This window comes from Streptomyces sp. NPDC088746 (assembly GCF_044751065.1).
Taxonomy (GTDB): Bacteria; Actinomycetota; Actinomycetes; order Streptomycetales; family Streptomycetaceae; genus Streptomyces.
Window position 1 is genome coordinate 54,452 of record NZ_JBIVLA010000012.1, and the last position, 55,887, is coordinate 110,338.

Sequence of the window (55,887 nt, forward strand, 5' to 3'; positions counted from 1 at the left end):
ACCCCACCTGCCACTCCCTGCGGATGCTGCGGGTCGGTGACAAGCCGCTGCGGCTGCTGCGCGCCGTCGAGGAGATCGACCTCGTCGAGCTGCCGGAGGCGGACTCCTGCTGCGGCTTCGGCGGCACCTTCGCCGTCAAGAACGCCGAGACCTCCACCGCGATGCTCCAGGACAAGATGCGCGCCATCTCCGCCACGAAGGCCGATGTCTGCTCCGCAGGGGACTCCTCCTGCCTGATGCACATCGGCGGCGGACTCTCCCGCATCAAGTCCGGTACGCGCACGCTGCATCTCGCCCAGATCCTCGGCTCCACCCGCACCGCGCCGTACGCCCTGATGGAGGCCGCCCGATGAGCACGTTCCTCGGCATGCCCGCCGCCCCGCCCCGCTCCCCGTACGGGACCGGGAACCTCCGGGGGGAGCGTACGTTCCCCAAGGCCGCCCACGACGAACTGCGCAACGAGCAGCTGCGCCGCAACCTCGGCCGGGCCACCCGCACCATCCGTGCCAAGCGCATCGACGTCACCGGCGAACTCCCGGACTGGGAAGAGCTGCGTGACGCCGGATCGGCCATCAAGACCGACACCATGAACCGGCTGCCCGAGCTGCTCGAGCAGCTGGAACGAAAGGTCACCGAGCACGGCGGCACCGTCCACTGGGCGCGCGACGGCGTCGAGGCCAACGAGATCGTCACCCGGCTGATCAAGGACACCGGCAGCAGTGACGTCATCAAGGTCAAGTCGATGGCCACGCAGGAGATCGGCCTCAACGAACACCTGGAGGCCGAGGGCATCACGCCCTACGAGACCGACCTCGCAGAGCTCATCGTGCAGCTCGCACACGACAAGCCCTCGCACATCCTGGTCCCCGCGATCCACCGCAACCGCGACGAGATCCGGGAGATCTTCCTCAAGGAGATCCCCGGTGTCGACCCCGCGCTCGACAACGTGCCCGCGCATCTGGCCGCCGCCGCCCGCGCCTATCTGCGCGAGAGGTTCATGACCACCAAGGTGGCCGTCTCCGGTGCGAACTTCGGCATCGCCGAGTCCGGAACCCTCTCCGTCGTCGAGTCCGAAGGCAACGGCCGGATGTGCCTGACCCTGCCCGACACCCTGATCACCGTGATGGGTATCGAGAAGGTCCTGCCGCGCTTCCAGGACCTGGAAGTCTTCTTCCAGCTGCTGCCGCGTTCCTCCACCGGTGAGCGGATGAACCCCTACACGTCGATGTGGACCGGGGTCACCCCCGGGGACGGCCCGCAGCAGTTCCACCTCGTCCTCCTCGACAACGGGCGCACGGCCGCGCTCGCCGACAAGGTCGGCCGCGAAGCCCTCAACTGCATCCGCTGCTCGGCCTGTCTCAACGTCTGCCCGGTGTACGAACGGGCCGGCGGGCACGCCTACGGCTCGACGTACCCCGGCCCCATCGGCGCCGTACTCACCCCGCAGCTCGCCGGGATGCACGCCGCGAAGGACGACCCCAACAGCTCGCTGCCGTACGCCTCCAGCCTCTGCGGTGCCTGCTTCGACGCCTGCCCGGTCAAGATCGACATCCCCTCGCTGCTGGTCGAACTCCGCCACCAGCACACCGAACAGACCGGCACCACGGCGGAGAAGTTGGCGATGAAGGCCGCCGCCACCGTGATGAAGTCGCCGAAGATCTACACGGCCGCGCAGAAGGCCGCCTCGCTCAGCCGCTCCGTCGGCGTAGGCGGACGCGACCGCACCATCTCCCACCTGCCCGCACCGTTCGACGGCTGGAGCGACAGCCGCGACACCGCGGCACCGCCCAAGCAGTCCTTCCGCTCCTGGCTGGCCTCCGCCGAAGGTACGGCCACCCTGCGGGAAGCCGCGGAGGAGGGCGCCGCCCGGCGCGCCGACGACCACCAGGAGGAACAGTGACGACCACCGCGCGCGACACGGTGCTCGGCCGGATCAGGGACGCGCTGGCCATCGCCCCCGCCCCCGGCGTCGAGATCCCCCGCGCATACCGCACCGGCCGGACCCTCCCGGACGCGGAACGTCTGGAGCTGCTGACCGACCGGCTCGTCGACTACAAGGCGCAGGTCCACCCCTGCACCGCCGACCGCACGGCCGAGGTGATCGCCGAGATCCTTCACGAGCGCGGCGCCCGCCGGATCGGCGTTCCGGACGGCCTGGACGAGCAGTGGCTCACCGCTTACGACGGCGAGATCCAGCGGGACTCGGCGGACATCCCGGCCCCGAGCCTCGACGCGCTGGACGGAGTGGTGACGGCCTCCGCCGTCAGCTGCGCGGAGACCGGCACGATCTTCCTCGACGGGTCGCCCGAGCAGGGCCGGCGCGCCCTGTCCCTCGTCCCCGACCTCCACGTCTGCGTGGTCGACCTGTCCTCCGTCGTGGCAGGCGTCCCGGAGGCGGTGGCCCGGCTCGTACCTCAGAGGCCGACCACACTGATCAGCGGCCCCTCGGCCACGTCCGACATCGAACTGGAGCGGGTGGAAGGCGTCCACGGCCCCCGCACCCTCGCGGTGGTGATCCGCACCGACGCCTGAGGATCCGGGGCGGTGCGGGAACTGCCGCTCTCCTTCTCCGCACACCCGTAGAGGCCGCACGGCCCCGGGGCCCGCGACCCGCGCGGACCCCGGAGACGTGTCAGGGTGTCAGGCGCCGAGGTCGTAGAGGACGAACTCCTCCCAGGCCCCGGTGATGTCGGCCGACCGGGCGCGCAGCACGTACTGGAGCGATCCGGTGTAGCTGTTCTCCATGGTGACGAACAGCCCGTTCAGCGTGGACTGGAGCGCCCAGCGGTCCAGGACCTCGTTGTAGTACAGGACGAACCGCTCCCAGCCGCCCACGCTCGTGGAACGCGCGCGCAGTACGTTCTGCGCGCTGCCGGTGTAGTTCTTCTCGACCGCCACATAACGGTTGTTCGCCAGGGACTTCATGGCGAACGTCTCCGAGGTGTCGTCCCACTCGAAGGCGAAGCCCTCCCAGGACCCGCCGAATTCCACGGAACGGGCCCGCAGTACACCGGTGTTCGGAGCGGAGTAGTTCACCTCGGTGGCGACGAACTGCGCGTTGCGGCCCGACTGCAGGGCCACGAGTTCGGTCACCCCGGCCGTGGCGGAGACTCCCTCGCCGGCGGCGAAGGGTGCCTGCCGGGCGCCTGTCCCCTCGGCGGTACGCGCCAGCTCGGCGCCGTCCACCGCCTCCCAGCCGCTGGGCACGGCGGCCGGCCTGTCCGCCGCCGGTGCGGCCGCGGCCGCGGGCACGGCCAGCGCGGAGGCCGCAACAAGGGCGCTCAGGGAAAGAAAAACGGACGTGATGCGTCGCACAGGTATTCCTCACTTGTCGTCAAAGAATTCCGGGCCTGTGGGACAAAGGGTTCGCCATGGCGGAGCAGCCCCCTGAATTCCCCACCCCGAAACCGCTGTCCACGCCCCTCCCTGGGCGTTTCGGCAGTTGCTCCACCACTCGGCGAAGCGGGCTCAGCCTAACGGCGCGACGTGATCTCCGGAAATGATTTCAGGGGATTTTGTGGAGTTCCGGGAAAGGCCCCATTGCATTACCGGTTCCGCAGTATTCCGTTAAGACACGTGCAACTCTCCGTTTGCCGAGCGGCTCAGGGAACGTGGGTGACCTCCAGCGGTGCGAAGCCGATACGGGTCGTCGCACCGTCTTCGGCCCAGCGCACCGTGACCGTCTCCCCGTTCACGTCCACCCCGCTCACCGCCGCGCCGAGAGGCCCGGTGTCCGCTTCCCCGGTCAGCGAGGCCAGCGCCACCAGCACCTCGGTCCCCTCCACTTCGGCGCCCAGCCGGGGCAGCACGGCCCACCGCGTGAACGCCGTGCCCTGCGGAGCCCGCACGTCCTCCTGCTCCGGCCAGCCGTACAGCCCGTGCAGCGCGGAACGCACCGGACCCTGGGGGTCCGTCGCCCAGCCCGTCAGCTCGGCCCGTGTCCCGGCCGGCGCGCCCAGGACCCGGTGCACCCGCAGTTCGTACCTGCCCCGCACGACCGTGACGCTCTCCACCCGCAGCCCCGGCACCGTCGGCGGGCCCTCCGGGAAGACCGGGCGGTGCCAGGACGCGGCCCAGCCCCAGCCCTCGCCGTGCCCCGCGCCCAGCGGGTGGATGCGGACCCGGCTGCTGCGGGAGCCGCCGACCCGTACCGACAGATGGTTGTCCGCGGTGTTCGCGGACGCCGTCGGACCGGTGGCCGTCGAATACGCCAGGCGCGCGTAGAGCGGGTCGGAGACGTCCGCCGTCTCGCCCTCGTGCGGCCGGGCGTGGTCACTGCCGTGATTGTGCAGCCGCACCACGCCGTCCGCCCGTGTCGACTGCACCAGCAGCCCCGGCGACGGGAGCGCCAGCACCCGGTCCGGTCCCTCGCTCGGGGCGGGCTCCTCGTCCGCGGTCCACAGCGGGTGCTCCGCCGGGGCGAGCAGCGCGACGAAGGCCTTGGACGCCCAGTACGGCGACGACGGACCGGAGTACACCTGGAGCGTCGCGTCGTGCGGCCCGTGCCAGCCAAGGCTCAGCAGGCCGTCGTCCCCGGCCGACCCGCGCTCCAGGAAGTACCGCAGCGAACCGCTGATCAGCCGGCGCGAGACGCCCGGAGCCAGAGGGGTGTGCCCGGACACGGCGCCCATCCCGACCGCCGCACCCGCCGCGAAACGGTAGGTGAGCGAGCGGCCGAAGTGCAGCGGAGCGCCGTCCGCGCCGAACATCAGCGAGAAGCTCTCCAGATGTTCGCTCAGCCGTGCCCCGTAGTGCGCGGACAGCTCCGCGTCACCCGACAGATACGCGTCCAGCACCGGATACAGGTGCAGCGCCCAGCCGTTGTAGTGGTCGAAGGCGCGCCCGTCCCCGTCGGCGTACCAGCCCTCGCCGCGGTACCACCCCTCCAGCAGGTCGAGCGCCCGCTGCCGGGCCCGCGCCGTCTCCGCGTCGCCCCGGCCGACCGACTCCAGGAACCCGGCGACGGAGAAGGGGAAGAGATACCAGTTGTTGGGTGCGGGCGTGTGCCGCAGGGCGCCCCGCAGCCACTCCTCGGCACGGTCCTGCGTGGTGGCGTCCAGCCGGTCCCACAGCCACGGCCGGGTGAGCCGCAGCCCGATCGCCACCGAGGCCGACTCCACCATCGGCTGGCCGAAGACGGTGTGGTCCAGGATCAGCGGCCAGGACTCGGCGTCGTCCCGCCCGGCCGAGCGCGTTCCGGCGGTGAGCCCGTCGGCGTACCGCTCCAGCCAGTTGTGCGGATCCTCGCCCTCCGCGCCGGCGACCCGGAACGCGGCGGTGAGGAACGTACGGGCATAGCCCTCCAGGCCGTCGGACCGGACCCCCGAGCGGGACGGGCGGCCCGGCAGGTCGAGGAGGGCCCGGCCGGGGGTGGCCCACTTCCAGGCGGCGTCCAGCAGTCCGTCCGCCACGGCTTCCCAGTGGCCCCGGGTGTAGCCGGTGTACGGGCTCCGCGCGCGGTCCTCGGAGGGGAGTTGAAAGGGGGTGGAGGTCATGCGAGGAATGCCAGCCTTTCGCGTCGTACGGGATGGGTGAAGCCGCCGCCCGCGGCCCACCGGGCGATCTCGCCGACGGCCAGATCGGCCAGCCGCCGCAGCTCGTTGCCCTGGGAACCCGCGAGATGGGGGGTGATGAGCGCGTTGTCGCAGTCCCACAGCGGATGACCGGCCGGCAGCGGGTCGGGGTCGGTGACGTCGAGCACCGCCCGGATCCGGCCGGCACGCAGTACGCCGGTGAGGGCGTCCTGGTCGACGACCGCGCCGCGGGAGGTGTTGATCAGGACGGCGTCGGGCCGCATCGAGGCGAGCAGCCCGCGGCTGACCAGCCCCGTGGTGGCGGGCAGCAGCGGGGTGTGGACGCTGACCACGTCGCTCTCCACGAAGAGCCCGGCCAGGGAGACGGGGCGGACGCCGAGCCCGGCGGCCTCCTCGTCCGTGACGTACGGGTCGTGGAGCAGCACCTCCAGGTCGTACGGCCGGAGCAGTTCGATCACCCGCCGGCCGATCAGCGAGGCGGACAGGATGCCCACCGTGCGGCGGTAGTTGCCGACACCGGGCGGCATCGCGAGCCAGTTGTCGCGCGTGCGGGTGGCCCGGTACTCCCCGGCCCGCTCGATGGCCCGCTTGCCGGACAGCAGGATCATCGCGACGGTGTACTCGGCGACCGGGAGCGCGTTGGCCGCCGCGGCCGAGGACACCTCGATGCCCCTGTCCCAGCAGGCGTCGGTGACATGGCCGCGCACCGAGCCCGCCGTGTGCACGACGGCCCGCAGCGCGGGAGCGGCGGCCAGGACACCCGCGTGGATCGGCGGGCAGCCCCAGCCGGTGATCAGGAGCTCCGTGTCCGCGAGTACGGCCCTGGCCTCCTCGGTCGTGAAGTCGTCGATCGCGGGCAGGGGCGCGAGATCGCACACCCCGGCCAGCGCCGCCAGGGAGTCGGGGGAGAGCACCGCGGCTGCGGCTTCCGCTCCCATGGCGAGCGCGGCGCGCGGCCGGCGGGGTGCGGGGGGAGTGCTGGGCATGGTTCTCCTGTGCGGTGGTCCGGGCGGGGCGGCACGGCTACTTGACGGCTCCCGCCGTCAGTCCGGACCGCCAGAATCGCTGGAGCAGGGCGAAGGCGAGGATCAGGGGCAGCACCGCGAGCAGCGAGCCCATGACGACGACGGGGTAGTACTCGGGTGACACGGACGCGGCGCTGTTCCAGGAGTACAGGCCGAGGCTGACCGGATACAGGTCCTGGTCGGAGAGCATCACCATGGGCAGGAAGAAGTTGTTCCAGATGGCGGTGAGCTGGAAGAGGAACACGGTGACCAGCCCCGGCCCCAGCATGCGGAGAGCCACCCGGAAGTAGGCGGCCAGTTCGCCCGCGCCGTCCATCCGCGCGGCCTCGAGGACCTCGTCGGGCACGTACCCCTGACTGAAGATCCGGCCGAGATAGACACCGAACGGATTGAACAGGACGGGGATGAACACCGCCCAGAAGGTGTTCACGAGACCGGCGCCGGAGGCCATCAGATAGAGCGGCAGGGCGAGCACGGTCTGCGGCACCATGACAGCGGCCAGCACCAGGCCGAACAGCTTCTCCTTGTGCGCGAAGCGGTACTTGTCGAAGGCGTAGCCACAGGCGACGCTGACCAGCGCGCCCAGGGCCGCGCCGAGCACCGCGTACAGCAGGCTGTTGCCGTACCAGCGGCCGTACAGCCCGCCGTCCATGGCGAAGAGGTCCTTCATGTTCTGGACGAAGGAGAAGCCGCTCGTCGACAGGATGTCGCTGCTGAACAGGGCGTCCCGGTCCTTGGTGGAGGCGAGCACCAGCCACAACACCGGCAGCAGGGTGTAGAGCACCGAGACGAAGACCACCAGGTTGACGACGGAGCGCCCGAGGAGCCGGGGCCGCAGGGGCGAGGCGGTGCGGGTGACGGTCGGCGCACTCATCGGGAGCCCTCCTCGGCGGCGTCGGCGCGGTTGGTCCAGCGGGTGACGCCGTAGGAGAGGGCGATCGTGCACAGGAGCAGGATGACCGAGGCGGCCGCCGCGAGACCGTAGTTGTTGCGGGTGAACGCCGCGTCGTAGATGTACATGCTGGGTGAGAAGCGCGAGTTGATCATCGGGGTCGACTGGCTGAGCAGCATCGGCTCGGTGAAGAGCTGGAGCGCGAAGATGAGCGTGAACATCGCGACCATGACGATCGACGACCGCACCAGCGGGGCCTTCACCTGGAGCGCCGTGCGGACCGGCCCCGCGCCGTCGACGACCGACGCCTCGATGACCTCGCGGGGGACCGCCTGCAGGGCGGCGTAGAACACGACCATGTTGTAGCCGAGGTTGCTCCACAGCGCGATGTTCACGATGGACGGGAGCACCATGTGCACCCCGAGGAAGTCGACCGTGATGTCGGCCGTGCCGAGGAGGTCGATGACCGGACTGATGCCGGGGGTGTACAGATACAGCCAGATCAGAGCCGCGATGATGCCCGGAACGGCGTGCGGCAGGAACAGGGCGAGCTGGACGGTGCCCCGCAGGCGGACCACGCCGGAGTCCAGCAGCAGTGCCAGCACGAGGGCGCCGATCACCATCAGCGGGATGTAGACCACGCAGTACAGGGCGACGACGCCGAGGCCGCTGAGGAACGTCGGGTCCGCCAGTACGGCGGCGTAGTTGCGGAGTCCGGCGAAGACGGTCCGCTCGGGGCCGAAGCCGAGCCCGGGCTGGTCGTCGCTGAAGAAGCTCAGATAGACGGCGGTGGCGACCGGGATCAGGAAGACGGTCACCAGAAGGACGAAGAACGGCGTCATCAGGACGCCGCAGGCGCCGAGTTCGCGACGCCGGGCGGACCTGCGGGCGGTGGGCGCCGGTGCGGCGGCGGCCGGGCTCTCCGGCGACGGCCGGGCGGGGGCGTCCGCCGGTACGGACACAGGGGTGGCGCTGGTCATGGTGTCACCTGCCTCTCTGCTGCTGGGAACGGGATGCGGATCGCCTGTCAGGTGGAGCGCCGGGTGGTGGAGAGACCGAGCGCCTTGAGGTCCGGCATGGTGCCCTCCTCCGCCGCGCGGACCGCTCCGAGGATGGAACCCTGGCCTCCGCTCGCCCGCGCCAGTCCGTCCTTCATGAGCCTGCCGGTCGCCGTCATGCGGGGACCCCAGATCCAGCCCGGGCGGATCTTCTGCGCCTCCTGCTCGAAGAGGGTGTAGATGTCCTGCCCGCCGTAGTAGGACCGGTCGAAGGCATTCCGGCCCACGTCCACCAGGCCCGGCGCGGCGGGGTACTGACTGCTCGCACCGCTGGAGAGCCGGGCCCGCAGAGCGTCCGGATGCGAGACCTGCCACTCGATGAACTCCATCGCGGCCTCCGGGTGCGCGCTGTCCTTGGTGATCGCGAAGGTCGAGCCGCCATGGGTCCCGACACCGGGGTCGGACGCATCCCACTGGGGGATCGGCGCGAGAGCCCACTTCCCTTTCTGCTTCGGCCGGGCCTTCATCTGGGCACCGGCGTCCCACGCGCCGCTGAGCCGGCTGAGCACCAGGCCATTGCCGATCTGGACATCGCTCTGACGGCTCTCCACCGCGTTCATGAAGACCAGGTCCTGGTCGGTCAGCCGCTGCCAGAAGGCCGACACCCGTCGGGTGGGCGCGTCGGCGAGCGAGACGTTCCAGGCGCCGCCCGCCGTGTCGAACCACTGGGCGCCCGCCTGCCACGCGAACGCGGCGAGGTGCGTGTCCCCGTCCGTCGGGAAGAGCGCCATCCGGCGGTCAGCGCTTCTGCCCCGTACGGTCCTCGCCGCGTCCTCGAAGTCGTCCCAGGTACGCGGGACGGTCAGCCCGTACCGCTCGAAGAGGTCCGTGCGGTAGTGCAGCACCATCGGTTCTATGTCGAGCGGGACGCTGAACACCCGCTTCTCGAAGGTGGTCAGCCCCAGGGCCTGCGGCAGCAGTTTCGCCCGCAGCCCTTCGCCGACCAGGTCCGTGATGTCGCGGCAGACCCCGTCGATGGCGAAGCCCGGGACCTGCGGGTATTCGAGGGTGGCGACGTCCGGGGCGTTGCCGGCCCGGGCGGCGCTGCTGAGCTTGGCGTAACCGCCCTGGGTCCCGGACGGGACCTGCTGGTAATCGACCTCGATGGTGCCGTGCGCGCGGTTGAACGCGTCCACGACCTCCTGACTGCCCCGCAGGGCGGACCAGAAGGTGATCCGCGTCTTCCTGCCGGTCCTGCTGCTTACGTTCCTGCCGGTACTGCTCGTACCGCCCGATCGTGTGTCTCCGCCACCACCTCCGCAGGCGCTGAGCGCGCCCGTCAGAGGCAGTGCGGCGATCGTGGCGAGCACGGATCGACGGCTCTGTCGACCAGGCATGTGCGCCTCCCGCGGCTCCTGATTCGAGACACGGGGAATACTGATCGGCTGATCGATAGCGGTCAATAGATCGATCAAAAGAAGATTGAAGTGTTCAAACGATCAGTTATGCGGGCGGGGCAACTCCTGAGTCGATCCGCGCACTTCGAGGCGGGGGAGCAGCTCCACCCTGCGTACGGGACCGGTGGTGCCGGCCGGGTGTCCCAGCCGGTGCAGGAGCAACTCCGCCGCCGCCCGGCCGATCTCGGCCCTCGGCGGGGCGACCGCGGTGAGGGCGGTGCTGCCCAGCGCCGCGACGACATCGTCGTACGCCACCACGGAGCAGTCCCGCGGCACCCGGATCCCGCTCTCCGCCAGCCGCTGGACCAGCATCAGGGCGTCCTCGTCGCCGTGCAGGACGGCGCCGGTCACGCCGCGCTCCCTCAGCAGCGCCGTGAGATCCGGGACCGCCTCCCGTGTGCCGGGTTCCCCGGGGCCCGCGTCCGGGGAGCTGAGCACCACGGACCAGTCCTCCACCTCGGGCCGCGAGGCGGCTATGTCGGCGAACGCGGCCCGTATCGAGCGCGCCGTCGGGCTGTCGTTCCTGGCGGCGAGGACGAGCCGGCGGTGGCCGAGCGAGATCAAGTGGTCCACGGCGAGGTGGATGCCGTACCAGTGGTCGGAGCACACCGCGTCCATGGCGTGCAGCGCGCTGCCGGGCCGGGGCCGCCGCTCCATCAGGACCGTCGGCACCTCCAGTTCGGCGAGCCACCCGTAGTCCGCCTCCTCGCCGGCGGCGCTGCGCCACCGGGGGGCGATCAGCAGCCCGCTCACGCCCGCGGCCAGGGCCTGCTCCACCTGTGGCCGTTCGGCCCCGGCCGTCTGCGGGGTGATGTGCAGGGTGATGCGTTTCCCGGCCTCCTCCAGGGCGGTCCTGGCGCCGTAGAGGGTCTCGTACAGATACGAATGCCGCTCCGGGACGACCAGGGCGATCGTGTCCCCGGCCGGCTCTCCGCTCCGTGCGGCCGGCACGGAAGTCGTGCGCGTGGCGTCCCCCACCGGCCGGACCACCCCGTGCCCGCGCCGCAGCATCCCCGTCCTGGCCAGCTCCTCCACGTCCCGCCGCAGCGTCACCGCCGAGACGTCCAGCTCGTCGGCGAGCGAACTCACCTTGACCGCACCGCGTGCGTGCACCACCGCGAGGATGCGCTTGCGCCTCAGCTCAACCGGCTCCCGCATGCTGGCCCCCTTGCCTACCGCTGTGCGATGTTCGTTTGAACGTTTCTCTGAGCGATCGCAGCATAGCGAGGGACCACCCCTCCAGGCGCTCACGGGATGGAACGATGATCCACCGAGAGGAAGAGACGTCTACCATCTGATCCGGAATGGACACCATCACACTGTGGCCACTGGTCGCGCTCGCGGCGGCATCCCTGCTCGTCGGCTTCTCCAAGACGGCCGTCAGCGGCGCCAACACCATCAGCCTCGCGGTCTTCGCGGCCGTACTGCCGGCCCGCGAATCGACCGGAGTCCTGCTCCCGATCCTGATCGCCGGTGACGTCCTCGCGGTGCTGGTCTACCGCCGGCACGCCCACTGGCCCACGCTGCTGCGGCTGTTCCCCGCCGTCGCCGCGGGCGTGGTGGCGGGCACGGTCTTCATGCTGTGGGCCGACGACGAGGCCGTGGCCCGCTCCATCGGCGCGATCCTGCTCTTCATGGCGGGCGTCACCCTCTGGCGCCGGCGCGCCGCCCCCCGGCCGCCCGCGGAGGAGGACACGGACGAACCCTCGCGCGGCGGGCGCCTCAAGGCCCGGACCTACGGGGTGCTGGGGGGCTTCACGACCATGGTCGCCAACGCGGGCGGCCCCGTGATGTCGCTCTATCTGCTGTCCGCGGGCTTCCGGAAGCTCGGCTTCCTGGGAACGTCGGCGTGGTTCTTCCTGATCGTCAACACGTCCAAGGTGCCCTTCAGCGTGGGACTCGGCCTCATCGACGCGCAGTCGCTGCTGCTGGACGCGGCCCTGGTGCTCTTCGTCGTCCCGGGTGCCTACCTCGGCCGTGCCTGCGTCGGCCGGATCAACCAAAAGCTCTTCGACCGGATCGTCATCGGAGCCACCGTCCTGGGCGGCCTCCAGCTGCTGCTGCGCTGAAGACCGCCCGGGGGAGCGGATCTCAGACGATGCCCTCGGCGATCTCCGCCTGTTCACGGGCGTTCCCGTACGCGGCCGGGGTGCTGTACGAACGGCGCGCGACGAACCACCACACCGTGGCCAGGGCCAGCACCGCGACCAGGGCGATCGACGCGTAGTTCATCGAGTCGATCGTCACCGGCGAGGACTGCGGCAGCAGGAAGAGCACCGTCACCACGGCGACCCACACCACGGCGATCCAGCCGATCGGCTTCGACCAGCGGCCGAGGTGCCAGGGACCGCGCTGGAAGCGGTCCCCGGCGCGCAGCTTCAGGTAGATCGGGATGGCGTACGCGGGCGTGATCCCGATGACGTTGATCGCCGTGACCGCGCCGTACGCGGTCGCGGAGTACAGCGACGGCACCGCCAGCAGCGCCGCGAAACCCACGGAGAGCCACACGGCGGGCACCGGGGTCTGCGTACGCGCGCTCACCTTGCGCCACAGCGCCGAGCCCGGCAGCGCGTTGTCCCGGCTGAAGGCGAAGACCATCCGGCTCGCGGCCGCCACCTCCGCGTTGCCGCAGAACAGCTGGGCCGCGATGACGATCAGCAGCATGGCGGTGGCGCCCGCCGTCCCCAGCGAGTCGATGAGGATCTGGGCGGGCGGGACCCCGGTGGCACTGTTCTGGGTGCCCGCGTAGTCCTGGATGGCGAAGGTCAGTCCGGCCAGCAGGACGAAACCGGCGATCCACGAGACCCAGATCGCGCGGACGATGCCCTTGGCCGCCGTCACCGAGGCGTTCGAGGTCTCCTCGGACAGGTGGGCCGAGGCGTCGTAACCGCAGAAGGTGTACTGCGCCAGGAGCAGACCGATCGCCGCCACATAGATCGGGTTCTCCCAGCCGGTGTCGTTGACGAACTCGGTGAAGACGAACGACGGCGACTGGTGGTTCGCGGGCACGATCGCCAGCACCGTCACGATGACGGCGACACCGGCCAGGTGCCACCAGACGCTGATCGAGTTGAGCACACTGACCAGGCGCACCCCGAAGAGGTTCAGCACGGCGTGCAGCAGCAGGATGCAGAGGAAGATCACCATCGTGGAGCCGGGGGTGGGGTCGAACCCCCACTGCAGATTGAGCAGGGCGCCGGTGAACAGCGCGGCCCCGTAGTCGATGCCCGCGATCGCGCCCAGCAGACCGAGCAGGTTCAGCCACCCGGTGTACCAGCCCCACTTGCGGCCACCGAGCCGGTCGGCCATGTAGTAGAGCGCCCCGGACGTCGGGTACGCGCTGGTGACCTCGGCCAGGGCCATGCCCACACAGAGCACGAACAGGCCGACACCGGCCCAGCCCCAGAGCATCACGGACGGGCCGCCGGTCGACATGCCGAAGCCGTACAGCGTCATGCAGCCGGACAGGATCGAGATGACGGAGAAGCTGATCGCGAAGTTGCCGAAGCCGCCCATGCGACGTGCCAGCACCGGCTGATAGCCGAGCTCGCGCAGCCGCTGCTCTTCGTCCTGGTGCGGCGTGGGCTCCGTGCTCGACGGGGTCGAGGCGGATATGGACATGGAGAAGACCTCCAGGTGGGGGAAGGGGGAAGGGGGACGGGGAAAAACAGGGGGGGAGCGGCGGACTCTCCAGGGAGGGGCACCGGCCGGTCAGCCGTGCGGCTCCCTCCCGTGTCCGGGCTCGGCGGACAGACAGCGGCTCCGGGCCCGGAGGAAGACGTCTTCGGCCCCGGCCGGATCCTGCGGTGTACGGGTGCGGTGGGCCCAGGGGACGGACGTGTAGTACGGGCCCATCGCCCGGAACACCGGGGCGGCGTCGGCGAACCGGAGCGAGCCCCACAGCGCGTGCGCCAGGTGGTTGAGGTCGAGCATGGACCGGGCGGCCGGGTCCGCGGCGGCGAACCAGACGCGCAGGGCGCGCCGGGCGTCCCGCTCGCCGTCCTCGGTGACCCAGTGCAGGTCCAGTGCCCGCTCGTTGCCGTGCTCGCGCCGGTAGCGCTCCACCCGGACATACAGCGGCAGCACATGGAGCGCGGAACCCTCCGGGGCGGAGGAGGCCGCCCACTGGACGAAGTTGACCGCCTCGGAGAGCGTGCCGCCCGGCTGTCGCGCATAGACGAACTGCAGCATCCGGTGGTACGCCTCGCGATTGAACGGATCGCGTTTGTCCGCCTCCGCCAGCAGACCCCACGGCCCCGGGAACAGCATCGGGCCCGGCGGCAGCAGCCGGTGCTCCTCCAGGCGCTGCCCCTCGTCGAGCTGTGACAGGGCGAGGAGGCATACCCAGGGCACAGGATCCGCGGGCGAGGCGTGCGCGGCGGAGCGGCACCCCTCCCACGCCTCCTGCCACAGCTCCTGGGCCCTCGGATGCCTTTCCCGGTGGGCGCGGACGGCGCGTTCCACCGTCACCCGGGCGTGCATCACCGCCGCGGCCACACTCCGAGGCTCCTCGGCCAGCCAGGCGTGCACCGTGTCGGAGCCCGCCGCCACGGCCGCGAGGACCTGGGTCCGCTGGGTCCACAGCGCCCAGTCCGGTGTGTTCTCCAACAGATTCCGCATGGCGAGCCAACGGCCGGTACGCAGGTCCTGCAACGCCACACGCAGCGGGTGGTCGTGCCCCGCGGGGTGGTAGACCGGCCGGAAGTCACCGGTAGCCATGTGTGCGCCCCGCCCCTGAACACGCGGTGGGGGAGGGGCGGTGAGCCGGGCACAGCGGCACGGCGCAGGTTCTTCTCGTCATGAATCCTCAAAGAACGTGGGGGGTTGGGCGGGTCGGTCATGAACTGCCGGTGGTCATCGTCCGGTTGTCCACTCGGCGGTGAGTGTAGAGCGCCGCGGGCCCGCCTTCCGGCGTCTGTGCGGATCTTACTCAAGTGGCCTGCATATACCGGACGTTGATCACCTTCGACGGCTCGGGACGGGATGTTCTGAGAGGCTTGACGCAGGGCGTGGACTGCACGACTGTGGGCGCAAGGACCAAATGATCACGATTCCGCCCGGGTCCGGGCGGCCCGCACGGCTGGAGCGTGGATTGACAGGACCGGTGCTCGCCATCGACCAGGGGACGTCCGGGACCAAGGCGCTGGTGATCTGTCCCGAGCGCGGCGTGATCGGTTCCGGTTCCGCACCCGTACGCCCGCGGTACGGCGCCGGGGGCCTCGTGGAGGCCGACCCGGCCCAGCTGATCGGGTCGGTACTCGACGCCGGCCGGCAGGCCGTCGCGGACGCCGCCGAACCCGTGGCGGCCGTCGGCCTGGCCAACCAGGGCGAGACGGTGCTGGCCTGGGACCCCGCGACCGGCCGGCCGCTCACCGACGCCGTCGTCTGGCAGGACCGGCGTGCGGAAGGGATCTGCGGCGGCCTCGCCGCACACGGGGACGAGCTGAAGCGGCTCACCGGGCTGCCGCTCGATCCGTACTTCGCCGCGCCCAAGATGGCGTGGATCCGCCGCGAACTGACCCGGGAGGGAGTCGTCACGACCAGCGACTCCTGGCTGGTCCACCAGCTCACCGGAGCCTTCGTCACCGACGCGGCCACCGCGGGACGCACCCAGCTGCTCGGCCTCCACGACGTCGGCTGGTCGCCCGACGCCCTGAAGGTCTTCGGACTGTCCGACGAGCGGCTGCCCACGGTCGTCGACTGTGCCGGCCCCGTCGGCACCACCACCGCGTTCGGCGGAGAAGTCCCCCTGACCGGCCTCATCGTCGACCAGCAGGCCGCCCTGCTGGCACAGAACGCACTCGCACCCGGCCAGGCCAAATGCACGTACGGCACCGGGGCGTTCCTCCTCGCCCAGACCGGCCGCCGGCCCAGCACCGGCTCCACCGGCCTGGTCAGCTGCGTCGCCTGGCGCCTCGGCGGACGGACGGACTACTGCCTCGACGGCCAGGTCTACACGGCGGCCTCGGCCGTGCGCTGGCTCGCCGACCTCGGGGTGATCTCAGGAGCCGCGGACCTCGACCCGGTGGGCGCCTCGGTCGACGGCACGGGGGGAGTCACCTTCGTCCCCGCTCTCGCCGGCCTCGCCGCGCCCTGGTGGCGCAGCGACCTGCGCGGCTCCGTGACCGGCCTCGGCCTCGACACCACCGCGGGCCACCTGGTCCGCGCCCTCTGCGAGGGCATCGCCGCGCAGGTCGTCGCCCTGGCCGACGCCGTCGCCGCCGACCTGGGGTCCCCGCTGACCGCGCTGCGGGTCGACGGCGGCCTGACCCGCTCCTCCCTGCTCATGCAGACCCAGGCGGACCTGCTGCAACGGCCGGTCGAGGTGTCGGCGCTGCCCGACGTGACCGCGCTCGGCGCCGGCGTCGTGGCCAGGCTCGGGCTCGACCCGCGGCTGCCGCCGGGCAGCGCGACCCCGGAGTGGCGGCCCTCCGCCGTGTACGAACCACGCATCGGCCCCGAGGAGGCATCGGAGCGCCTCGCCGGATTCCGTACCGCGGTGGACAGCCTGCTGGAGCGCTCGTGACCGTCACCCTCACCACCACAGGCCCGCTGTCCTCGAAGCAGGACGCGGAGGGCACGTACGACGTGACCGTCGTCGGCGCGGGCGTCGTGGGCACGGCCATCGCCCGTGAACTCGCCCACTACCCCCTGCGCACCGCACTGGTCGACGCCGCCGACGACATCGGCAACGGCACGTCGAAGGCCAACACCGCGATCCTGCACACCGGTTTCGACGCCGTCCCCGGTTCGCTGGAGGCCCGCCTCGTACGCGAAGGACGGGATCTCCTCGCCGACTACGCCGCCGAGACCGGCATCCCGGTCGAGCGGACCGGCGCCCTCCTGGTGGCCTGGGACGAGGACCAGCTCGCGGCACTGCCCCGGCTCCGGGACAAGGCCGAGCGCAACGGCTACCACGCGTCCCGCATCATCGGCGCCGACGAACTGCGTACCGCCGAACCGCATCTGGGGCCCGGTGCGCTCGGCGCACTCGAGATCCCCGACGAGAGCGTCATCTGCCCCTGGACCACCCCGCTCGCCTTCGCCACCCAAGCCGTGCGGGCAGGCGTCCATCTGCACCTGAACTGCTGGGTGCGGGGCGTCGCGACCGACGCCGAAGGCCACACGCTCACCACCTCGCGCGGTCCGCTGCGCACCCGCCACCTGGTCAACGCCGCCGGGCTGTACGCCGACGAGATCGACCGGCTGCTCGGCCACGACGTCTTCACCGTGACCCCTCGCCGAGGCCAGCTCATCGTCTTCGACAAGCTCGCCCGCGAGCTCGTCGGCCACATCCTCCTGCCGATTCCCGGCCCGGCCGGCAAGGGCGTCCTGGTCGCGCCGACCGTCTTCGGCAACGTCCTCCTCGGCCCCACCGCCGAGGAACTCGACGACAAGACCGACACCGGGTCCACCGCCGACGGCCTGGACCTCCTGCGCGAGAAGGGCCACCGCATCGTGCCCGGCCTCCTCGACGAGGAGGTCACCGCCGTCTACGCCGGCCTGCGCGCCGCCACCGGGCAGGAGGACTACCGCATCCAGGCGTACCCCGAACTGCGTTACGTCGCCGTGGGCGGCATCCGCTCCACCGGTCTCACCGCGTCCATGGCGATCGGCCGCCACGTCATGGGCCTGCTGACCGCCACCGGCCTGGACCTCACCGAGCCCCGCCCGCTCCCGCCCCTCACGATGCCCAACCTCGGCGAGGCGTACCCCCGCCCCTACCGCAACGCCGCCCTGATCGCCGGGGACCCGGCGTACGGCACCCTCGTGTGCCACTGCGAACAGGTCACCCTCGGGGAGATCCGGGACGCGCTGTCCTCCACGGTCCCGCCGCACTCCCTGGACGGCCTGCGGCGCCGCACACGCGCACGTGGCGGCCGGTGCCAGGGCTTCTACTGCGGCGCCGCCGTCCGCGCCCTGTTCGAGGAGGCGCGACCGTGACCGGACACGCACGCGACATCGACGTCCTGATTATCGGCGCGGGCCCCGCAGGTCTCGCGGCCGGAGCCGAGCTCGCCGGGGCGGGAGCAGGCCGGGTGGAGATTTTGGAACGCGAGCGGGAGGCGGGCGGGATCCCCCGCCACTGCCACCACGGAGGCTTCGGCGGCCGCTTCGAACGGGCCGCCCACGCCTGGGCGTCGGCCACCGGATCCGCCTACGCCCAGGGAGGGACGCGCGGGCCCGCCTACGCCCGGCGGAGCGTGGCCGCGGCCCTCAACGCGGGCGCCGAGCTGCGCACCGGCGTCACCGTCACCGGCTGGGCGGGACCCCGCACCGTCGAGACCACCGGGCCCGCAGGAATCGAGCGGATCACCGCCCAGGCCGTCGTCCTCGCCACCGGCGCCCGCGAACGGCCGCGCAGCGCCCGCCTGATCCCCGGCACCCGGCCGCCCGGCGTCTACACCACCGGCGAACTCCAGCAGGCCGTCCATCTGTACGGGCAGCGGATCGGCACCAGGGCGGTCGTCGTCGGCGACGAGCCCGTCGGGCACGAGGCCGCCGCCACCCTGCGCGCCGCCGGGGTCCACGTCGTCGCCATGGTCACCGACCAGCCGCCCCGTCAGGTCCGGCTGCGGAGCGGGCACACCCCGCTGCTCACCGCCGCCACCGTCACAGGGCTCACGGGCAGGGTTCGGCTCTCGGGGGTGACCCTGCGCCACGACGACGGCCGTACCACCACGCTGCGCTGCGACACCGTCGTCCTGACCGGCGACTTCGTACCCGATCACGAACTGGCCAGGCGCGGCGGCATCCTCCTCGACCCCGGCACCCGGGGACCGGCCTACGACGCCGCGTTCCGCACCTCGCGGCCGGGCGTCTTCGCCGCCGGGAACGTGCTGCACGCCGTCGAACGCGCGGAGTTCGCGGCCCAGGAGGGACGAGCCGTGGCGGTGCCCGTGCTGCACCGACTGGCCGGCACCGACGAACCCGCGGGCGGCGGCCCGCCCTTGGTCGTCGACGCACCCCTGCGGTGGATCGCCCCCAACGTGACGGGCCCCCACGGCGCGCGCCCGCACGGGGACCGGTTCGTCCTGCGCACCGCGCGGCGGCTGTCCCGGCCCCTGCTCGTCGTCTCCCAGGACGGACGCGAGCTCCACCGGCAGCGGCTGCTGTCGGCCGCCGTCCCGGGCAGACCGTTCCGTCTGGCGGCCGACTGGACCGACCACGTCGACCCGGAGGGCCCGCCTGTGAGGATCAGCGCGCTGTGACGGCGGGACGGGACCGGCTCACGGGATGAGCAGCCAGTCGGCACCGACGGCAGCCACCAGGCCGGCCCCCAGCAGCCAGCTGCCGAGCCGGGTACGGCCGTTCCTGCTGAGCTCGATCACCACACCGCAGAGGATGAGCGCCAGCCCGTAGACCCCGACGACCAGGACCGACGAACGGCTGGCGATCCGGAGAGCCAGGACGACGGCCATCGCCGCCATGCCCACCGAGGAGAGAACGATCCGCAGCCGCCGCGCCTGACGCGGAGTGAGTCTCCGCTCCCGCGCCGCGGCCCCCGGTATCGCCGCGGGGCTCTCGCCCGGCTCCTGGTCCTGCTCTTGCCGGTGGTCCCGTTCCTGGTCCTGGTCAGAAGTGCTCATGACGCCGGATCGTAATGGCTGCGCACCGTGATGTTCGCCGGACCGGGGGATCCTGGGGTCAGGCGATCGACGCGGACACGATCGCGGACACCGCCAGGTTGCAGGCCGCCGTCACCCACACCGCCGGGTGCGGCTCCCGCTCCACCAGCGTGGCCCCCAGCTTTCCGGGCGTGACCAGGTCGACGACGAGGAAGGCCACCGCCATCATGATCAGACCGAGCAGCCCGAACGCGGCCGTCGAGGCGAGCCCCTTGCCGAAGTCCTCGTACGTCGTCCAGATCGACGTGAACACGATGCCGCCGATGCCCAGCAGCGCCGAGCTCAGGAGCAGCGCCGCGTTGCGGTTGCGCTCCTCCCATATCTGGCGTCCGAGCTTGCCCGGTGTCAGGGCGTCGATCAGAAATATGCCGAGAACGAGCAGTACGACGCCGAGGGCCCCGTACGCGGTGGCACGGCCGAGGCCGTTGATGATGTCGGTCATCGGGGCGTCCGTCTCCTGAGCGAGTGGTCGAAGAATGGAACGTGAACGTGGCCGACGTGATCGACACGCCGTCAAGAAGTAGCAAAACCTACCGCATTCGTGTTCTCACTCCCCGGGCCGGTCTCCCCGCCGCAACCACGGCGCCTCAGCGGCCGCGTCCACGGCCTGAGCGCCCTCCTGCCGGCCGGTGGCCCCGTCCGCGCCCCCGGGCCCGGAGGGATCCACCCGGCCGGCCAGCTCCCGGGCCCAGCCGATCAGCCCGTCCACACCGATCCCGTGCGGATCCGACGCCCGGAACCCGTCGACGGCCGCGGCGCCCCGCCGCAACAGCCGTGCCCCACCCGCCGTGTTGCCGCGAGCGGCATGGGTCAGCCCCACCGCCAGCTGCGCGAGCCCCCGCCAGAGCTCGCGCTCCGCGTCCGGCCCGGACTTCCAGGCGTCCTCGAACACCTCGTGGGCATGGAAGGGCATGCCCGCGTCCAGCAGCCGCTGGGCCTCGCGCACCGTCTCGTCGGGGGAGCGCACCACGCCCTCGGGCTGCCGCTCCACCCCCGGAGCCCCGTAGGGCAGGGGGCGCCCCAGCCCGTCCCGGGGGCGCGCATTGCGCGCCCGCCCTTCCTCGTCGCGGTCCCTGCGAGATTCTTCCACCCCCCGATTGTGCCTCGCACCTGCGGAGAACCGCGGGAACCCTGTCCGCCCGCACCCGCGCACGGTTAGGCTCTGTGCTCTTCGCAACCACCCTGGGAAGGGGAGGCATGAAGCCGTCCCGGCCGTTGTACGAGCGCGAACCGGAACTCGCCGCAGCCGCACAGGCGTTGGACGCCCTCTGCGGCGGACAAGCAGCCGGCGGACTGCTGGTCTTCAGCGGAGAGGCAGGCATCGGCAAGACCGCGCTGCTCGGAGAGATCCAGGCCATGGCAGCCGACCGCTGCACCATCTGGTCCGCGCGCGGCGGCGAGACGGTCACCTCGGTGCCGTTCCACGTCGTACGCCAGCTGCTCCAGCCCGCACTGGTCCGGTTCCCCGCCGACGAGACCCGCGCCCTGTTCGGCGACTGGTTCGAGATCGCGGCACCCGCACTGGGCCTGGCCGACCCCAGCGGCCCGCAGCCCGACCCGCAGGGTGTCAGGGACGGCCTCGACTACGTCGTGTCCCGGCTCGCCTCCCGCCTCAGCCACCGGCCGCTGCTGCTCATAGTGGACGACGCGCACTGGGCCGACGGCGAATCCCTCGCCTGGCTCGCCGGTTTCACCGCGCGCCTCTCCGAACTGCCGGTGCTGGTCGTCCAGGCCCACCGCCCCCAGGAGCTCGCCGACCGCGACGCCGACTGGGCCATGGCCCGCCCCCAGGAGAGCAGCGCCGCCGGCCACCCGGCGCTGACCCGGGTCGCGTTGCGGGCGCTCACCCCCGAGGCCACCGCCGAACTGGTGCGCGCCGGCCTGGGTGACCACGCCGACGACCCGTTCTGCCGCGAGGTCTGGGCCGTCACCGGAGGCAACCCGTACGAAGCGGTCGAACTCGTCGCCAAGGCGCAGGACCGCGAACTGGCGCCGGTCGAGGAATCCGCCGGCCTCCTGCGGGAGCTCGGTGCCTCGGCCCGGGGCAGCGGGCTCGTCGCCCGCCTCGAACGTCTGGGCACCAACGCCAACCGCTTCGCCTGGGCGGCGGCCGTGCTCGGCACCGAGATCTCCCAGGAGCTCGCCGCGACACTGGCGGGAATGAGCTCGGCGGAGGCCGCCGACTGCACGGCACGGCTGCGGGACGCCCGCATCGTCAGCGGCTTCGACCCGCTGGAATTCGTCCACCCGCTCATCGCCACCGCCGTCTACCGCTCGATCCCTCCGGCGACCCGCACCGCCATGCACGGGCGGGCGGCCTGGGCGATCACCCAGGCCGGGCTCGGGGCGGCGGCGGCCTCCCGCCATCTGCTCGAGGTCCACCCGGACGACGACCAGGAGCTGGTCACGCAGCTCCGCGAGGCCGCACGGCAGCACCTCGCCGTCGGCGCCCCCGGAAGCCGCCAGGCGCTGTCTCGAACGCGCCCTCGACGAGCCGCCGCGCCCCCAGGACCGAGCGGCGCTGCTGTACGAACTGGGCTGCGCCACCCTGCTCTCCTCGCCTGCCACCACGGTGCAGCACCTGCGCGCCGCGCTCGACACGCCTGGCCTCGACGAGGCGCTCCGGATCGACGCCACCTTCCGGCTCGCCTCCGCCCTCTCCCATAACAACCAGCTCAAGGACGCGGCGCTCTCGCTGGCGGCCGAGGCCTCGCGCACCGCTCCCGGCCCCGGTCTGATGCGTCTGCAGGCCGCGCACTTCCTGTGGGAGGGCATGCAGGCCGCCGAGGACGACGGACCCGCACGGTCGGCCCGTCTCGCCCGCAACGCGGACCACCTCAAGGGCCGCGACAACGCCGAGCGCGCCCTGCTCACCCTGCGGGCCTTCGACGCCATGCTCCGCGGCGAGAACGCCCAGCTCGTCGTCGGCTTCTGCGAGCGCGCCCTCGTCGACGGGAGGCCCGCGCGCGGGCTCGGCTGGACCGACTCCGAATGGGGCTTCGAACTCCCCACCATGGTGGGCATCACCTATGCGTTCACCGACCAGCTCGACCGGGCGGAGGCACTCTTCGGCGAGGCCGTCCGCGCCTTCGAGATCTCGGGATGGAGCGGTGCGCACCTCGCGTTCGCGCACACCCTCCTGGGCCTCGTCCACCGCAGACGCGGCCGTCTCGCCGAGGCGGAGGGCTTCCTGCGCGAGGGCCTGCGCCTGGCCGACCGGGCCGGCAGCGGACTGCCCGTCCACTGGGACGCCACCTGTCTCCTCGTCGACACCCTCCTCGCCCGGGGCCGGACGGCGGAGGCGAGGAGGGTCGCCGACCGGTACGACTTCGGCCCGCCCTACCCCAGCGCGATGGTCCTGCCGGACGCCCCGTGCGTACGCGGGCGGCTGCTGCTGGCCGAAGGGCGCACGGAGGAGGCGGTGGCCGAGCTGGAGTCCGCGGGAGCGGCACTGGAGCCACGAGGCCGCTTCAACGGCGTCTGGGCGCCCTGGGCCGGGGACCTCGCCCGGGCCCTGGCCGACACGGACCCGGCCCGGGCCGCGCAGCTGGCGACCCGGGCGCGCGTCCACGCGGAACGCTTCGGCACGGACACGGCGATCGGTGAGGCCCTGCGCTGTGTGGCCCTGTTCGTACCCGAGGAGGAGGCCACCCATCTGCTGGCCGAGTCCGTACGCCACCTCGAGGCGTCCTCGTCGGCGTACGAGCACGCCGTGGCCCGCTTCGAGTACGGCACCGCGATCCGCTCCCGGCAGGAGCTCGCCCGCGCCGAGAAGCTCGCCACCACCTGCGGCGCCGAAGGGCTGGCGGCCCGCGCGCGGCAGGTAGGGGCGTCGATGCGGTCCTCGGAGTGAGGTAATGTTTGTCCTGCGCGGTCACCCGGGAACCCGGGGAAATCGCATCGGGACGTGGCGCAGCTTGGTAGCGCACTTGACTGGGGGTCAAGGGGTCGCAGGTTCAAATCCTGTCGTCCCGACTGGAGACAGTCGCAGGTCAGGGCCGGTATCGGAGAAATCCGAAACCGGCCCTCGGTCGTTCCCGGGGACCAGTTGGGGACCAGCGCGCTTGACCGAGCCTCGTAAGCAGCGGCCGCACCCGAGTGACCTGTCCGACGCCGGTCGGGGACTGCTGGAACCAACGCCGACGTGCGCGCGGCCCACCAGGGCATCAACGCAGGCAAGAAGATTGCAGGCCGCAAACGTCACGTCGGCGTCGACACACTCGGCGCCTCATTCTGCGTTCTTCTGTAGCAGGCAGTCGTATCCCAGTTGCATGGTGTCGGCCACCGCCAAGGCGGTGAGGCCGCCCGTCACTGTTCGCGTGGCACGGGGCCACAGCAGTTGTGCGCCGGCGAAGGTCGTCGCCAACCAGACGCTCAGGCAGAACGGGCAGGTGGCCAGCTCCCCCACGGTCGACCTGAGGCTTCCCCCGCGAGGGCTTTCACTCACTTCGGCGGGCCCTGTCGCTGACTCGTAGTGCGTGAACGGCGCCCGCAGAGGGCTCGTGACGGACCCCTTGCTGAGCAGCCGACTCAGACGGAACACCGCAGTCGCCGTCAGCAGGAGATCTTGTGTGTTCGGGCGTTCCGGGAGCTTCGTCTTCCGCTTGGCGACCACCGCGCCCCAGGCCACCGTGTACGCGCCGAAGGCGACAACGGCCCCGAGATGCCCGCCGAGGTGGCGTTCTTCCCGCGGCGAGTAGACCCTGCTCATCCGCCGAAACACTCTTCCGACCTTGTGCAGGCGGGCGCCTTCCTCGCTTGCGTGACGATCCACAGCAGCAACCTCCATGAATGGTGTTGATGGTCTGAACCCGCATACACGCCGGGCGTCACGCCTCGCCGGGCACCACGTCGCCGACAGTACGCGTTCCAGCGTCCGCTGCCCGGCTTCACGAGCTGACACGACCGGCGACATCCGGCATGTGGGTCATGAGCCCCATCTGACCGTTCATCGATCGGGGGAGGACCCGGCAGCCACCCCTCGCGGACTGCGCTGCCGCAGGCGGTTCCCGTGCCGAACCCCGGACCCGGCGATCGACCCGGTACGCCTTCGACGCCGGCACCGTCGCCGACGCGCTTGCCGCACCGCACGAGGCGTTCCGGGCCCCGGCGGCAGCGAGCTCGTCCAGGGAGGAGAAGGCGTCGGCGCCCAGACGCACGGCGACCCCGCGGCGCGACTATTGAGGCTCGATCACGGTCACGCGGTCTCGTCCGCCGGGCGGTAAGCCCGTCTTCGTGGGCCTGACGAACTGGTCACCCGGACGCTTCCGTTGCACGAGGCGCATCGCGCGTGGACGGATCCCACGGGGGACGCCGACGTCAAGACGATCATCCGCGTAGGATCCTCGGACATGTGAGATCCGGACAGTCGGCGACGGGCCGGGAACACCGCCGTTGTCGTGGCTGCGGGCGTGGCGGAACCAACGGAACACGTGGAACGGTGAGCGGTGAGCGGCTCGGACATAACCCCTGACCTGCGAGTCAAGGAGAGGTCGTCCGATCCGCCGCTGTGGACGGCGGATTTCCGGTTGTTCTTCACCGCCCGCACCACCTCTCTGCTGGGCGACTCGATGCTTCCCGTCGCGATCACTGCCGCCGTGATCCGGGCGGGACACGGAGCGAGCGGGGTGGGCTACGCGCTCGCCGCGCTCGTGGCCCCGTTCGCGGTACTGATCATCTTCGGCGGGGTGATGTCCGACCGCTTCGGGGCCCGGCGGCTGATGGTCGTCTCCGACACGGCCCGGCTCTGCTCCCAGGGAGTGCTCGCACTGCTGTTCCTGCTGGGTGCACCGCAGTTGTGGCAGATCCTGGTACTGCTCGCCCTGATCGGAGCGGCCAGCGCCCTCTTCCAGCCCGGAGTCGCCAGCATCACCCCGCTCACCGCCCGGGATGTGCAGAAGGCCAACGCGACCCTGCGCATATCGGAGTCCGTCACCCTCGTCATCGGACCGTCCCTGGCCGGCCTGCTGCTCGCGGTCTCCTCACCCGCGGTGGTGGTCGCCCTCGACGCACTGACCTATGCGGCCAGCGGCGCCTGCCTCCTCCTGCTCCGCTCGGTCCCGATGGGCCCTGCCGCCGGGCGGAACGGCGGATCGTCGTTCAGCGCCGATCTCGTCGAGGGATGGCGGGAGTTCCGGGCCAGGACCTGGCTGTGGAGCGTCATCGTCGTCTTCATGCTCTGGCAGCTGGCCGGCGCCGGCCCCACCACGACGCTCGGCAACAGCGCCCTCGTCACCGACTACGGAGCATCGGTCTTCGGCCTGGTCATGTCGTCCCTCGGGGCGGGCAGTGTGCTGGGCGGGATCGTCGCGATCAGGCTCCGCCCGCGGCATCCCCTCCGGGCCGGCGCCCTGTCCATGGTCCTCTGGGTGTTCATGCCGCTGGGGGTCGCTCTCGACCTCCCCGCGCCGCTCATCGCCGGATGCTACGGGGTGAGCGGCGTCGGCATGGCGTTCTGGACCGTCATGTTCCACACGAGCGTGCAGACGCACATACCGCAGGCCGTCCTCGGCCGGGTGCACGCCTACGACGCCGCCGGCTCGCTGGTGATGAAGCCGGTGGGGCAGGCCGCGGCCGGGCCGCTCGCCGTCGTCGCCGGGGCCGTGCCGCTGCTGTACGTGTCCGCGGCCATGGCGCTCGTCGCCTGCGCCCTGCTGCTGGCGATCCCGGCCGTGCGCGGCCTGAGGCGTGTGGACAGCCCTTAGGGTCCTCCGTCCGGACCGGGCCTCGCGAGCCCGGCATGATCCGGACGAGAGGCCCCGGCCGCCCGTGTACCGGCACCCGAATGGTCTCCACACCGTCACCGAATCTGCACAGCGAGCTGCTCGGTGCGGCCCCTGTGAAAGGGGTGACTGACGCTAGGTTTATCTGCATTCCTATGGCCCCTACTCGTCATGTGTGTGACGTGGAGACCCTGTGATACCCAGTTCTGACGCCGCGCCCGTATCCTCCACCGGAGGCCGTCACCGAAAGGTCCAGCCCGTGAACAGAGCCGTCCGCCGGACGCTCGTCGCCGCGGTTCTCACCCCGGTCGCCGGCGCGGTCATGGCCGGCCAGACGGCCTTCGCCGCCGACCAGCCGGCGGCGAGCAAGGAGAGCGTCAGCAGACTCGACTCCACCGACCAGAAGCTCGTGGACAACCTCGACGCCCGGTCCCAGGACAAGAACATCGGCACCACCTTCAGCGGAGTGGTGCTGGACGCCGAGTCCGACGACGTGATCTGGGGTCACGACGCGAAGACGGCGCTGATGCCCGCGTCCAACACCAAGCTCGCCACCGCGACCGGCGCCCTGACCCTGCTCGGCCCCGACCACAGGTTCACGACCGAGGTGGTCTACGGCGACGGCACACTCACCCTGGTCGGTGGGGGTGACCGCACTCTGACGACCGCCGATCTGACCGAGCTGGCCAAGAGCGCCGCCGCGGGTCTGAAGAACGCCGGCCTCGGCACGGTGAAGGTCCGGATCGACGACAGTCTCTTCGCGGCGCCGACGCTCGCCGAAGGCTGGAACAGCAGCTACTACGACGACCAGATCGCACCCGTGCGCGCCCTGGTGGTGGACGGGAAGCTCGTCCAGGACACCGCCATCGACGCGGGGAACGTCTTCGCCGCGCAACTCGCCGAGCAGGGCATCGGCGTCACGGGTGACGTGACCCGAGGGCAAGCCGCTTCGACGGACTTCCCCGTGGCCGAGCACCGGTCGGCGGAGCTGTCCGTGATCGTCAAGCAGATGCTCAAGACCAGTGACAACGATATCGCCGAGACGCTGCTGCGGGCGACCGGCCTCGCCTCCGGCCGAGCGGCCACCTACGAGGGTGGCACCGCGGCCGTGCGTGACGTCCTCACCGGCTGGTACGGGATCTCGGTGTCCAACTTCGAGATCCACGACGGGAGCGGGCTGTCCCGCTCCAACCGCATCACGGCCCAGACCGTCGCCGAGATCCTCGATCTCACCACCGACCCCCGGCACACCAAGCTGAAGTCCATCTCCGAAGGCCTGCCGGTCGCCGGTGAGGCGGGCAGCACGCTCGGCCCCGAGTGGGGACGGTTCGACACCGCCAACTCCTCGTGCGCCGTGGGCAAGGTCAGCGGCAAGACCGGCACCCTGACGGGGGCCACCGCCCTCAGCGGGCTCACACAGGGGAAGGACGGCCGCTGGAAGATCTTCTCCTTCATCGAGAACAACTCCACCGCGGACGGCGCCGCCATCAAGGACTCCCTGGACGGCCTCGCAGCCACCGTGAACGGCTGCTGGGCCTGATCCCCTGACACGGTGACACACGTGGAAGTGTCCTTCGCACCGCTGTGACCAAAGCTCCTGAAGCGTCCGGTACACGCGATCGGCAGGGCACTTCCGCCGTGTTCCGCCGGGGAAAACCAGGTGGCCTCCGCGAACCACCTGAGTAGGGTGGGGCGATGCCCGAGCTGAAGCGGCTGCACGTCAGTCATGCCCCGGCGGTCCTGGCCTTCGAGTCGGCGAACCGCGCCTACTTCGCCGCAGCGGTCCCCGACCGGGGCGACGACTTCTTCGTCCGGTTCACCGAGAGGTACCACGCCTTGCTGGCCGAGCAGGAGGCGGGAGTCTGCGCCTTCCACGTCCTTCTCGCCGAGGACGGCTCGGTGATCGGCAGGTTCAACCTGGTCGACATCGAGGACCACACCGCCGAACTCGGCTACCGGGTCGCTCAGCACGCCACCGGCCGCGGCGTGGCGACCGCGACGGTCCGGGAGGTGTGCCGCCTCGCGGCGGCCGAGCACGGGCTGCGCACCGTGCGGGCGGCCGCGACGCATCGGAACGTCGCCTCCAGGAAGGTGTTGACCGGAGCCGGCTTCGTCCCCGTCGGCCCCGCCGATCCGGCCCGCATCGGCGGTGAGCCGGGCATCTGGTACGAGCGTGAACTGACCGCTCCGGCCCCTGTTCGTCAAGGACCGGACGAGGATGTTGCGCCGGAAGCAGCGGAACTCCCCGTACGCGCAGGGACGTCGGCCGACAGCCGCGAGCGCGCCGGTGCTTGAGGCCTGACCGCCCTCGGCCGGTGTCCCACGCTCGGCGCGACCGGTTGAGCACCCGGCGAGGCCGGTCAGAAGCCGTTGAAGAAGCCGTACAGACGGCTGATCCGGCCGCCCTCGAAGAACGCCACGTCGTATCCGCTCACCGCCGGATCCCCACCCGCGGGTCCGAGCTCCCACGAGAAGTGGACGGCGTCGTGGTGGGTCAGCACCGCACCGTGGGTGAAGAGCATCCCGCCGAAGTTCTTCTGCGTATCACCGATGTAGGTGTCGAGCGCCGCCGTGCTGTCGGCTTCCACCATCGGATCGACGTAGACGCCGTCCGGGGTGAAGACCTCGTCGAGCATGGCCCGACGCACCCGTTCGTCCGACTCGTTCCAGGCCGCGATGTACTTCTCGACCAGTTCCGTAACCGCGCTGTTGTCCATGGTCCACGACCCTATCGGCGGGGTGCTCCCGCCAGGTGGCGTTCCGGCCCAACCGGCTGCCCCGGACCGGCGAACCGGGCTCTGTGGAGGTCGCGGAGCACCGCGATCTCGGCCATGTGGTGGATGAATTCGAGGTTGGCACCCGCCAGCACGCTGACGAAGGGGTCGTCGGCATCGGAACCGTACGGATACTGCGAGAGGCCGACCGTGTCGAGCTGCTCGTCGGTGAGGGCGGCGACGCTCTCGCGCCAGCGGTCGATCAGCGCCCAGAACCGTTCGAGTGCGAGCCCGGCGGAGGGAGTGAAGTCGACCAGCAGCTTCGGCCCCTCGCGGCGTTCGCCGAAGGTCCACTCCCATTGGCCCGCCAGGCACGAGTGCAGATGACCCAGCCGCCACGCGATGGTGGTGACCGGCGTCGCGTCGGGCTCCGGCGCTCCGGTGTGGGCGAGGATCTGCTCGACCCGCTCGACGCTCACGCTCCAGTCCTCGGCGATCCTGGAGACGCTCATGCCGCCGGCGGCCTGCCGGGCGACCTCGGCGTACTCGCTCGCCGGGATCTCGGGGGCGCCCTTGTCGAGCACCCACTCACCCGGCCCGTACGCCCGGGGAGTCGTGGCCTCACCCCGGGGCCGGACCGACCAGCAACCGGGCACCGGCTCCCACAGGTACTCCTCGTCACCGAGCCCTGTCAGCCGCACCTGGGCCATCTCCCTGGCCTGGTCGAACTGGGTGAGCAGCAGGCCCAGCCGGTCGGTCCGCGCGCCCTCGGTCTCCACGTCCGGTCCCCTCGCCGTCATGTCCCGCAGCACACCGGGCTCAGGCGGAAGTTAACGGCTCGTCCCGCGGGGCGCCACCGAATTCCCGCCCACGGAGCACGAAGCGGGGTGCCGCCCGCGGTCAGGGGCGCGCCGCGAGTGCCGTGCGGATCTCCCCTACGAAGGGGTCCAGGTCGCCAGGGTTGCGTGAGGTGATCAGTGTCCAGCCACCGGAACCGTCCGTCACCACCGGCTCGTCCGTCCATTCGCCGCCCGCGTTGCGGATGTCGGTCCGCAGCGACGCGTAGGAGGTGAGCCGCTTTCCCGTGACGACGTCCGCCTCGACCACGGCCCAGGGGCCGTGGCAGATGGCCGCGACCGGGCGGCCGGAGTCCGTGAAGGAGCGGACGATCCCGGTCGTGGCGCTCTGGAGCCGGAGCGTGTCGGCGTTCAGGGTGCCGCCCGGGATGAGGAGCAGGTCGTAGGCCGTGGGGTCGACGTCGTCCAGCGTGAGGTCGGGGCGGACGCTCTTCCCCGGGTCCTTGTCGCCGACCAGCGTGACGATGTCGTCCGTCGACACGGCCGCGACGTCGACCTGGACCCCCGCACCGCGGAGCCGGTCGACGGGCACCACGAGCTCGTCCTGCTCCACGCCGTAGTTGGTGACCACGGCCAGTACCTTGCGCTGCTTCTTGCCGTTGTCGGTCATCGGTTGTCACCTTTCCTGCGCGCGGTCCACCCGGTTGTGGCCCGCGATCTGGCGTTCCCCTGATCGGCCGGGTCATGTGTCCCGAGGGTCCGGGACACCTGGCCGCCGCTCAGGTTCCGTCGTCCTCCTGGATGTGGACCGCCGCCTCCTCGGCGGAGGCCGCGCCCCCGTCGATGCCGACGTCCCGGCCCAGCACCCTGTTGTTGCGCACGGCCCCTGGTTCCTCGTCGGCGGTGGCGACGCGTCCGGCGCGCTCGGCCCCGGCGTCGTCCTCCTCCGGGCCGTTGTCCTCCGGCCCGTCGTCGGCCCCGCCGGCCAGCAGCGGGTCCTCCTCGGGCACCTCCTGTGCCAGGCGCCCGTCGAGGGATTCGCCCTCCCTCTGCTCCTCGCCGGTCGTGCCGTACTTCGATACGCCCAGGGGCTTCTCCGGCGGGGAGTACCCCGTGTCCAGAGTGTCGTCGAGGTCGGGCTCGTCGATCACGTTCTCCGGGTCGAGGTCGTCCGTCGGACGGTTGTCCGCGTCCGAACCGTCCGGCTGGTAGACGTCGTCACCGCGTCCTTGTTCCGACATGGGGGCGCTCCTTCCCTCGGGGTCTGCCGTACCCGCCGCCGGCCGTACGGGGGCCGTGCGGCGTCGCCGCTCTCCTGCCCACCCGCGCGCATGTCAGTGATGCGGATTTCCGGGCGGCCGCCCGTCCTCCCGGCTGTGCGGTCCGGCAGTGCCGGGCGTGGAACCCCTGGTCAGGCCCCTCGCGGCCGTACGCCGTCGGCCCCGGCAGCTTATGACCGATCCCCGGGCGCTGCGACCGGGGCGGGCCGCCGGCCCACGGCAAGGCGACGGGAGGCGGCGATCACGCCCGGCGCGCTCTCCGTGACCTAGGGGAACGTTTGTTCTAATGTCCGGGTAGGCTTGACCCATGTCCGTTCATCTCCAGGGTTCGCTGTTCGACCAGGCCGACCGCCCGCGCCTCGGCCCGCTCACCGGGGTGCGCAGGACGGTCCTCGGTGACGGGGCGTGGATCGACCTGCTGCCGGGCTGGCTCAGCGGCGCCGACGAGCTCTTCGCCGAGCTCGTGGACGACGTGCCCTGGCGGGCCGAGCGCCGGCAGATGTACGACCGCACCGTCGACGTGCCCCGGCTGCTCGCCTTCTACGGCTCCGAGGACGCGCTGCCGGACCCCGTGCTGGCCGAGGCCCGCGACGCGCTGTCCTCCCATTACGGTGACGAGCTGGGCGAGCCCTTCACCACGGCCGGGCTCTGCTACTACCGGGACGGGCGCGACAGCGTCGCCTGGCACGGAGACCTGACCGGCCGCGGCTCGCACCAGGACACGATGGTCGCGATCCTCTCCCTCGGTGCTCCGCGCGATCTGCTCCTGCGTCCCTGCCGCGGCGGCGACACCGTGCGCCGGCCGCTCGGCCACGGCGACCTCATCGTCATGGGCGGCTCCTGCCAGCGCACCTGGCAGCACGCCGTCCCCAAGACCGCGCGCGACCGCGGGCCCCGGATCAGCGTCCAGTACCGCCCCCGGGGAGTGCGCTGACACGGGAGCGCGAGGCGATGCGGCCGTCCCCAGGAGATGGCACTGCATGTCAGCCGTGCGGCAGGGCAGGCGCCTTTGGTGTGCAGGAAGCACTCCAACCGAAGGGACACCCACATGCCGCAGGTGCAGCGCGAGAACATCTTCGTCGTCGGCCTCGACGATGCGAATCTGCCCATGCTCGAGGCCGTGCCGGACGCCGGCTCCTACCGGTTCCACCGCCTGCTGACCGTCGGGGAACTGCAGGAGGGCGAGGTGTCGGTCTCCGCGCTGATGGACCGGGCCCGGGCCGTGCTCGACGCGCACGAGGGCAGCATCGACGCGATCGTCGGATACTGGGACTTCCCGGTGAGCACTCTCGTCCCGATGCTCGGCAAGGAGTACGGCGTGCGGACGACCAGCCTCGAATCCGTCGTCAAGTGCGAGCACAAGTACTGGAGCCGGCTCGAACAGCAGAAGGTCATCGACGAGTACCCGCGCTTCGGCCGCGTGGACCTGGAAGCGGACGACCCGAAGCCCCCCGAGGGCGTGAACTTCCCCATGTGGCTCAAGCCGGCCCTCGCCTACTCGTCCGAGCTGGCGTACGGAGTCTCGGACATGGACGAGTTCCGGGAGGCCGTCGACAAGATCCGGGCGGGCATAAGCCGGGTCGGCAGGCCCTTCGACTCCGTGCTCGGCCTCCTGGACCTCCCCCCGGAGATGAAGGACGTAGGAGGCCAGGTCTGCCTGGCCGAGGAGGCGATGACCGGGATCCAGGTGGCCGTCGAGGGTTACGTCCACGACGGCAAGGCGACCGTCTACGGCGTACTGGACTCGATCAACTACCCGGCGTCCCCGTGCTTCCTCCGCCATCAGTACCCGAGCAGCCTCCCCGCGCCGGTGATCCGGAAGCTCCACGAGGTCAGCGAACGGACCATGGAGCAGATCGGCATGGACGAGGCCACCTTCAGCATCGAGTACTTCTACGACCCGAAGACCCAGGACATCAGCCTGCTGGAGATCAACCCCCGGCACTCGCAGTCCCACGCCGAACTCTTCGACTACGTCGACGGCGCGCCCAACCACCACCGCATGATCAGCCTCGCACTGGGCCGCGACCCGGAACTCACCGGCGGCAAGGGGCCCTACGCCGTGGCCGCCAAGTGGTACTACCGCTGGTTCGGCGACGGGAAGGTGCACGAGGTGCCCACCCCGGAGCAGATCGCGGCGATCGAACGCGAGATACCCGGAGTGCGCATCGACGTCGTGCCCGAGGAGGGGCAGAAGCTCTCCACCGTCTCCGGGCAGGACAGTTACAGCTACGAAGTGGCACACATCTTCACCGGAGGCGACGACGAGGAGGACCTGCGCGGCAAGTTCGACCGCTGCGTGGCCGCCCTCGGCCTGACCTTCGACGAGACGGAGCCGGGGAGCCGGGGCACGAAGACCCGGTGACCCGTCCGGCCCAGCACGACGAAAGGAGGTCGCACAGGCATGCGCCACGTCGACCAGCTGCCCTTCGCGATCCAGGAAGAGAAGCACGTCACGATCCCCATGGCGGACGGAGTCGAGCTCTCCGCGCGGATCTGGCGCCCCACCGCGTCGGACGCGGAACCCGTGCCGGCCGTCCTGGAGTACATCCCGTACCGCAAGAACGACCTCACCTCCACGCGTGACGCCATCCACCACCCGTACATCGCCGGCCACGGCTACGCGTGTGTGCGTGTCGACGTCCGGGGGACGGGCGAGTCGGAGGGGGTGCTGCTGGACGAGTACCTCGAACAGGAGCAGAGCGACGCCGAGTCGGTCCTCGCCTGGATCGCCGAGCAGCCCTGGTGCGACGGGAACACCGGGATGATGGGCATCTCCTGGGGCGCCTTCGCCGCCCTCCAGACAGCCGCACGCAGGCCGCCGAGCCTGCGCGCCATCTGCATCGCCTCGTTCACCGACGACAGGTACGCGGACGACATGCACTACCTCGGCGGTGCGATGCTGTCCGACAACCTGGCCGAGGCCGGGACCATGTTCGCGTACGCCACCTGCCCGCCCGACCCGGCCGTCGTCGGTGAACGCTGGCGGGAGATGTGGCGGGAACGGCTCGACGCCGCGCGCCCCTGGGTCCTGGAGTGGCTGCGCCACCCGAACCGGGACGACTACTGGCGCCACGCGAGCCTGAGCGAGGACTACTCCGCCCTGCGCTGCCCGGTGCTCGCCTCCAGTGGCTGGGCGGACGGCTACTCCAACGCCGTGACCCGCCTGCTGAGCCACGTCGACGTACCGCGCAAGGGACTGATCGGCCCCTGGTCGCACAAGCTTCCGCACCTCGGTGAGCCGGGTCCCGCCATCGGCTACCTCCAGGAGGTCGTGCGCTGGTGGGACCACTGGCTCAAGGGCATCGACAACGGCGTCATGGACGGCCCCATGCTCCAGGCATGGATGCAGGAGAGCGTCCCGCCCTCGACCTCCTACGAGGAGCGCCCCGGCCGGTGGGTCGGTGAGCCGTCCTGGCCCTCGCCGAACGTCGGCGAGACCGTCCTCCCGCTGCGGGACGGCGCACTGGGGGAGCCGGATGACCAGGAGAGCGGGGAGGACCGCGTCCACACGGTGCAGTCGCCGCTGTCCGTCGGGCAGTTCGCCGGCAAGTGGGCCTCGTACAACGCCCCGCCGGACCTGCCCTACGACCAGCGCGAGGAGGACGGCGGCTCGCTCGTCTTCCAGACCGCGCCGCTCGACGGACGCGTCGAGATCCTCGGTGCCCCCGTCGTCGTGGTGGAGGTGTCGGCCGACGCCCCGGTCGCGCAGCTTAACGTCCGGCTGTCCGACGTCGCCCCGGACGGACGCTCCACCCGGGTGACGTACGGCGTGCTCAACCTGACCCACCGCGACGGCGAGGAAACCTCCGAGGCCCTGGAGCCGGGCAGGCGCTACCGCGTCCGCGTCCCGCTCCACAGCGTCGCGCAGGCCTTCCCGCCCGGCCACCGCATCCGGCTGTCGCTGTCCACCTCGTACTGGCCGCTCGTGTGGCCGGCGCCCGGACCCGCCCTGCTGAGCGTGTACGAGAAGGGCAGCAGCCTCACGCTGCCGGTCCGCCCCGACGACGTACCGGAGGACAAGGCCCTGCGCCCCTTCGGGGAGCCCGAGGGCTGCGCGCCCCCCGCCGTCACCCGGCTGAGCGAGCCGGAACAGGCGTGGACCGTGACCAGGGACCTGGTGGACTACCGGTCCGTGCTCGACATCGTGAAGGACCGCGGACTCCAGCGGTACGAGGACAACGGGATCGAGACCGGGCTGCGGGCCTGCGAGAAGTACAGCTGGGTCGGCGAGGACTTCGGGTCCGTGCGCGGCGAGTCGGCCTGGGAGATGCGCTTCCGCCGGGCCGGATGGGACGTCCTGGTCGAGACGCGCACCGTGCTGACCTCGGACGACGAGGCCTTCCACGTGGACGCCACGCTCGACGGATACGAGGGCGGGCACCGGGTCTTCTCCCGTACGTGGAACGAGCGGATCAGCAGGCAGAACGTCTGACCCGCCTCCGCGCGGACCGGCTGCCACGCCCGAGGACGCTGCGGGAGGAGTGACGCTTCGACGCCGGCCTCGACACCGCGCGCCGAGGCGAACGGGACCACGAACGCCGGCCGGAGGCGGCGCCCGGAAACGGGCGTCGCCTCCGGCGCGTACGGGGCCTGTCGTTCCCTGCCCACCGTGCGGTACGGGCTGACCAGGGTGGGCGCCGCCTTCCGGGTCCCGGAAGGTAAGGTGACCCTAAGTTCCGTTCCTCGTACTTCGGAGTCCCTCTCGTGATCACGTCAGTGCCGCCGCAAGACACCCCGCGTCGGCCGCCGCGGGCCGCGCGCCCGGACGAGGTGCCGCGGCTCCGGGAGCCGGGACTCCGGCTGCCGGAACCGGGGGAGACCGAGGATTTCTGGACGGCGGTGGCCGGCAGCGGCACGCCCCTCGTCTCTCCCGACCCGCAGGGCAGCGCCGATCACAGGGCGGTGACGTTCCTCTGGCGCGGCACGGCCGCCACCCGCGCCGTACAGGTGCTCCCCAACAAACTCGGCGATCCCCGCGCGCCCGAGGGCAATCTGATGGAGCGGGTGCCCGGCACCGACGTCTGGCACTGGTCGCTGCGCCTGCGGCACGACTGGCGGGGCACCTACGACTTCTACGTGGACGAGGGCGACGGCCCGGAGCCCGGCACCGCCGACTACTGGCGGTGGCTGCGCACCAGACGGCGGTGCGATCCGCTCAACGCCCGCGCGCTGCCGCGCCGCTGGGACGGCGAGCCGGTGTCCTACGCCGAGCTCCCGGGGGCTCCCGGTGGGCAGGACTGGCGGCCGAGGCCGGACGTGGCCCGTGGCCGTGTGGCCGCCCACGAGGTGGCCACCGGGAAGCTGGGGGGCGGCACGCGCCGCGTCTGGCTCTACGAACCGCCCCTGGAGCCGGGGTACTCGGCCGGGCTTCCCGTCCTCGTCCTCCTCGACGGCGAGCACTGGCAGCCGCGGCTCGGGCTCGCACACCTGCTGGACAACCTGATCGCCGACGGCCGGATCCCGCCGCTCGTCGCCCTGCTGCCGGATTCCGTGGACGCCGGCACCAGGTGGGCGGACCTGACCTGCCGCCCGGAGTTCGCCGCGTTCCTCGCCGACGAGCTGCTGCCCTGGGCGGCCGCCCGTCTCCCGGTCACCGACGACCCCGCCCGCACGATCGTCGCCGGACAGAGCCTGGGCGGGCTCTCGGCCGCTCACGCCGCGCTCTCCGCGCCCGGGCGCTTCGGCAACGTCCTCGCCCAGTCCGGCTCGTTCTGGTGGCCCGACGGGCCGCGGGCGCAGTGGCTCACGGACCGGATCGCGAGCACCCCGCGCCGGCCCGTCCGCTTCTGGCTCTCCTTCGGTGAACAGGAGTGGGTGGCGCTGCCGGCCGCCAGGCGCCTGCGTGAGGTCCTGGAGGCGACCGGATACGACGACGCCTCCTACCGGGAGTTCAACGGAGGCCACGACTACCTGTGCTGGCGCACGGAGCTGGCCGACGGTCTCGTGGACCTGTTGGGCCCTGCCGCCACCTGAGGGCGGCCCCGAAGGCGCCTCCGTGAGGAACGGGTCGGGCGAGTTGCCCGGTGCACCGGCCCGGAGCGGTCTCGTCATGCCTCCCGGCCCGTAGGTATGCCGTCGCCGGTGTAGCGGGCGAACTCCCATGGGTCGTGTGCGGAGAAGACCTCCACCTCGTCACCGTGCTCGCGGACCAGTTCGCGAAGGCGGGCCTGGGTTCCGAGCCGCAGGTCGCGAGAGACCTGCGAGCTCGTCTGGACGATGTCGAGGAGAGGATGGGTTTCCTTCGGTTCCCCGAGCTCGCGGTGGTAGTAGTAGGCGTCGCCGCAGTGGAGGAGCCATCGGTCGCCGCTCTGTACGGCGATGCCGCTATGGCCGGCGGTGTGGCCTCCGAGGGGGACGAGCCTGATCTCCTGCGGCAGCCCCTTCGGCTGCAGCGCGGTGAAGCCGTACCAGGGTTCCCCGGGATCGGAGTCGTAGGTGACCCAGCGGGGTTCGTGAGCCCAGTGAGCCGGTCGGTAGCGGAAGCTGGGTGCCTGGGAGAGCGCTGCGTCGAGTTCGCTCGCGAGCACGTGGACCTGGGCGTCCGGAAAGTCAGGGAGGCCGCCGCTGTGGTCGACATCGAGGTGGGTCAGGATGATGTGGCGCACGTCGGACGGCGCAAAGCCCAGCCGGGTGATCTGCCGGATGGCCGTCTCCTCCTCGTCGAGCGCGGGTTGCGCCATCTCGGCCCAGTCGGAGCCGAGTGTGCCGCCCGGGTCCCGGACGTCACCGAGGCCCAGTCCGGTCTCGACCAGGACGAGGCCGGCGGCCTCGGTCTCCACCAGCAGGCAGTGATTGACCGCGGGTGCGGGGCGGGGGCCCTCGTAGGTGGCCTCGATCGTCATGACCGATCCGCAGTTCAGGTGATGAATCCTCATGACGACTAGGCTGCGACTTGAACCGCGCTTCAAGTCAAGGAGCTTTGATGGACGAATCGCTGCTGGATATCGCCGAGGTCGCGCAACGGTCCGGGCTCGCGCCTTCGGCCCTGCGGTTCTACGAGAAGAAGGGGCTGATCGCCGCCGCGGGCCGCAACGGCCTGCGGCGTACCTACCACCCGGACGTACTGGAGCGCCTGGCGCTGGTCACGTGCGCGCGCGGCGCCGGATTCTCGGTCGCCGAGATCGGCCGCTTCGTCGTGGCGCGGCCGGCCGACGCCGATCTGCGGGTCCGGATGGCCGCCAAGGCCCGTGACCTGGACGAGCAGGTCGGACGGCTCACGCGTCTCCGAGACAGTCTCGAGCACGCGGCCGTGTGCGAGCACGAGCCGATCGTCGACTGTCCCGACTTCAAGCGCGCCGTCGGCGACGTGCGCAGGCCGGCCGACCTGCCCGCCGGCTGAGGCGCGGGCCGGCGGCGGTCCCGGGGCGGAAGCGCTCCGCGGTGTCGTCCCGGCGTAGTTGTTCTCGCCGGGATGCAGCCGGTCACTCGCCGAGGGCCTCGGTCATCCTGTCGAGGTCGGCCAGGAGGGCCGTCAGGCGCCCCTCGGGGACGTTCCTGATCATGCGCTCCTCGATGGCGTAGACGGCGCCCCGTGCCGCGCGCAGGCGCCGTTCCCCGGCAGGGGTCAGATGGGTGGGCAGGGCGCGTCCGTGGTCGGTGGTGAGCGGCCGGGTGATGAGGCCGGCTTCCTTGAGGCCGCGCAGGACGACATTGGCCGACTGCCGGGTGACGAAGGTGCCGCGGGCCAGGTCGGCGTTGGACAGGCCGGGCTTTTCGTCGAGGAGTTCGAGGCAGGAGTACTGCGGGACGGTGAGGTCGTGCTCGCGCAGGGCCTTGTCCATGGCGTGGCGCAGGGCGGACGAGGCGCGTTTGAGGCGGTATCCGACGTGTTCGGTGACGTCTTCGGCCGGGTGGGGCGCGGGCACGGGCGCACGGTCTTCCATGTCAGTATTTTGACATACCTGGAAGCCCCTGCCTATGGTCGGTCATGTCAAAGTGCTGACATCGAAGCGATGCCCCGCCCAGGAGGAACCATGACCGCCACCGTCGAAGGCCCCGACTTCATCGCTCTTCAGGTGAAGGATGTGCCCGCGGCCGCCGCCTTCTTCGAGGAGCGGCTCGGTCTGCGCCGGGCCCCCGCCGCGCCGCCCGGTGCGGTCGTCTTCGCGACCGGTCCGATCCCGTTCGCCGTCCGCGAGCCGCTCCCGGGCGTGGACCTGGACGGCGCCGAGCGCCCCGGCCTGGGGGTGGCGCTGTGGCTGCGGACCACGGACGCCGGCATGCTGCGCGAGCAGCTCGTGGCGGCGGGCACGGAGGACGTCTCCCCGCTGCAGGACAGCCCGTTCGGTCCGGTGTTCTCCTTCACCGGACCCGAGGGCTACCGGCTCACCGTCCACGGAGGCTGACTTCGCACGAGGCGTCCCGGACCTCAGGCCCGGCCCGGCACCAGCGCGGCGGTGCACGCCGCGTGCGGTGCCGGGCCGAACCGGACGGACCACCCCGCCGGCACCTCCCGCCAGACCGGCCACAGGGACAGCCGGCCGGCGGTGTTCTCCAGCACCAGGTGCGTGGCGTGGCCCTCCGGGCCGGGGTCGAACGGGCCGCCGCTCCTCGCGCTCATGCGTCCAGCTCCTTCAGGCGGGCCGCCAGCACGGCCGCGATGTCGTCGAGGAAGCGGTCCTGCATCAACTGCGGGTGGGTGCAGTCGAGATCGTGGTTGTCGATGGACCCGGTCACATGGGCCCGCCACGCCTCGCGGGTGAGCCAGTCCTCCGCGCGGGGGGCGGCTGCCGTGAAGAACAGCAGATCGCCGTCGTAACCCCGGTGCCGGTGCTCGCGCATCATGCGGGCGTGGTTCGGCACGATGTCGACGATCTTCGACAGTGCGCGGTCACCGATCCCGGCGAGCGGGCTGCCCGCCCGGCGCAGCGTCGCCAGCACGTCGTCACGGTCCTGCTCGTGCGTACGCTCGAAGCCCGCCATCCGCAGCACCGCGGTCAGCGCGTCACCCTCCTCGGGCGCCGGCCGTTCCCGCCACTGCTCGGCAGGGAAAGAGTCGAGCAGCGCGAGCAGCTCGACCTCCTCGCCCGCCTCCTGGAGCAGTACGGCCACGGTGTGCGCCAGCACCCCGCCGACGGACCAGCCCAGCAGCCGGTAGGGGCCGTGCTCCTGGACCGCGCGGATGTGCCGGAGGTAGTCGGACGCCTCCTCCAGCAGGGTGCGCGGCAGCGGCTCGTCCCCGGCCAGCCCGCGGGCCTGGATGCCGTACACCGGCTGCTCCGGGCCGAGGCGGGCCGCCAGTCCGGCGTAGCACCACGCGAGCCCGCCGGCCGGATGGACGGCGAACAGCGGTGCGCGCCCGTCCCCGCCGCGCAGCCGCAGGACGACGTCCAGCGCGTCCTCGGACGCCGGCCCCGTGGAACCCAGCCGTGCGGCGAGCGCGGCCGGGGTCGGGGACTCGAACAGCGAGCCGATGGTGAGCTCCGCGCCGAACTCCTCCCGGACGCGGGCCGCGAGGCGCACGGCGAGCAGCGACGTGCCGCCCAGGTCGAAGAACGCGTCGTCCGGACCCACCTGGGCGACGTCCAGCACCTGTGCGAACAGTCGCGTCAGCGCCTCCTCCCGCGCGTCCGACGGACGTCGCGCGCCCGCGCCGCCGCTGAACACCGGGGCGGGCAGGGCGCGCCGGTCCAGCTTGCCGTTGGGGCTCAGCGGGAAGGCGTCCAGGGCCACCACCGCCACCGGCACCATGTGCTCCGGCAGCTCGCGCGCCAGCGAGGCGCGTACGGCCACCGGATCGGCGCCGCCGGTGATGTAACCGACCAGCCGCTGCTCGCCCGGCCGGTCCTCCCGTACGAGGGCGCAGGCGGCGTCCACCCCGTCCCGGGCCGTCAGCGCCGTCTCGATCTCGCCGAGCTCGATGCGCTGCCCGCGGAGCTTGACCTGGTCGTCCGTGCGGCCCAGGTAGACGACCTCGCCCTGCTCCGTCCAGTGCGCCAGGTCGCCCGTGCGGTACATGCGCTCCGCCGGCCGGCCGAAGGGATCGGCGACGAAGCGGGACGCGGTCAGCTCCGGGCGCTTCAGGTACCCGTCGGCGAGCTGGCGGCCCGCCAGGTAGAGCTCACCGGGAATCCCCGGCGGGCAGGGCTGCAGCGCCGCGTCGAGCACGTACAGGCGGGTGTTCCAGACGGGCCGGCCGATCGGCACCGGGCCGGTGGCATCCGCCGCGCACGCGTGGAAGGTGACGTCGACGGCGGCCTCGGTGGGGCCGTACAGATTGTGCAGTTCGACTCCGGGCAGTTCGCGCCCGAACGCGTCTGCGGTCTCGCGGGGCAGGGCCTCACCGCTGCAGAAGACCCTCCGGAGACTCGCACACGCGTCCGCGTCCGCCTCCGCCTCCGCGAGGAAGACCTGGAGCATCGACGGCACGAAGTGACAGGTGGTGACGGCCTGTTCGCGGATCAGCCGGGCCAGGTAGGCGGGGTCCTTGTGGCCGCCCGGCTCGGCGACCACCAGCACCGCGCCCTGGCGCAGCGGCCAGAAGAACTCCCACACGGACACGTCGAACGACGACGGGGTCTTCTGGAGCACCCGGTCGTCGGCGGTCAGCCCGTAGGTGCTCTGCATCCAGCGCAGCCGGTTGTCGATCGCACCGTGCGACACCACGACACCCTTGGGGCGGCCCGTCGAGCCCGAGGTGTAGATGACGTACGCCGGATGCGCGGGGGTGAGGGGCCGCGACGGGTTCACCCAGAGGTACTCCGAGACGTCGAGGCCGTCCAGGACCACCAGCGGCGTCCCGGTGTCCTCGGGAAGCCGCCCCGCCCGGTCCGTCACCGCACACACGGGCGCCGCGTCCCGCAGCATGTACGCGAGACGCTGCTCCGGATAGTCCGGGTCCAGCGGCAGATACGCGGCCCCCGCCTTCAGCACGGCGAGCAGCGACACCACCAGCTCCACCGAGCGCGGCACCGACACCGCCACCACCGCGCCCGGCCGGGCGCCGAGCGTCCGCAGGTGCCGGGCCAGCCGGTTGGCGCGGGTGTTCAGTTCCTCGTAGGTGAGCGAGGTGTCGCCGTACACGAGGGCGGTCGCGTCAGGGGTGCGGGCGGCGCGCGACTCGATCGGGCCGATCAGCGTCGTGGGCGGCAGCGCCCGGCCGGTGTCGTTGAACGTACGGACGACCAGCTCGGCCTCGGCCTCGGTGGCGATGCCGTGCGCGGCCGTCGGGAGATGCGGGTCGGCCCGGCTCAGCCGCTCCACCAGACGCAGGAAGCGCTCCTGGTGGGCGGCCAGCTCCTCGTCGCCGTACAGCGCGGGATTGCCGTCGTGGTCGATGCGCAGACCGCGCCCGTCGGACCGGTCGTAGATGTTCACCGTCAGGTCGTCGACCGGTCCCGCGGAAAGGTTCCGGGCCCGCGTCGGGGCGCCCGCGAAGTCCACGTCGTAGTCGAAGGGCATGACGTTGACGAGCGGGCCGACCAGCCCCCGGTTCTCCCCGAGGAGCCGCAGGTCGCGGCGGATTTCCTCGTAGCGGTACCGCTGGTGGCGGCGGACCTCGCGGATACCGAGCACCACCTGGCGGACCAGTTCGGCGAAGGTGGCGCCGGGGGAGACGTCCAGCCGCAGCGGGAGGACGTTCATGACCATGCCCGGCACCCGCAGCGAGACGGAACCCATGCGCCCCATCATCGGCAGGCCGAGCACGACCTCCTGACGGCCGGTCGCCCGCGAGGTGTAGAGCGCCTGGGCGGCGATCAGGACGTCCGGCCAGGAGGCACGGAGCCGGTCGGCCAGGTCCCGCACACCCTCGGTGGCCTCAGGCCCCAGGTGGGCCGTGCGGCGGAGGAACGTCCGCGAGGGCAACGCCCCGCGGCCGCCGAGCCGGGGCACTTCCGGACGGTCCGCGAACGCCTCCGTCCAGTGGGCGCGGTCGGCGGCGAACGCCTCCGACGACCGGTACGCCGCGTCCTCGGCGACCAGGTCCGCGAGCGTCCCGAAAGCCTGGGGCCCGGGCTCCTCGCCCCGGGCGAGCGCCGTGTAGACCTCGGCGGTCCGGCGTACGAGGAGTGAGTAGCCGTAGCCGTCCATGACCAGGTGGTGGATGCGCTGGTACCAGAGCCAGCGTTCCTCACCCACCCGGAAGAGGGCGTGCCGGAACGGCGGGCCGGTGGCCAGGTCGAAGGGCTCGGCGAGGTCCGCGCGCATCCACTCCCCGGCCCGCCGGCCCGCGTCGGAGGCCTCCCGCAGATCGTGCGTGGTCAGCGGCAGCCCGACCGAGGGCAGGACGCGCTGGCGCGGCCCTTCCGGCGAGTCCTCGACGCACACGCGCAGGGCGTCGGCCTCGGCGGTCACACGGCGCAGAGCCGCGGCGAACAGCTCCGGGTCGAGCGGACCGTCGATCTCCAGGCACTCCGCCGTGTTCTGCGCCGGACTGAGCGGATCGAGCGACTGCGCGAACCACATGCCCGACTGGGCGGCGGTGAGCGGCAGCACGACGGGCGGGGCGTCCTGGTCCGGCCCGGCGCCCTCGGCATCGGTGAGCAGGACGGTCACGCGGCCTCCAGCAGTGGTGCCCAGACGTCGATGGCGGGCTGCTCGGCGAGATCGGCGAAGTCCGCCATGACACCGTGGTCCCGGCGCCAGCGTCCCAGTAGCGACATGATGCGGACCGAGTCCAGGCCGTAGTCCAGGAGGTTCTCGTCGAGGGGGATGTCCGCGGGGTCCTCCCCGAGGGCGTCGGCGACATCGTGACGGATCAGTTCAAGGGTGAGCGCCACGGTGTTCAGACCCCCTTGAGGAGGTCGTCGGTCGAGGTGACGACAGCGCAGCGGCCGGCGGCCCAGCGCAGGGCCATGTCGTGGTCCTCGCGCGAGAAGTCCGCCACGGCGTCGGCGACCACGAAGGCCTGGATGTCGCGCATCCACGCGTCGCAGGCGCTCATGAGCACCCCGATGTGCGCGTAGACACCGGTGATCACCAGCTGGTCGCGGCCGGACTCACGCAGCAGGGACTCGAGTTCTGTGCGCACGAAGGCGCTGTACTTCCATTTGGTCAGCACGGTGTCGCCGTCCGCCGGTGCGACGGCGCCGGGAATCGCCAGCGCCTCGGGGTCGTCGGCGGCACCGGGCCCCCAGAAGTCGAGCTGGAGACCGCGCTCCTGCGCCGTCTGACCCCCGCGCTGCACCGAGTAGACGACCGGCACACCGAGGCGGCGGTACTCCTCGATGACCCGGGACGTGTTCGCGAGCATGCCGGTGAGCGGCTGCTCGCCGGGCGGGAACGCGCCGAGGAAGTGGTTCTGCAGGTCGTGGACCAGGAGCACGGCCCGCGTGGGGTCGACCGTCCAGTCCACGCGGTTCGCGGGCAGTTCGGCTTCGGTCGGCAGTACGTAGGAAGCGATGGCGGGAAGAGCCATGGGGGTGGAACCTTTCGGTACCGCTCTGGGCGGAACTCGGTGCTGATCTCAGTGCTGACCGGGTGCGGCGGGGCCGGGCGCCGCGTCGGTGCGCAGCCCCTTCTTGCTGACCTTGCCGATCCCGGTCTGCGGGAACGCCTCGACGAACTCGACGAGGTCGGGAATCTTGTAGGCGGCGACACCGCGTTCACGCACGAGACGTTTGACCGCGGCCGGCTTCAGCGGCTCGGCGCCCTCGCGCAGGATGACGTAGGCCAGGGTGCGTTCGCCCAGGTACGCGTCGGCGACACCCACGACGGACACGTCGTGCACCGACGGATGGCCCAGGATGATGTTCTCGATCTCCTCCGGCGCGACCTTCTCACCGCCCCGGTTGATCTGGTCCTTGGCGCGCCCCTCGACGACCAGGTGGCCCGTCGGGGTGCGGCGCACGATGTCACCGGTGCGGTAGAAGCCGTCCTCCGTGAAGGACTTCCGGTTGTGCTCGGGCGCCCGCCAGTAACCGCGGATCGTGTACGGGCCGCGGGTCAGCAGATGCCCGAAGCCCCCCTCCGGCACGTCCACGTCCGAGTCGTCGACGACACGGATCTCGTCGTCCTCGGAGATCGGCAGGCCCTGCGTGGTGACCACGGTCTCGTCATCGTCGTCCAGGCGGGTGTAGTTGACGAGACCCTCGGCCATACCGAAGACCTGCATGAGCTTGCAGCCCAGCGCCGGTTCCAGCCTGCGGGCGGCCGCCTCGCTGTACTTGGCGCCGCCGACCAGGATCAGCTCCAGGCTCGACAGGTCGTGCTCGGCGCCGGGGGCGGCCTCCGTCCAGATCAGTGCGAGGGGCGGCACCATCCCGGTCATCGTGACGCGCTCGCCCTCCACGAGCGGGAAGGCCGTCGCCGGATCGGGGCGCGGACACAGGACCACGGTCCCCCCGGCGTACAGCGTTCCGAGCCAGCCCGGTGAGCTCATCGGGAAGTTGTGCGCGGCGGGGAGCACGACGAGGTAGCGGGTGTCACCGTCGACGCCGCAGATCTCGTTGGATCCGCGCAGCGAGTAGATGTAGTCGTCGTGCGTACGGGGGATGAGCTTGGGAACGCCCGTCGTGCCGCCCGACAGCTGGAGGAACGCGAGATCGTGCGGCTCCGGCTCGTACCCGGTCCCGGTGGGCGCGCACGGCACCTCGGACAGAGCGGTGTGCTCGCCCGGCGAGCCGACGACGAAGACGTGCTTCAGGGTCGGTGTTCGTTCCTTGACCTTCGACGCGAGCGCGAGGTGGTCGAAGCCGGCGTGCCGGTCCGGGACCACGTAGGCGACGGCCTCGGTGAACGAGCAGAAGTACTCGATCTCCGTCTCCCGGTGTGCGGGGAGCGCGTAGACCGGCAGGGCGCCGATCCGGAAGAGCGCGAAGACGACTTCGATGAACTCGGCGATGTTCGGGAGCTGTACGACGACCCGGTCGCCCGCGCGGATGCCGCGCGCCGAGAACCCGGCGGCCAGCCGGGAGGCCCGCTCGTCCAGTTCGCCGTACGTCCATTCCCGGCGTCCGGGGGCCGGGTCGACGACCGCGACGCGTTCCGGGTGCGCGGCGGCCCGCTCGCGCAGCACACCGCCGAACGTCTCCCCGCGCCAGTGGCCCGCGGCCCGGTAGCGCTCGGCGAACTCCGCGGGCCAGGTGGGCGCGTCGGATGACTGGAGGGCGGTCACAGGGCGGCTCCCACTGCGCTCAGGAAGGTACGGAACTTGGCCGCGGTCTCCGCCGTCTCGGCGGCCGGCGAGGACTCCGCCACCACGCCCGCGCCCGCGAACAGCCGCAGGGTGCGGCCCTCGGCCTCGGCGCAGCGGATGGTCACCACCCAGTCGCCGTCGCCGTCCGCGTTCTGCCAACCGACCATGCCGGTGTACGCGCCGCGGTCGAAGGGCTCGGACTCCGCGATGACCTGCCGGGCCACATCGGTCGGCGTGCCGCAGACCGCGGGAGTGGGGTGCAGGGCCGACGCCAGGTCCAGGGCGGTGGACGAGGGGTCGCGCAGCTCCCCGGTCAGCGTCGTCGACAGGTGCCACATGGCGGCGGTCCGTACGAGTGTGGGGCGTTCGGGCACGTCCAGGCTCACGCAGAGCGGTGCGAGCGCCTCGCGGATGGCATCGACCACGACCGCGTGCTCGTGGAGGTCCTTCGGCGAATCCAGCAGCGCGGCCGCCCGGCGGACGTCCGTGGCCAGATCCCCGCTGCGCTGCGCGGATCCGGCCAGCGGGTTGGCGACGAGCCGGTTGCCGCGGCGGGACACGAGGAGTTCGGGGCTCGCGCCCACGAGCGTACGGCCCGGACCGCTGGGCACGGCGAAGGTGTAGCCGTCCGGGTCACGGCGTGCCAGCCGGCTCAGCATGGCGGGCAGATCGAGGTCGCGCGCCGAGGTCAGCTCCAGCGTGCGGGCGAGGACGACCTTGTCGAACTCACCGGCGCGCATCCGCTCCACCACGGCGGCGACCGCCGCGGAGTACTCCTCCGCGGCCGGTACCTCACGTATCCGCCAGGCGTCGCCCTGACCGGCGTCGGAGCCGTGCAGTGCGATGAGCGGGTCCTCCCGCAGGGCGGTCGCCCACCGGACGGTCTCCGGGACGGCCAGTGCCGCTTCGCCGTCGGGCGCGAACGGTACGGAGCCCACGACGACCGGGGCGGGGTCGCCCGCGCGCCGGGCGGCGTCCAGGGTCTTCCGCACCCGCAGCGGGAGGGGCCGCGGGTCGTGCGGCACCAGCGCGGAGGTGCCGGAGCCGAGCAGGGTGTGCCGGGGTGTGGCGAGGAAGCGGTCGGTGCCGGGCCGGTAGGCCTCGAGCAGGGCCGTGGCCGCGCCGGGGGAGTCCAGTGGGGGAGGAGCGGCGGGGACGCGCAGAGAGGCAGACATGGGTGGTCTCCAGTGGGGAGGGCTCGAGCGCCGGCAGGATGACGGGGAGGGGCGGGATTCAGGCCCGCAGGGTGGCACCGCCGTCGACGTACAGGTCGTGCATGGTGATGTGACGCGCACGGTCGGACACCAGGAAGGCGACCGCGTCGGCTATGTCGGAGGGGTCCGCTATCCGGCCGAGCGGGATACCGGTGCGGAAGGCCGCCGCGTCCCCCTCGACGACGCGGCGGGCGGCCGCTTCCTCGTCCCCCGCGGTCCACATGCCGCGCTGCATGTCGGTGAGGGTCGATCCGGGGGAGACGGTGTTGCACCGCACACCCAGGGGCGCCACTTCGAGACCGAGACACTTGGTGAACATCACGGCCGCGGCCTTGGAGGCCGCGTACGCCGCCATGTTCGTACGGGGGATGCCGGCGGCGTTGGAGGCCACGGTGACGATGCTGCCCGAACCGCGCCCGGTCATCCGGCGCGAGACCGACCGCGACACGTGGAACACCCCGTGGGTGTTGACGGCGAAGGTGGCGGCCCACTCCTCGTCCGACAGGTCCGCGACGGGCGAACCACGGAGAATGCCGGCCACGTTGACCGCGATGTCCAGCGGGCCGAGCGTCTCCTCGGCCTCCGCGACGAGGTCTTCGACGGCCGTGGGGTCCGTCACGTCGAGCGTGCGTGCGGTCACCTGTCCGTCGTACGTCTTCTCCAGTGCGGCGATGCCGTCCGGGGCCAGGTCGGTGGCGATGACGCGGGCACCGCGGCCGGCGAGGGCGTGTACGACCGCCTCGCCTATGCCGCGTCCCGCTCCCGTCACGAGGGCGAGCCGGCCGGTCAGTTCCCGCTCGGCGCTCACTTGACCATCGCCTTCCGGATGTCGTCGAGCACCGAGACGGCTGCCTGCGCACCACCGAGGCTGGTCCACCTGGTCCCGTCGACGACCGTCGCGTGCTCGTCACGCACGGCGCCCAGCTGCTGGTAGGCGGGCTTCTTCGCGAGCTCGGCGAGGAGGTCGGCGTCGGTGCCGGCGTCGAGGGAGCCGATGAACAGCCAGTCGCCGTCGATCTCGTCGAGGTTCTCGTCGCTCAGCGGCGTCGAGTGGCCCTCGCCCTTGTCGTCCTGGATGCCCGGGCGCTCGAAGCCGAGGTCCTTCAGGACGTCGCTGATGAAGACGCCCTGCTGCATGACCGCGGTGCCCTTGGCCGAGTAGCGGGCGACGGAGACGCTCGCGCCGGCCTGCGAGCCGAGGTCGGTCCTGAGGGAGGCGGCCTTCGTCCCGTACTCGGCGAGGAACTTCTCGGCCTCGTCGGACCTGCCGAGCACCGTGCCGGTGAGTTCGAGGGACTTCTTCCAGTCCTTGGTGCCGTCGATGGTGACGACGGTGGGCGCGACCTTCCGGAGCTGCGCGAGCACCTGCTCGTCGGCGAGCTGCCCGGCCAGGATCACGTCCGGCTTCGCCTTCACGACCTTCTCGATGTCCGGGCCGGTGACCGCGCCCACCACCGGGATGCTCTTCGCCTGGTCCGCCAGGTACCGGGGGGCGCCCTTCTGGCCGCGTCCCGCGGTCAGTCCCACGGGCTCGACGCCCAGGGTGAGCGACGCGTCCAGGTCCATCTCGCTGAGGGCGACCACGCGCTCCGGAGCGGCCGGCACCTTCACCTTCGTCCCGGTCGCGTCCGTGACCTGGGTCGTCGTGGCCGCCGCGCCCGAGTCGACGGACGCGGCTGTGTCCTCGGATCCGCAGGCGCTCAGGGTGAGAGCGCCAAGTGTGAGCAGGGCCGCCGATATGACAGGGCGTGCGATACCGCGGGACGAGGGGGGCGAATACGGCGCCATGGCCTTGGATCTCCGTTTGCGTTCAGACGAATCCAGTTCCGGCGGGCGCCCTCCGAAACCTGAATCGGAGAGAAGCGGTACACATCGTGCCACGTCAGGGCATAGGCGTACCCATGACCCGCCAGAACCGGACGAGTGCATTTAGGTTAGGCTAACCTTATGTCCATCGCGCAAGGGGGTCGGCCAAGGTCAGCCGGATCCCGCCCATCCGAAACTCCCCCCGCACAGGGGCGCTCAACCCCCTGGGTCACCACGGGACTTCTGCTTCTCCTCGTGGCCCTGGTGCTCCTCTCCCTCGTCATCGGCACCGGTGAGAGCCCTGCGAAGCGCGCCTGGGACTTCCTTCTCGGTGACCCCGCCGCCCGGGACGACGCCCAGATCCGGCTGGCCGTCATGGACGTACGTCTCCCACGCACCCTCGCCGCCGTCCTCGTGGGCACCTGCCTCGGTGCGGCCGGCTGTCTGCTCCAGGCCGCCACCCGCAATCCGCTGGCCGAAACCGGCCTACTGGGCGTCAACTCCGGAGCGGCGTTCGCCGTTGTCCTCGGACTCACCTTCTTCGGTGCCCACTCCCCGGGCGCCCTGCTCGTCTGGGCGCTCGCCGGCGGCATGGCCGCGAGCGCCGTCGTCCTGCTCTTCGCCGGTTCGGGACGTACGGCGGGCTCACCGCTGCGTCTCGTCCTGGCCGGATCGGCACTGGGCGCCACCTTCCACGGCTGCACCTCCTATGTGCTGCTCGGCACCCAGTCGACCTTCGACACCTACCGCTACTGGACGATCGGCTCGCTCGCCGGCGTGGAGACCTCCGATCTCGTCCCCCTGCTGCCGCTGGTGGCGCTCGGCCTGCTCACCGCGCTCGGCTGCGCCCGCCCGCTCTCGGCGCTCGGGCTCGGGGACGACGGAGCCCGCTCGCTCGGGCACCACCCCGGCCGCATCCGGCTCGTCGTCGCCGGAGCGGTCTCGCTGCTCGCCGGCTGCGCGGTCGCCGTGGCCGGGCCCGTCGCCTTCCTCGGCCTGCTGGCCCCCTACGCCGCGAGGGCGCTGACCGGGCCCCGCATGACGGCCCAACTCGTCCTCTCCGCGCTGATCGCCGCCGACATCATGATCCTCGCGGACATCCTCGCCCGGGTCGTGATCCGGCCCTGGGAGACACCGGTCAGCGTCCTGCTCGCCTTCGTGGGCGGCCCGCTGCTCGTCTGGATCGCCCGCTCCTCCCGCCTCTCCACCGCGGGGGCCGGGGCATGAGCGAGCTGAAGAAGACGACCGGCGGGACGGCACCCCGCGGCGGTGCCACCGACGTGACACCCCCCGACAGCACCGTGCTGCGCGGGGGCCCGTTCTCCTGGCTCCTCCCGCGCCGTAGCGCGCTCACCGCCGCGGTCCTCCTGCCGGTCGTCGCCGTCCTCGTCGCCCTCGCGGTGATGGCCAGTTCAACGGGAATGAGCCTGTCGGAAACCCTCTCCGGGCTTCTCGGTACGGGCGACCCGGGCACGGTCATGATCGTGCGGGACTTCCGGCTGCCCCGCGTCTTCGCCGGCCTCCTCGTCGGTGCCGCACTGGGCATCGCCGGCTGCCTCACCCAGACCCTGGCGGGCAACCGCCTCGCCACACCCGACCTCGTCGGTGTCAACGACGGTGCCACCGCCGCCGTCGTCGCAGCCGCGGCCGGTTCCACCACCGGCATGGTGGGCGACTGGTGGCTGGGCCCGATCGGCGCCGTCGCGGCAGCCGCGATCGTCGTCCTGTGCGCGGGTGGGGCCGGGAGCGCCGGCTACCGGGTCCTCGTGACCGGCATCGGTGTCTCCACCTTCCTGGGCGCGGTGGGCGACCTGATCATGTCCCGCGAGAACGACAACACGGCGGGCGGCGTCTTCCTCTGGGCCGTGGGCAGCCTCAACGGCCGTGACTGGGGCGTCGGTACGCCGCTGGCGCTCGTCCTGCTCGTCCTCGTGCCGCTCGCCCTGGCCGTCGGCCACCGGCTGCAACTCCTGCGCTTCGACGACGACGTGGCGGCCTCGCTCGGCGTCGACCTGCGCAGGCTGCGCGCGGGCGCACTGGCCCTCGCCGTCGCCCTCGCGGGCACGGCCGTCGGCGTCGGCGGACCCATCGCCTTCGTGGCACTCGCCGCCCCGGTCCTCGCCCAGCGGATGGCCGGACCCACCCGGGTCCCGATCACCGGCTCCGCACTGACCGGCGCGGCCCTGATCGCCGCCGCCGACGCCCTGGGGCGGGTCGCCGCCCCCGTCGAACTGCCCGTCGGCGTCGTCACCAGCGTCCTCGGCGGCCCCTTCCTGCTCTGGGTCCTCTTCCGCCCGGACCGTGCCACCGGAAAGGTCTGACCAACCCCATGCCCGACGCATCACACGAGACCGCCCCCGGCCTCGAAGTCACCGCGCTCCGCGCCGGATACCCCGGCCGCCCCGTCGTCGAGGACGTCGGCCTCACCGTCCCCGCCGGACAGGTCGTCGCGATCGTCGGCCCCAACGGGTGCGGGAAGTCGACCCTGTTGCGCACCGTTGCGCGCCTGCACCGGCCCGAGTCGGGGACCGTCCGGGTCGGCGGCGTGGACATCTGGGAGATCGGCAGGCGCCGGGCCGCCCACCGCGTCGCACTGCTGCCCCAGTCACCGCGCGCACCCGAGGCCGTCACGGTGGCCGGCCTCGTCCGTTACGGCCGCCACCCCCAGCAGGGCCTGCTGCGCCAGTGGTCGAAGGAGGACGAGAACGCCGTACGCGACGCACTCGACGCCACCGGGACGACCGAACTGGCCGCCGAGCGCCTGGACAGGCTCTCCGGAGGCCAGCGCCAGCGGTGCTGGCTCGCGATGGTCCTCGCCCAGCACACCCCGGTCATCCTGCTCGACGAACCCACCAGCGCCCTCGATCTCGGCCACGCCGTCGAGGTCCTGGAGCTGGTGAGGGAGGTCGCCGCCGCCGGCCGCACCGTCGTCATGGTGCAGCACGACCTGGCCGCCGCGGCCCGCTACGCCGATCTCCTCGTGGCCATGAAGGACGGGCGGGTCGTCGCCCGGGGCGAGCCGGCCGCGACGGTCGACGAGGCACTGGTGAAGGAGCTCTACGGGGTGGACGCCGACATACTCAGCGCACCGGGTGACGCCTCACCGGTCGTGGTGCCGAGGAGCCGGCTCACGACGCGGACGTGACGGGGCTCTGCTTCCGCACGGCCGTCCGGGACGGCCGGGTCCGGGGGCCGAACACGGCCAGGGCCACCGCTCCCACCATCCAGACGCCCGCGATGAAGTAGAAGACGCTCTGGTAGCCGCTGCGGTTGTACAGCGCCGCGATGATCAGCGGACCCGCGGCGTTCGACAGCCGGCCGATCCCGTAGGTGATGCCCGTCCCCAGGGAGCGGCTCCGGGTGTCGAAGAGCTCGGGGGAGTAGGCGTACGCGAGGGCGGTGTAGCCGCGCTCGAAGAGGTTCACCAGGAAACCGAAGATCACGATCAGGATCGGGTCGAACGTCAGCCCGTACAGCAGACCGCACACCGCGATGACGGTGCCGAAGGCGACGAGACACCACTTGCGCTCGAACCGGTCGGTGACCAGCGAGGCCAGATAGGAGCCGAGGGGCGCGCCGACCGTGGTGAGAGCGACGTAGAAGACGGACTTCTCGACGCTGAAGCCCTCCTTGGAGAGCAGGGTGGGCGCCCAGCTGGAGTAGCCGAAGAAGCCGATGGTCTGCGTGACCCACAGGACGGTGAGCAGGAGCGTCGGCGCGAGGTACCTCTTCCGCAGCAGCAGACGCAGCGGGGCCTTGACCGCCGGGGGCTCCTCGACGGGCTCCGCCGGTTCGGTCAGCGGCCCCCTCTCGGCGCGCACCGTGGCCTCGATCTCCCGCAGGACCGCGTCGGCCGCGGCGTGGTCACCCCTGCTCTCGTGCCAGCGGGGCGACTCCTTGAGGTGCCTGGAGAACAGCACGAGGAGGATGCCGAGCGCGCCCCACAGGTAGACCAGCCGCCAGGACCAGTCGCTCAGCGGGACGACGAGACTGGCGATCAGATTGGTGGCCGGCGTGCCGCAGATGCCGATGACCATCGCGTACGCCTGGTACTTGCCGCGCACGGCGGCGGGATACATCTCGTTGACGTAGATGACCGCCACGACGGTCATCGCCGAAAGGCCCGCCGAGGTGAGCACCCGGAAGACGCCCAGCGAGACGATGTCCCACGAGAACACCGAGACGAACGAGAAGAAACCGAAGAACAGGGTGGTGCGCAGCAGGGTCTTCTTGCGGCCCCACCGGTCGGCGAGGGCTCCCGCGACGATGGAACCGATGAACATGCCGACGAACGACAGCGAGGTGACGTAGGCGACCTGATCGACCGTCACGCCCCAGAGGTCGATGAGCTTGGGGGCGGTGGTCGCGAAGCTGTTGATGTCCGCGAACTCGAAGAAGTACGCGAAGGCCACGGCCAGCAGGGTGGTCTTGTGGAAGCGGGAGATCGGCAGCCGGTCCAGCCGGTTCGCCGCATTGGCGTGCTGCATGGGGACGGTCCCTGTCGGAGTGCGGGTGCGGGCGGGGAGGGGCCTCAGACGCCTTCGCCGGGCCAGTACAGCCTCATCGGGTTGCCGACGAGGAGCCGGTGCTGCTGCTCGGGGGTGACCGCGATCCGCGGCACGTGGTCGACGAGGAGGCCGTCGTCGGGCATGTGGTCCGTGAGATTGGGGTGGGGCCAGTCCGTGCCCCACAGCACCCGGTCCCCGAACTCCTCGACCACGCGGCGGCCGAAGGGCACGACATCGGCGTAGGCGCGCCTCTCGCCGTCGAGGGCGGGAGGCCCGGTCACGCTGAGGCGTTCGGGGCAGCTCACCTTCACCCAGACGTCGTTGGCGTCGACGAACCGGAGGAAGCGGGAGAACTGCGGGCCGTCCACCGGCAGGCTCACGTCCGGCCGGCCCATGTGGTCGACCACGAGGGGGGCGGGCAGGGAGCCGAAGAAGTCCCCCAGTTCGGGGAGATCGGCGCTCTCGAAGTAGAGCACGATGTGCCAGCCGAGCGGGGCGATCTTCTCGGCGATCGTGGTCAGGTCCTCCTTCGGGGAGGTGTTGACCAGTCGCCGGAGGAAGTTGAAACGGACCCCGCGCACGCCCGCCGAGTGCAGCTCGCGCAGTTCGGCGTCGGAGATGTCCGGACGTACGGTCGCGATGCCGCGTGCCCGGTCACCGGCCGCGCGGACCGCGTCGGTCATGGCGGTGTTGTCCGCACCGTGACAGGTGGCCTGGACGATGACGGCGCGGCTGACGCCCAGATGCCCGTGCAGCGCCGCGAGCCGGCTCTTTCCGGCGTCGCAGGGCGTGTACTTGCGCTCGGGGGCGAAGGGGAACTCGTCCTGAGGCCCGAACACATGGCAGTGGGCGTCGACGGTGCCGGCCGGAAGCCGGAACGCCGGTACGGACGGGTCCTGATGCCAGTCCAGCCAGCCGGGGGTCTTCGGGGAACGCACACTCATGGAATCTCCTGAAGGCACATGGGGGGGAGAGGCGGGGCGTGGGTCCGCCCGCGTGTTCAGCGGCCCTGACGCTTCAGCAGGGCGTCCAGGCGCGGGTACACGGAGCGCGCGTTGTGTTCCTGGATGTCGGCCAGCCGGTCCGGGGAGAGCCCGGCGGCATCGGCGTAGCGGCGCGTGTCGTCGAAGTGATGGCCGGTCCGGGGGTCGATGTCGCGGACGGCGCCGATCATCTCCGAGGCGAAGAGGATGTTCCGGGTGGGGACGACGTCGAAGAGGAGGTCCGAGCCGGGCTGGTGGTAGACGCAGGTGTCGAAGAAGACGTTGCCCAGGACGTGCTCCTCCAGCGGCGGCTTCCCGAGCGCCATCGCCAGGCCGCGGAACCTGCCCCAGTGGTAGGGGACGGCGCCGCCGCCGTGGGGGATGATCAGCCGGAGTGTGGGGAAGTCCCTGAAGAGGTCGCCCTGCACGAGCTGCATGAACGCGGTGGTGTCGGCGTTCAGATAGTGCGCCCCCGTCGTGTGGAACGCGGGATTCACGCTGGTGCTGACATGGACCATCGCCGGGACGTCGTACTCGGCCATCTTCTCGTACAGGGGGTACCAGGAGCGGTCGGTGAGGGGCGGGGAGGTCCAGTGCCCGCCGGACGGGTCCGGATTGAGGTTGAGCGCGACGGCGCCGTACTCCTCGACGCACCTGGTGAGTTCGGGAACGCAGGTGGCGGGATCGACGCCCGGGGACTGCGGAAGCATGGCGGCGGGGACGAAGCGGTCCGGGTAGAGCCGGCTGACACGGAAGCACAGCTCGTTGCAGAGGGCCGCCCACTCGGCGGAGGTGTCGAAATCGCCGATGTGATGCGCCATGAAGGACGCCCTGGGTGAGAAGACCGTCATGTCGATGCCGCGCTCGTCCATCAGCCGCAGCTGGTTCGACTCGATGGTCTCGCGCAGTTCGTCGTCGCTGATCCTCAGATCGGCCCTCCGCGGGGAGACGGACGGGTTCCCGAGCCCCTCGATCTGCTGATTCCGCCAGGCCTCCAGCGCGGGTGGGGCCGTCGTGTAGTGGCCGTGGCAGTCGATGATCATCGCTGTTCCTCTTCGAAGCGCCTGCGTGTGGTGCCGGCGGGTACGCAGCCGGAGGTCTCCTCGCCGACCCGTCCTGCCCGTTTGTTCACGCCACCGTAACCGTCGATGAAATTGTTGACAATATGCCTGACGAGAAAGTTTCAGGCATCATCACTGGTGCCCCCGCGTGCGGTGCGCGCGGCGGCGAGGATGTCCCGACGATGTAC

Annotated in this window: 50 protein-coding genes, 1 tRNA gene and 2 pseudogenes (2 of these 53 only partly in view); 23 read left to right on the plus strand and 30 right to left on the minus strand. The window is 71.6% G+C overall.

The features are described 5' to 3' along the window. The 3 genes in view from ACIP63_RS35400 to ACIP63_RS35410 are tightly spaced (each overlapping or abutting the next) and all read left to right on the plus strand, a layout consistent with a single transcriptional unit that may run on beyond the window. Positions 1-353, plus strand: the 3' end of a protein-coding gene (locus ACIP63_RS35400; RefSeq protein WP_401524308.1) for a (Fe-S)-binding protein. The gene continues 415 nt to the left of window position 1, outside the view; the window shows 353 of its 768 coding nt (coding positions 416-768); its start codon lies off the left edge, out of view; its stop codon occupies positions 351-353. Further along, positions 350-1,900 carry a lactate utilization protein B gene (locus ACIP63_RS35405; RefSeq protein ID WP_401524311.1) on the plus strand — a complete coding sequence of 517 codons (1,551 nt, stop codon included), beginning with the start codon at positions 350-352 and terminating at the stop codon, positions 1,898-1,900. The genes ACIP63_RS35400 and ACIP63_RS35405 overlap by 4 nt, the downstream gene beginning before the upstream one ends. Next, the gene (locus ACIP63_RS35410) at positions 1,897-2,532 is read left to right on the plus strand and encodes a lactate utilization protein C (protein ID WP_401524314.1); all 636 of its coding nucleotides are present in this window, start codon (positions 1,897-1,899) and stop codon (positions 2,530-2,532) included. Before ACIP63_RS35405 ends, ACIP63_RS35410 begins: the two co-directional genes overlap by 4 nt. 108 nt (positions 2,533-2,640) lie before the next feature. Here the strand turns inward: ACIP63_RS35410 and ACIP63_RS35415 are convergent, their stop codons facing one another. The 7 genes from ACIP63_RS35415 to ACIP63_RS35445 form a co-directional block, all read right to left on the minus strand. Continuing rightward, a complete protein-coding gene (locus ACIP63_RS35415) occupies positions 2,641-3,306 on the minus strand; it encodes a fascin domain-containing protein (protein WP_401524535.1) in 666 nt (221 codons plus the stop codon). A gap of 296 nt (positions 3,307-3,602) precedes the next feature. Continuing rightward, positions 3,603-5,495 carry a DUF2264 domain-containing protein gene (locus ACIP63_RS35420; protein WP_401524317.1) on the minus strand — a complete coding sequence of 631 codons (1,893 nt, stop codon included), beginning with the start codon at positions 5,493-5,495 and terminating at the stop codon, positions 3,603-3,605. Next, a complete protein-coding gene (locus ACIP63_RS35425) occupies positions 5,492-6,520 on the minus strand; it encodes a hydroxyacid dehydrogenase (RefSeq protein ID WP_401524320.1) in 1,029 nt (342 codons plus the stop codon). Before ACIP63_RS35425 ends, ACIP63_RS35420 begins: the two co-directional genes overlap by 4 nt. 37 nt (positions 6,521-6,557) lie before the next feature. Continuing rightward, on the minus strand, positions 6,558-7,433 hold the full coding sequence (locus ACIP63_RS35430; protein ID WP_401524323.1) for a carbohydrate ABC transporter permease: 876 nt from the start codon (positions 7,431-7,433) through the stop codon (positions 6,558-6,560). After that, a complete protein-coding gene (locus tag ACIP63_RS35435; RefSeq protein ID WP_401524326.1) occupies positions 7,430-8,431 on the minus strand; it encodes a carbohydrate ABC transporter permease in 1,002 nt (333 codons plus the stop codon). Before ACIP63_RS35435 ends, ACIP63_RS35430 begins: the two co-directional genes overlap by 4 nt. A 47-nt stretch (positions 8,432-8,478) precedes the next feature. Beyond that, positions 8,479-9,846: an ABC transporter substrate-binding protein gene (locus ACIP63_RS35440; RefSeq protein WP_401524329.1), complete on the minus strand. Its 1,368-nt coding sequence runs from the start codon at positions 9,844-9,846 to the stop codon at positions 8,479-8,481. Positions 9,847-9,948: 102 nt separating this feature from the next. Next, complete coding sequence (locus ACIP63_RS35445; RefSeq protein ID WP_401524332.1) at positions 9,949-11,064, minus strand: substrate-binding domain-containing protein; 1,116 nt, start codon at positions 11,062-11,064, stop codon at positions 9,949-9,951. A gap of 146 nt (positions 11,065-11,210) precedes the next feature. Between ACIP63_RS35445 and ACIP63_RS35450 the strand changes: the two genes are divergently transcribed. Continuing rightward, on the plus strand, positions 11,211-11,975 hold the full coding sequence (locus ACIP63_RS35450) for a sulfite exporter TauE/SafE family protein (protein WP_401524335.1): 765 nt from the start codon (positions 11,211-11,213) through the stop codon (positions 11,973-11,975). Between the two features lie 22 nt (positions 11,976-11,997). Here the strand turns inward: ACIP63_RS35450 and ACIP63_RS35455 are convergent, their stop codons facing one another. Both ACIP63_RS35455 and ACIP63_RS35460 read right to left on the minus strand, forming a co-directional pair. Next, positions 11,998-13,527 carry an amino acid permease gene (locus tag ACIP63_RS35455; RefSeq protein WP_401524338.1) on the minus strand — a complete coding sequence of 510 codons (1,530 nt, stop codon included), beginning with the start codon at positions 13,525-13,527 and terminating at the stop codon, positions 11,998-12,000. Between the two features lie 90 nt (positions 13,528-13,617). After that, on the minus strand, positions 13,618-14,625 hold the full coding sequence (locus tag ACIP63_RS35460) for a hypothetical protein (RefSeq protein ID WP_401524341.1): 1,008 nt from the start codon (positions 14,623-14,625) through the stop codon (positions 13,618-13,620). A gap of 322 nt (positions 14,626-14,947) precedes the next feature. Here ACIP63_RS35460 and ACIP63_RS35465 point away from each other — a divergent pair, with 322 nt between their 5' ends. From ACIP63_RS35465 to ACIP63_RS35475, 3 genes are read left to right on the plus strand one after another with little or no spacing between them, the layout of a single operon-like run. Then, positions 14,948-16,432: an FGGY family carbohydrate kinase gene (locus tag ACIP63_RS35465; RefSeq protein ID WP_401524344.1), complete on the plus strand. Its 1,485-nt coding sequence runs from the start codon at positions 14,948-14,950 to the stop codon at positions 16,430-16,432. Continuing rightward, on the plus strand, positions 16,429-17,850 hold the full coding sequence (locus tag ACIP63_RS35470) for an FAD-dependent oxidoreductase (RefSeq protein ID WP_401524347.1): 1,422 nt from the start codon (positions 16,429-16,431) through the stop codon (positions 17,848-17,850). Before ACIP63_RS35465 ends, ACIP63_RS35470 begins: the two co-directional genes overlap by 4 nt. Continuing rightward, positions 17,847-19,118, plus strand: coding sequence for an FAD-dependent oxidoreductase (locus ACIP63_RS35475; RefSeq protein WP_401524349.1), 1,272 nt, complete (start codon positions 17,847-17,849; stop codon positions 19,116-19,118). The genes ACIP63_RS35470 and ACIP63_RS35475 overlap by 4 nt, the downstream gene beginning before the upstream one ends. Positions 19,119-19,136: 18 nt before the next feature. On the opposite strand, the gene ACIP63_RS35480 is transcribed toward ACIP63_RS35475, so the two are convergent. The 3 genes from ACIP63_RS35480 to ACIP63_RS35490 all read right to left on the minus strand — a co-directional run bounded on the left by ACIP63_RS35480 (position 19,137) and on the right by ACIP63_RS35490 (position 20,625). Next, entirely contained in the window at positions 19,137-19,496 is a 360-nt protein-coding gene (locus ACIP63_RS35480) for a hypothetical protein (RefSeq protein ID WP_401524352.1), read from the minus strand. Between the two features lie 58 nt (positions 19,497-19,554). Beyond that, complete coding sequence (locus ACIP63_RS35485) at positions 19,555-19,977, minus strand: DUF350 domain-containing protein (protein ID WP_356715627.1); 423 nt, start codon at positions 19,975-19,977, stop codon at positions 19,555-19,557. A 105-nt stretch (positions 19,978-20,082) separates the two neighbouring features. Beyond that, entirely contained in the window at positions 20,083-20,625 is a 543-nt protein-coding gene (locus tag ACIP63_RS35490) for a DUF309 domain-containing protein (RefSeq protein ID WP_401524356.1), read from the minus strand. Between the two features lie 107 nt (positions 20,626-20,732). Here ACIP63_RS35490 and ACIP63_RS35495 point away from each other — a divergent pair. The 3 genes and pseudogenes from ACIP63_RS35495 to ACIP63_RS35505 form a co-directional block, all read left to right on the plus strand. After that, positions 20,733-23,388, plus strand: a pseudogene (locus ACIP63_RS35495) (ATP-binding protein). 48 nt (positions 23,389-23,436) lie between these two features. Next, a tRNA-Pro gene (locus ACIP63_RS35500) sits at positions 23,437-23,510 on the plus strand. A 157-nt stretch (positions 23,511-23,667) separates the two neighbouring features. Continuing rightward, a pseudogene (locus tag ACIP63_RS35505) lies at positions 23,668-23,781 on the plus strand (IS5/IS1182 family transposase); the annotation flags it as partial. On the opposite strand, the gene ACIP63_RS35510 reads toward ACIP63_RS35505, so the two are convergent. Beyond that, on the minus strand, positions 23,764-24,324 hold the full coding sequence (locus ACIP63_RS35510) for a DUF1360 domain-containing protein (protein ID WP_401524359.1): 561 nt from the start codon (positions 24,322-24,324) through the stop codon (positions 23,764-23,766). The pseudogene ACIP63_RS35505 and the gene ACIP63_RS35510 sit on opposite strands and share 18 nt — an antisense overlap. A gap of 658 nt (positions 24,325-24,982) precedes the next feature. Here ACIP63_RS35510 and ACIP63_RS35515 point away from each other — a divergent pair. The 3 genes from ACIP63_RS35515 to ACIP63_RS35525 all read left to right on the plus strand — a co-directional run bounded on the left by ACIP63_RS35515 (position 24,983) and on the right by ACIP63_RS35525 (position 28,552). Further along, positions 24,983-26,239 carry an MFS transporter gene (locus ACIP63_RS35515; RefSeq protein WP_401524362.1) on the plus strand — a complete coding sequence of 419 codons (1,257 nt, stop codon included), beginning with the start codon at positions 24,983-24,985 and terminating at the stop codon, positions 26,237-26,239. A 277-nt stretch (positions 26,240-26,516) separates the two neighbouring features. Beyond that, positions 26,517-27,797 (plus strand): D-alanyl-D-alanine carboxypeptidase/D-alanyl-D-alanine-endopeptidase, encoded by a 1,281-nt coding sequence (gene dacB, locus ACIP63_RS35520; protein ID WP_401524365.1) that lies wholly within the window; start codon positions 26,517-26,519, stop codon positions 27,795-27,797. Positions 27,798-27,952: 155 nt separating this feature from the next. Beyond that, complete coding sequence (locus ACIP63_RS35525) at positions 27,953-28,552, plus strand: GNAT family N-acetyltransferase (protein WP_401524368.1); 600 nt, start codon at positions 27,953-27,955, stop codon at positions 28,550-28,552. Positions 28,553-28,617: 65 nt separating this feature from the next. On the opposite strand, the gene ACIP63_RS35530 is transcribed toward ACIP63_RS35525, so the two are convergent. The 4 genes from ACIP63_RS35530 to ACIP63_RS35545 form a co-directional block, all read right to left on the minus strand. Then, complete coding sequence (locus tag ACIP63_RS35530; protein WP_401524371.1) at positions 28,618-28,974, minus strand: nuclear transport factor 2 family protein; 357 nt, start codon at positions 28,972-28,974, stop codon at positions 28,618-28,620. 11 nt (positions 28,975-28,985) lie between these two features. Next, positions 28,986-29,750, minus strand: coding sequence for a DinB family protein (locus tag ACIP63_RS35535; protein ID WP_401524539.1), 765 nt, complete (start codon positions 29,748-29,750; stop codon positions 28,986-28,988). Positions 29,751-29,871: 121 nt separating this feature from the next. Continuing rightward, positions 29,872-30,438, minus strand: a complete 567-nt coding sequence (locus ACIP63_RS35540) for a type 1 glutamine amidotransferase domain-containing protein (protein WP_401524373.1) — start codon at positions 30,436-30,438, stop codon at positions 29,872-29,874. Positions 30,439-30,547: 109 nt separating this feature from the next. Further along, complete coding sequence (locus ACIP63_RS35545) at positions 30,548-31,009, minus strand: DUF5709 domain-containing protein (protein WP_401524376.1); 462 nt, start codon at positions 31,007-31,009, stop codon at positions 30,548-30,550. Positions 31,010-31,355: 346 nt separating this feature from the next. Between ACIP63_RS35545 and ACIP63_RS35550 the strand changes: the two genes are divergently transcribed. The 4 genes from ACIP63_RS35550 to fes all read left to right on the plus strand — a co-directional run bounded on the left by ACIP63_RS35550 (position 31,356) and on the right by fes (position 37,024). Further along, a complete protein-coding gene (locus ACIP63_RS35550; RefSeq protein ID WP_401524379.1) occupies positions 31,356-31,982 on the plus strand; it encodes an alpha-ketoglutarate-dependent dioxygenase AlkB in 627 nt (208 codons plus the stop codon). A 114-nt stretch (positions 31,983-32,096) separates the two neighbouring features. Next, complete coding sequence (locus tag ACIP63_RS35555; RefSeq protein WP_401524382.1) at positions 32,097-33,413, plus strand: acetyl-CoA carboxylase biotin carboxylase subunit family protein; 1,317 nt, start codon at positions 32,097-32,099, stop codon at positions 33,411-33,413. 39 nt (positions 33,414-33,452) lie between these two features. Continuing rightward, positions 33,453-35,483, plus strand: coding sequence for a CocE/NonD family hydrolase (locus tag ACIP63_RS35560; protein ID WP_401524385.1), 2,031 nt, complete (start codon positions 33,453-33,455; stop codon positions 35,481-35,483). Between the two features lie 272 nt (positions 35,484-35,755). After that, a complete protein-coding gene (fes, locus tag ACIP63_RS35565) occupies positions 35,756-37,024 on the plus strand; it encodes an enterochelin esterase (protein ID WP_401524388.1) in 1,269 nt (422 codons plus the stop codon). A 74-nt stretch (positions 37,025-37,098) separates the two neighbouring features. Here fes and ACIP63_RS35570 read toward each other — a convergent pair whose 3' ends face one another. Then, the gene (locus tag ACIP63_RS35570) at positions 37,099-37,926 is read right to left on the minus strand and encodes an MBL fold metallo-hydrolase (protein ID WP_401524390.1); all 828 of its coding nucleotides are present in this window, start codon (positions 37,924-37,926) and stop codon (positions 37,099-37,101) included. A gap of 47 nt (positions 37,927-37,973) precedes the next feature. Here ACIP63_RS35570 and ACIP63_RS35575 point away from each other — a divergent pair, with 47 nt between their 5' ends. Further along, positions 37,974-38,390, plus strand: a complete 417-nt coding sequence (locus ACIP63_RS35575) for a MerR family transcriptional regulator (protein WP_401524393.1) — start codon at positions 37,974-37,976, stop codon at positions 38,388-38,390. A gap of 82 nt (positions 38,391-38,472) precedes the next feature. Here ACIP63_RS35575 and ACIP63_RS35580 read toward each other — a convergent pair whose 3' ends face one another. Next, the gene (locus ACIP63_RS35580) at positions 38,473-38,934 is read right to left on the minus strand and encodes a MarR family winged helix-turn-helix transcriptional regulator (protein ID WP_401524396.1); all 462 of its coding nucleotides are present in this window, start codon (positions 38,932-38,934) and stop codon (positions 38,473-38,475) included. A 90-nt stretch (positions 38,935-39,024) separates the two neighbouring features. Between ACIP63_RS35580 and ACIP63_RS35585 the strand changes: the two genes are divergently transcribed. Next, on the plus strand, positions 39,025-39,396 hold the full coding sequence (locus ACIP63_RS35585; protein ID WP_401524398.1) for a VOC family protein: 372 nt from the start codon (positions 39,025-39,027) through the stop codon (positions 39,394-39,396). A gap of 23 nt (positions 39,397-39,419) precedes the next feature. Here the strand turns inward: ACIP63_RS35585 and ACIP63_RS35590 are convergent, their stop codons facing one another. The 8 genes from ACIP63_RS35590 to ACIP63_RS35625 are packed head-to-tail and all read right to left on the minus strand — an operon-like array spanning position 39,420 to position 49,129. Continuing rightward, positions 39,420-39,611 (minus strand): MbtH family NRPS accessory protein, encoded by a 192-nt coding sequence (locus tag ACIP63_RS35590; protein WP_401524401.1) that lies wholly within the window; start codon positions 39,609-39,611, stop codon positions 39,420-39,422. Further along, positions 39,608-43,537 carry an amino acid adenylation domain-containing protein gene (locus ACIP63_RS35595; protein WP_401524542.1) on the minus strand — a complete coding sequence of 1,310 codons (3,930 nt, stop codon included), beginning with the start codon at positions 43,535-43,537 and terminating at the stop codon, positions 39,608-39,610. The genes ACIP63_RS35590 and ACIP63_RS35595 overlap by 4 nt, the downstream gene beginning before the upstream one ends. Before the next feature lie 5 nt (positions 43,538-43,542). Continuing rightward, positions 43,543-43,770 carry a phosphopantetheine-binding protein gene (locus tag ACIP63_RS35600; RefSeq protein ID WP_401524403.1) on the minus strand — a complete coding sequence of 76 codons (228 nt, stop codon included), beginning with the start codon at positions 43,768-43,770 and terminating at the stop codon, positions 43,543-43,545. A gap of 5 nt (positions 43,771-43,775) precedes the next feature. Then, positions 43,776-44,408 carry an isochorismatase family protein gene (locus ACIP63_RS35605; RefSeq protein WP_401524406.1) on the minus strand — a complete coding sequence of 211 codons (633 nt, stop codon included), beginning with the start codon at positions 44,406-44,408 and terminating at the stop codon, positions 43,776-43,778. Positions 44,409-44,456: 48 nt separating this feature from the next. After that, entirely contained in the window at positions 44,457-46,106 is a 1,650-nt protein-coding gene (locus tag ACIP63_RS35610; RefSeq protein WP_401524409.1) for a (2,3-dihydroxybenzoyl)adenylate synthase, read from the minus strand. After that, the gene (locus tag ACIP63_RS35615) at positions 46,103-47,302 is read right to left on the minus strand and encodes an isochorismate synthase (RefSeq protein WP_401524412.1); all 1,200 of its coding nucleotides are present in this window, start codon (positions 47,300-47,302) and stop codon (positions 46,103-46,105) included. Before ACIP63_RS35615 ends, ACIP63_RS35610 begins: the two co-directional genes overlap by 4 nt. A gap of 58 nt (positions 47,303-47,360) precedes the next feature. Beyond that, positions 47,361-48,149, minus strand: coding sequence for a 2,3-dihydro-2,3-dihydroxybenzoate dehydrogenase (locus ACIP63_RS35620; RefSeq protein WP_401524415.1), 789 nt, complete (start codon positions 48,147-48,149; stop codon positions 47,361-47,363). Next, a complete protein-coding gene (locus tag ACIP63_RS35625; protein WP_401524418.1) occupies positions 48,146-49,129 on the minus strand; it encodes an ABC transporter substrate-binding protein in 984 nt (327 codons plus the stop codon). Before ACIP63_RS35625 ends, ACIP63_RS35620 begins: the two co-directional genes overlap by 4 nt. Positions 49,130-49,288: 159 nt before the next feature. On the opposite strand from ACIP63_RS35625, the gene ACIP63_RS35630 reads away from it, so the two are divergent. From ACIP63_RS35630 to ACIP63_RS35640, 3 genes are read left to right on the plus strand one after another with little or no spacing between them, the layout of a single operon-like run. Next, entirely contained in the window at positions 49,289-50,374 is a 1,086-nt protein-coding gene (locus ACIP63_RS35630; RefSeq protein WP_401524421.1) for a FecCD family ABC transporter permease, read from the plus strand. Beyond that, positions 50,371-51,468 carry a FecCD family ABC transporter permease gene (locus tag ACIP63_RS35635; protein WP_401524423.1) on the plus strand — a complete coding sequence of 366 codons (1,098 nt, stop codon included), beginning with the start codon at positions 50,371-50,373 and terminating at the stop codon, positions 51,466-51,468. The genes ACIP63_RS35630 and ACIP63_RS35635 overlap by 4 nt, the downstream gene beginning before the upstream one ends. Positions 51,469-51,476: 8 nt before the next feature. Then, the gene (locus ACIP63_RS35640; RefSeq protein ID WP_401524426.1) at positions 51,477-52,292 is read left to right on the plus strand and encodes an ABC transporter ATP-binding protein; all 816 of its coding nucleotides are present in this window, start codon (positions 51,477-51,479) and stop codon (positions 52,290-52,292) included. Here the strand turns inward: ACIP63_RS35640 and ACIP63_RS35645 are convergent. The 3 genes from ACIP63_RS35645 to ACIP63_RS35655 are packed head-to-tail and all read right to left on the minus strand — an operon-like array spanning position 52,276 to position 55,681. Further along, the gene (locus tag ACIP63_RS35645) at positions 52,276-53,634 is read right to left on the minus strand and encodes an MFS transporter (RefSeq protein ID WP_401524428.1); all 1,359 of its coding nucleotides are present in this window, start codon (positions 53,632-53,634) and stop codon (positions 52,276-52,278) included. The two genes, ACIP63_RS35640 and ACIP63_RS35645, sit on opposite strands and share 17 nt — an antisense overlap. 44 nt (positions 53,635-53,678) lie before the next feature. Further along, positions 53,679-54,599 carry an amidohydrolase family protein gene (locus tag ACIP63_RS35650; RefSeq protein WP_401524430.1) on the minus strand — a complete coding sequence of 307 codons (921 nt, stop codon included), beginning with the start codon at positions 54,597-54,599 and terminating at the stop codon, positions 53,679-53,681. Between the two features lie 56 nt (positions 54,600-54,655). Further along, positions 54,656-55,681, minus strand: coding sequence for an amidohydrolase family protein (locus tag ACIP63_RS35655; protein ID WP_401524432.1), 1,026 nt, complete (start codon positions 55,679-55,681; stop codon positions 54,656-54,658). A 189-nt stretch (positions 55,682-55,870) separates the two neighbouring features. Here ACIP63_RS35655 and ACIP63_RS35660 point away from each other — a divergent pair, with 189 nt between their 5' ends. Next, positions 55,871-55,887, plus strand: the start of a protein-coding gene (locus ACIP63_RS35660; protein ID WP_401524435.1) for a GntR family transcriptional regulator. 682 nt of this gene lie beyond the right edge of the window; the window shows 17 of its 699 coding nt (coding positions 1-17); the start codon lies at positions 55,871-55,873; the stop codon falls past the right edge of the window.

Bases quoted from the DNA above. Each gene is read 5' to 3' on its own strand.
- ACIP63_RS35405 (WP_401524311.1), top strand. From the start codon at position 350: ATGAGCACGTTCCTCGGCATGCCCGCCGCCCCGCCCCGCTCCCCGTAC.
- ACIP63_RS35420 (WP_401524317.1), bottom strand. From the start codon at position 5,495: ATGACCTCCACCCCCTTTCAACTCCCCTCCGAGGACCGCGCGCGGAGC.
- ACIP63_RS35425 (WP_401524320.1), bottom strand. From the start codon at position 6,520: ATGCCCAGCACTCCCCCCGCACCCCGCCGGCCGCGCGCCGCGCTCGCC.
- ACIP63_RS35430 (WP_401524323.1), bottom strand. From the start codon at position 7,433: ATGAGTGCGCCGACCGTCACCCGCACCGCCTCGCCCCTGCGGCCCCGG.
- ACIP63_RS35435 (WP_401524326.1), bottom strand. From the start codon at position 8,431: ATGACCAGCGCCACCCCTGTGTCCGTACCGGCGGACGCCCCCGCCCGG.
- ACIP63_RS35440 (WP_401524329.1), bottom strand. From the start codon at position 9,846: ATGCCTGGTCGACAGAGCCGTCGATCCGTGCTCGCCACGATCGCCGCA.
- ACIP63_RS35445 (WP_401524332.1), bottom strand. From the start codon at position 11,064: ATGCGGGAGCCGGTTGAGCTGAGGCGCAAGCGCATCCTCGCGGTGGTG.
- ACIP63_RS35450 (WP_401524335.1), top strand. From the start codon at position 11,211: ATGGACACCATCACACTGTGGCCACTGGTCGCGCTCGCGGCGGCATCC.
- ACIP63_RS35455 (WP_401524338.1), bottom strand. From the start codon at position 13,527: ATGTCCATATCCGCCTCGACCCCGTCGAGCACGGAGCCCACGCCGCAC.
- ACIP63_RS35460 (WP_401524341.1), bottom strand. From the start codon at position 14,625: ATGGCTACCGGTGACTTCCGGCCGGTCTACCACCCCGCGGGGCACGAC.
- ACIP63_RS35465 (WP_401524344.1), top strand. From the start codon at position 14,948: ATGATCACGATTCCGCCCGGGTCCGGGCGGCCCGCACGGCTGGAGCGT.
- ACIP63_RS35480 (WP_401524352.1), bottom strand. From the start codon at position 19,496: ATGAGCACTTCTGACCAGGACCAGGAACGGGACCACCGGCAAGAGCAG.
- ACIP63_RS35485 (WP_356715627.1), bottom strand. From the start codon at position 19,977: ATGACCGACATCATCAACGGCCTCGGCCGTGCCACCGCGTACGGGGCC.
- ACIP63_RS35510 (WP_401524359.1), bottom strand. From the start codon at position 24,324: ATGGAGGTTGCTGCTGTGGATCGTCACGCAAGCGAGGAAGGCGCCCGC.
- ACIP63_RS35525 (WP_401524368.1), top strand. From the start codon at position 27,953: ATGCCCGAGCTGAAGCGGCTGCACGTCAGTCATGCCCCGGCGGTCCTG.
- ACIP63_RS35530 (WP_401524371.1), bottom strand. From the start codon at position 28,974: ATGGACAACAGCGCGGTTACGGAACTGGTCGAGAAGTACATCGCGGCC.
- ACIP63_RS35540 (WP_401524373.1), bottom strand. From the start codon at position 30,438: ATGACCGACAACGGCAAGAAGCAGCGCAAGGTACTGGCCGTGGTCACC.
- ACIP63_RS35545 (WP_401524376.1), bottom strand. From the start codon at position 31,009: ATGTCGGAACAAGGACGCGGTGACGACGTCTACCAGCCGGACGGTTCG.
- ACIP63_RS35550 (WP_401524379.1), top strand. From the start codon at position 31,356: ATGTCCGTTCATCTCCAGGGTTCGCTGTTCGACCAGGCCGACCGCCCG.
- ACIP63_RS35555 (WP_401524382.1), top strand. From the start codon at position 32,097: ATGCCGCAGGTGCAGCGCGAGAACATCTTCGTCGTCGGCCTCGACGAT.
- ACIP63_RS35560 (WP_401524385.1), top strand. From the start codon at position 33,453: ATGCGCCACGTCGACCAGCTGCCCTTCGCGATCCAGGAAGAGAAGCAC.
- ACIP63_RS35570 (WP_401524390.1), bottom strand. From the start codon at position 37,926: ATGAGGATTCATCACCTGAACTGCGGATCGGTCATGACGATCGAGGCC.
- ACIP63_RS35575 (WP_401524393.1), top strand. From the start codon at position 37,974: ATGGACGAATCGCTGCTGGATATCGCCGAGGTCGCGCAACGGTCCGGG.
- ACIP63_RS35580 (WP_401524396.1), bottom strand. From the start codon at position 38,934: ATGGAAGACCGTGCGCCCGTGCCCGCGCCCCACCCGGCCGAAGACGTC.
- ACIP63_RS35585 (WP_401524398.1), top strand. From the start codon at position 39,025: ATGACCGCCACCGTCGAAGGCCCCGACTTCATCGCTCTTCAGGTGAAG.
- ACIP63_RS35590 (WP_401524401.1), bottom strand. From the start codon at position 39,611: ATGAGCGCGAGGAGCGGCGGCCCGTTCGACCCCGGCCCGGAGGGCCAC.
- ACIP63_RS35605 (WP_401524406.1), bottom strand. From the start codon at position 44,408: ATGGCTCTTCCCGCCATCGCTTCCTACGTACTGCCGACCGAAGCCGAA.
- ACIP63_RS35615 (WP_401524412.1), bottom strand. From the start codon at position 47,302: ATGTCTGCCTCTCTGCGCGTCCCCGCCGCTCCTCCCCCACTGGACTCC.
- ACIP63_RS35625 (WP_401524418.1), bottom strand. From the start codon at position 49,129: ATGGCGCCGTATTCGCCCCCCTCGTCCCGCGGTATCGCACGCCCTGTC.
- ACIP63_RS35630 (WP_401524421.1), top strand. From the start codon at position 49,289: ATGTCCATCGCGCAAGGGGGTCGGCCAAGGTCAGCCGGATCCCGCCCA.
- ACIP63_RS35635 (WP_401524423.1), top strand. From the start codon at position 50,371: ATGAGCGAGCTGAAGAAGACGACCGGCGGGACGGCACCCCGCGGCGGT.
- ACIP63_RS35640 (WP_401524426.1), top strand. From the start codon at position 51,477: ATGCCCGACGCATCACACGAGACCGCCCCCGGCCTCGAAGTCACCGCG.
- ACIP63_RS35645 (WP_401524428.1), bottom strand. From the start codon at position 53,634: ATGCAGCACGCCAATGCGGCGAACCGGCTGGACCGGCTGCCGATCTCC.
- ACIP63_RS35650 (WP_401524430.1), bottom strand. From the start codon at position 54,599: ATGAGTGTGCGTTCCCCGAAGACCCCCGGCTGGCTGGACTGGCATCAG.
- ACIP63_RS35655 (WP_401524432.1), bottom strand. From the start codon at position 55,681: ATGATCATCGACTGCCACGGCCACTACACGACGGCCCCACCCGCGCTG.